Origin of the sequence: Streptomyces sp. NPDC048182 (assembly GCF_043202555.1) — a bacterium.
Classification (GTDB): domain Bacteria; phylum Actinomycetota; class Actinomycetes; order Streptomycetales; family Streptomycetaceae; genus Streptomyces.
Map to the genome: position 1 here is coordinate 171,562 of NZ_JBIDAQ010000008.1, position 57,234 is coordinate 228,795.

Sequence of the window (57,234 nt, forward strand, 5' to 3'; positions counted from 1 at the left end):
CGGGGGGGGGGGGCGGGGGGGGCGGGGGGCCGCGCGGGGGGGGGGGGGGGGGGCGCGCGCCCCCGCGCGCGGGGGGGGGGGCCCCCCCCCCCCCCCCCCCCCCCCCCCCCCCCCGCCCGGACCTCCGCCCCGCGCTCAGACGTCCTGGCCGTTGCCCCCGCCGCCGGCGGACGACTTCTCGATGCCGCGGGTGATCTCGTCGATGACGGCCGCCGTCTGCTCCTCGTCGACGCCGAAGCGGACGACGACGAGGGACTCCGCGCCCGCCGGGGCGGGGAAGGCCAGCGACTCCACGATGCCGTCCGACCCCTTGCTGGTGACCGCCTTCCAGCGCACCAGCCAGCCCCGCTGCCCGGCCACCGTCACCGCCTTGGAGGCCAGCACCTGGTGCGAGGTGATCCCGCCGTACGACTTGCCGCCGTAGGACTCCTCGGCGTTCGCCGCGATGTCCGCCTTCGCGACCTCCTGCGCGGTGGTGCCCTTCGTGCCCAGCGCCTTCGCGGGCGCCGAGTAGGCGCCGCCCTTGGTGCAGGACGCGGAGGCGTCGCCGGGGCACGGGTAGCTGTCGTCGGACGTCACCGCGGCGCCCACCGACAGCTGCGAGCCGCTCCAGCCGTCCGGCACCGGCAGGCTGATGCCGCTGACCGGGTCCGGCACGGGGCCGCCGTCGCTCTTCGGAGCGTCCGGGGTGTCCGGCCCGGCCGACCGTCCCGGCCCGTCCTGCCCGCCCGGGGTGCGCGGCTCCGCCCGCCGGGAGTCGGCCCGGTCGCCCTTTCCGTCCCCGTCGGTCAGCAGGGTGGCGCCCACGCCGATGCCGGCGAGCACGACGACGGCCACCACGCCGGCTATGACCAGCCGTGCGGTGCGGCGCCGCGCCGGCGGCCCCGGGTGGCCGGGGTAGCCCGGGTGCACGGGGTAGGGGCCGTACGGTCCAGGGGCCGCGACCGGCGCCCCTGGCTGCGCCCCGGCCTGCCCTGCGGGGCGGACCTGCCCGGTCCACGCCGTCCCGTCCCACCATCGCTCGGTGGCGGGACCGTCACTTGTCTGCCCGGGGTCCGGGTACCACCCGGGAGGAGTCGCGTGCGTCATGGGGACACCGTAGGAGGCGTCGGTGAAAGCGGCATGAGAGGCCCCCCGGCTGACGGCGGGTCAGGAACACGTCGCCGCTGATGGTCGCGGCGTGTCGGGGCGCTTTACCGTATGTGCTCCCGGACGGCAACCACTGCCCCCGGCACGCCCCACGCGGGCGGTCGGCGGGCTAGGCTCGACCCGACGCCGTCCGGGCGACTTGGGGAGGTAGCGGGATGACGGAGGTACGGCCCACGGCCGCCTCGGCCGCCCTGTGGGAGCGCGACGACGAGGTCGCCGCCATCACGCGGGCGATCGACACCCTGTGCGCCGACCGCTCGTCACCGGGCACCCTGCTGGTCTGCCAGGGCGAGGCCGGGCTCGGCAAGACCGCCCTGCTGGCCGAGACCCGCCGTGTCGCCGAGTCCCGCGGCGCCACCGTCTGGCAGGCGCGCGGCGGCGAGACCCTGCGCTCCGTCCCCTACAACGTCGTGCGGCAACTGCTCCAGCCCGCCCTGGTGTCCATGCTCCCGGAGGAGGCCCGCGAGTACCTGGGCGACTGGTACGGCATCGCCGGACCCGCCCTCGGCATCGCCGAGCCCGGCGAGGGGCAGGCCGACCCGCAGGGCGTGTGCGAGGGCCTGGTCGCCGCGGTGTGCCGGCTCGCCCACCGCGAGTGGCCCCTGGTCCTGCTGATCGACGACGCCCACTGGGCCGACCTGGAGACCCTGCGCTGGCTCACCGCGCTGTCCGGGCGGCTCACGGAGACCTCCGTCCTCGTCGTGGTCGCCCGCCGTCCCGGCGAGGCCACCGGCGACCGGGCCCGCCACCTGGAGGAGATCACCGCGGCCGGGCTGCCCCTGGCCCGGCTCACCGCCCTCACCCCGGAGTCCACCGCCGGGCTCACCCGGGCCGCCCTCGGCGCCCACGCCGACGCCCCGTTCTGCCGCGAGGTGTGGGCCGTCACCGGCGGCAACCCCTACGAGGCCGTCGAACTCCTCGCCAAGGTCCGCGACAGCGCCCTCGACCCGGTCGAGGCCCACGCCGGCGAACTGCGCGCCCTGAACAGCTCGGCCCGCGGCGGCGGCCTCGTCGCCCGGCTGACCCAGCTCGGCATCGACGCGACCCGGTTCGCCTGGGCGGCGGCCATCCTCAGCACCGGCATCACCGTCGACATGGTCTCCGGTCTCGCCACCCTCCAGCGCGTGGACGCCGCCCGCTGCGCCGAACTCCTTCGCAACGCCCGCATCCTCGCCGACGCCGACCCGGAGGCGCGCGGGACGACCGACGGCGAGCTGGAGTTCCTGCACCCGCTGATCGCCACCGCCGTCTACGACTCCATCCCCACGGGGCTGCGCCGGGCCATGCACGGCATCGCGGCCGAACTGGTCACCGACCGCGGACTCGGCGCCGCCGTCGCCTCCCGCCACCTGCTCCACGTCCTGCCCGACAACGACCAGGACATCGTGTGGCAGTTGCGGGACGCCGCCCGCGAACACCTCGCCGTCGGCGCCCCCGACGCGGCCCGCCGCTGCCTCGAACGCGCCCTCGAGGAACCGCCGTCACCCGACACCAAGGCCCGGGTCCTCTACGAACTGGGCTGCGCCACCCTGCTCACCCGGCTCGACGCCACCATCGGCCACCTGAGCGAGGCCCTCGCCATGGACGGCCTCGACGGCGACCAGCGCGTGGACGCCGTCTTCCGGCTCTCCCAGGCGCTGCTCCACAACGACCAGCTGGACCAGGCCCTGCGCACCGTGGAGGCGGAGGCCGCCCGCAACCCCGACCCCGCGGCCCGACTGCGGCTGCAGGCCGTGCAGTTCATGTGGGAGGGCATACACGCCGGCGAGACGCCCTCACCCGGCCGCTCCGCCCGGCTCGCCGAACTCGCCTCGTCCTGCACGGGGCGGGACAACTCGGAGCGGGCCCTGCTCATCCTGCGCGGCTTCGACGCCATGACGCACGGCGAGAGCGCCGAGGAGGTCGTGGAGTACTGCGACCGCGCCCTGGTCAACGGCCGCCTCGCACCCGGACTCGGCTGGACCGACACCGAGTGGGGCCTGGAGCTGCCGATGATGCTGGCCAGCGCCTACGCGTACACCGACCGCCTGGACCGCGCCGAGGCGCTGTTCACCGAGGCCCTGCGCGCCTACGAGAGCGCGGGTTACGGCGGCGGCCACCTCTCCCTCGCGTACGCCTATGTCGGGCTCGGCCACCGCAGGCGCGGCCGGCTGAAGGAGGCCGAGCGGTCCCTGCGCGAGTCGCTGCGCATCGCCGAACGCGTCGGGCGCGGGCTGCCGCTGTACTGGTCGGCCACCTGCAACCTCGTCGACACGCTGCTCGCCCGCGGCCACGTCGAGGAGGCCGCCTCGCTCGCCGACCAGTACGGCTTCGCGCCGCCCTACCCGTCCACCATCGTGCTGCCCGACCCGCGCTCGGTCCGGGGCCGCCTGCTGCTGGCCACCGGCCGCACCGCGGAGGGCGTGAGCGAGCTGGAGGCCGCCGAGAAGGCCGCGGCGGCCCGCGGCCGGCACAACCCGGTGGTCGTCCCCTGGGCGACCGACCTGGCCCGCGCGCTCGCCGCCGAGGATCCCGAGCGGGCGGCCCGGCTGGCCGCCGACGCCCGCCGCCAGGCCGAGCGCTTCGGCACCGACACCGCCATAGGGGAGGCCCTGCGCTGCGCGGCGGCCCTGGAGAGCGGGCCGCGCGCGGTCCGGCTCGCCGCCCAGGCCGTCACCTATCTGGAAGCCTCGCCCTGCCAGTACGAGCACGCCGCCGCCCGCGTCGAACACGGACTGCTCGCCGGCTCGGCGGCCGAACTGGAACGCGGCCTGGCGCTCGCGGAGTCCTGCGGCGCGGACGGCCTCGCGGACCGCGCCCGCACGGCGCTCCTGACGGTCTTACGCGTTAGACGTCACTCCGTCGCCGCGAACACCACCCACACCTGGCCCTTGGCGAAGTTCATCGGTGTGCCGTCCTCGGCGGTGAACGCCGTGCCGTCCGCCGCCGCGCCGCGCTTCCAGCGCGCCGCGAGGCTGCGGCCGTCGCGCAGCACCTCCGCGCTTCCGGAGCCCACCGACTCCACGTAGGGCGAGGCGTTGCCCAGGAAGTCGTGGAAGGCGGAGTCGCGCACCCGCACGTGCTGCACGACGACGGTCGCCGGGGCCAGCCGTTCGCCGTCGGACGTGGTCGCCGGGGTGCCGTCCAGGGAGACCAGCCAGCGGTCGCGCTCCGGCGACCAGGTGACGCCGAAGGACGCCGCCGGGTAGCGGACCGTGCGGGAGGCCGTGGGCCTGCCGCCGGCGGGGGCGTCGCCGTAGCGGAAGCCGGTGGTCAGGGCGGCCCGGCCGGCCGGCGCCGGGAGCAGCCGGGCGGGGTGCAGGAAGAGGTTGTGCGGGGCGGGCCGGTCGGCGTCGCGGCCGTAGGCGTCCGAGGACTCGTCGGCCGGCTCGGCCCGCAGCGGGGCCCGGTCGATCAGCGGCAGCAGCTTGTGCTGGGCGCCGGAGAAGGCGAGCGTCGGCCGGTCGAACTGGCGCAGCAGCTCCAGGTCGGACTCCCGGGCGCTGCGCACCGGTCCGACCGCCGCCGGCAGCCGCGTGGCGTACAGCGCCATGAGCCGGCTGAGGCCGCCCTCGACCGGCTCCGCGTAGACGACGTCGGCGGCGTCCAGGCCGGTCTGCGGTCGGGCCGCGCCGACGTTGTCGACCTTGACGGCGAGCACCGAGCCGGTGGCGGTGGGCTCACCGCCTGGATCCCGCGTCTCCGGCGCCCGGGTCGGCGTGGCCGGGGCCGGGGCGCGGCCGTCCTGGTCGGGGCCGGGCCCCGAGGTGCAGCCCGCCGCCAGTGCCCCCGCCATCGCCGCGGTCAGCAGCACCCGTACGGCACCACCCCGGATGTGCGTTCTCTGTCGCATACCGACCACCTGTCCGCCCGTTCCTTGGCATAGATTGTGCGCTTTTGACAGCAAGCAGTGCCATACCCGACGGAATCTGATAATGCACCCGGTATCCGCTGTTCGGCCCAGTCACAGCGGTTCGGCGGGTGACGCCCGGGTACCCGGCCGCCACACCGGAGGGAGTGCGTGGCGATGAAGGCAGTGGTCTGGCAGGGCAAGCGGGACGTACGGGTGGAGGACGTGCCCGATCCGGCGATCCAGGAACCCACCGACGCGGTCGTCCGCATCACCTCCACCGGGCTGTGCGGCTCCGACCTGCACCTGTACGAGGTGCTCACGCCGTTCATGACCCCGGGCGACATCCTCGGGCACGAGCCGATGGGCATCGTGGAGGAGGTCGGCCCGGAGGTGACGGACCTCAGGCCCGGCGACCGCGTCGTGGTCCCCTTCCAGATCGCCTGCGGGCACTGCCACATGTGCGGCAGCGGACTGCCCACCCAGTGCGAGACCACCCAGGTCACCGGCGAGGGCATGGGCGCCCAGCTCTTCGGCTACACCCGCCTCTACGGCGCCGTGCCCGGCGGCCAGGCCGAGTACCTGCGGGTGCCGCAGGCCCAGTTCGGGCCGATCAAGGTGCCCGAGGGGCCCTCGGACGACCGCTTCGTCTACCTCTCCGACGTGCTGCCCACCGCCTGGCAGGCGGTCGCCTACGCCGATGTGCCGCGCGGCGGCACCGTCGCCGTGCTCGGCCTCGGCCCGATCGGCGACATGGCCTGCCGGATCGCCCTCGCCCGGGGCGCCGGGCGGGTGTTCGGCGTGGACCTGGTGCCCGAGCGGCTGGCCAGGGCCGGGGCCCGGGGCGTGGAGACCTTCGACCTCACCTCCTTCGACAGCGAGAAGGAGCTGATCGAGGCCATCCGCGACCGGACCGACGGCGGGCGCGGCCCGGACGCCGTGATCGACGCGGTCGGCACCGAGGCGCACGGCGGCGCCGCCGCCAAGCTCGCCCAGACGGCCGCCGGCGCGCTGCCCCGCGCCCTCGGCGGCAAGCTCGCCGAGCGCTTCAGCGTGGACCGGCTCACCGCCCTCTACACCGCCATCGACCTGGTGCGCCGCGGCGGCACCGTCTCGCTGAGCGGCGTCTACGGCGGCCAGGCCGACCCGATGCCGCTGCTCACCATGTTCGACAAGCAGCTCCAGCTGCGGATGGGCCAGGCCAACGTCCGGCGCTGGAGCGACGACATCCTGCCGTACCTCACCGACGAGGACCCGCTCGGCGTGGACGACTTCGCCACCCACCGGGTGCCGCTGGCCGAGGCGCCGCACGCCTACGAGATGTTCCAGAAGAAGCAGGACGGCGCGGTCAAGGTGCTGATGCGGCCCTGAGCCTCCTGGGCGGCCCTCAGCCGCCGCCCAGGATCTCCGCCAGGTCGTAGCGCACCGGCTCCTCCAGCTGCGCGTAGGTGCAGCTCTCGGGCGTCCGGTCCGGGCGCCAGCGGCGGAAGCGGGCCGTGTGCCGGAAGCGGGCGCCGTTCTCCATGTGGTCGTACGCCACCTCGGCCACCAGCTCCGGTCGCAGCGGCACCCAGGACAGGTCCTTGCGGCCCGTCCAGCGGCTCGGCGCACCCGGCAGCCGCGCCGACTCGTGGGCCGCCTCCTGGGACCAGGCGGCCCACGGGTGGCCCCGCACGTCGTCCATGCGCAGCGGCGCCAGCTCCTCGATCAGCTCGGCCCGGCGCTTCATCGGGAAGGCCGCGCTGACCCCGACGTGCTGGAGCGCGCCCCGGTCGTCGTACAGGCCGAGCAGCAGCGAGCCGACCACCGGGCCGCTCTTGTGGAGGCGGTACCCGGCCACGACGACGTCCGCCGTGCGCTCGTGCTTGACCTTGAACATGGCCCGCTCGTCCTGCCGGTAGCGCAGGTCCAGCGGCTTGGCCACCACGCCGTCGAGGCCCGCGCCCTCGTACTCCTCGAACCACCGCCGGGCCACCTCGACGTCCTCGGTGGCCGGCGCCACGTGCACCGGCGCCGTCACCCCCGCCAGGGCCGCCTCAAGGCGGGCCCGCCGCTCGGACAGCTCCGCGCCGAGCAGGGACTCGTCGCCGAGGGCCAGCAGGTCGAAGACGACCAATGAGGCGGGCGTCCGCTCGGCCAGCGTGCGCACCCGGGAGTCGGCCGGGTGGATGCGCTCGCTCAGCGCGTCGAAGTCCAGGTGGCCCTCCCGCGCGATCACGATCTCGCCGTCCACCACGCACCGCTCCGGCAGCCGCTCCTTCGCCGCCGCCACCAGCTCGGGGAAGTACCTGGTCAGCGGCTTGCCAGTGCGGCTGCCCAGCTCCACCTCGTCCCCGTCGCGGAACACGATCGCGCGGAACCCGTCCCACTTCGCCTCGTAGTGCATGCCCGGCGGGATGGCCGCCACCGACTTGGCGAGCATCGGCTTCACGGGCGGCATGACGGGGAGGTCCATGAGCCGACTCTAGGAGTCGGCGACCCGTTTCGCCTGATGTGCGAGGTACGTCCACCGCGCCTACCGTGGCCGCATGGCGGAAGCGGTGGAACTGGAAGTGGCCGGGCGCACCGTCCGGCTGTCCAACCCGGGCAAGGTCTTCTTCCCGGAGCACGGCTACACCAAGCTGGACGTGGCCCGCTACTACCAGGCGGTCGCCCCCGGCATCCTGCGTGCCCTGCGCGAGCGGCCGACCACCCTGGAGCGCTACCCCGACGGCGTCGGCGGCGAGTGGTTCTACCAGAAGCGCGCCCCCAAGGGCATGCCCGACTGGATCCCCACCGCGCACATCACCTTCCCCAGCGGTCGCAGCGCCGACGAGATGTGCCCCACCGAGCAGGCCGCCGTGGTCTGGGCCGCCCAGTACGGCACCCTCACCTTCCACCCCTGGCCGGTGCGGAGCGCCGACGTCGACCACCCCGACGAGCTGCGCATCGACCTCGACCCACAGCCCGGCACCGGCTACGAGGACGCCGTGCGAGCCGCCCACGAACTGCGCCCGCTCCTGGAGGAGTACGGGGTGCGCGGCTGGCCCAAGACCTCCGGCGGGCGCGGGCTGCACGTGTTCGTGCCGATCGAGCCGCGCTGGACCTTCACCCAGGTGCGGCGCGCGGCCATCGCCGTCGGCCGGGAGCTGGAGCGGCGGATGCCGGAGCACGTCACCATCAAGTGGTGGAAGGAGGAGCGCGGGGAGAAGATCTTCGTCGACTACAACCAGACCGCCCGCGACCGCACCATCGCCTCCGCCTACTCGGTGCGGCCGCGCCCCGGCGCCCCCGTCTCCGCGCCGCTGCGCTGGGAGGAGGTGGCCGACGCCCGCCCGGCGGACTTCGACATCACGACGATGCCCGCGCGCTTCGCCGAGGTCGGCGACGTGCACGCGGACATGGACGACCACGCCTACCCCCTCGACGCCCTCCTGGAGCTGGCGGCGAAGGACGAGCGCGACCACGACCTGGGCGACCTGCCGTACCCGCCGGAGTACCCGAAGATGCCGGGCGAGCCCCGGCGGGTGCAGCCGAGCCGGGCCAGGAAGCAGTCCTGACCCGGCCCGGGATCTCTCAGTACGGCCCTACAGGTCCTTGACCCGGACGTCCCGGTAGGAGATGACGTCCGTCGTGCTGTGCACCTGGAGTCCGAGGTAACCGGCCGCCCAGCGCCGCCCGTCGGTGCCGGGGTCGTCCGAGCGTGCCGGGTAGAAGTCCTGGCCGCCGATGTTGTCGAACTCGTTGATCAGCACGCCGTTGCGGAAGACCGAGAAGTGCTGGTCCACCACCCGGATCTCGTAGTCGTTCCAGGTGCCCTTCTGGGTCACCTGGGCGCCGGCGAGGCCCACCCGGTCGAAGCCGTAGATCGAACCCGACTTGTACATGTCGCCGCTCGGGCTGTCGAACGCCTGGATCTCGTGCCCGTACTTGATCGCCGCCCACTCCGGGCGCGGCTCCTCGGGGTGGTCGTGGATCTGCGGGAAGCGCACGAAGATGCCGCCGTTGGCGTTGGCCGTGCCCGGGGCGTCGTCCCGCCACTGGAGCTTGAGCGAGAAGTCGCCGTAGGTGCGCTCCGGGAACCAGAGCATGCCCAGGCCGTCCTTGGTGGTGCCGCTGGTGATCGAGCCGTCCGCGTTGCGCGTGAACGAACCGCCACCCACCTGCTCCCACTTGGCGAAGGTGGCCGGGTCCTCGCCGAGGATGGTGCGGTAGCCGTCGGTCTGGCCCGGCGTGCCGATGCCGGAATCGCGGGCCGCCTGCTTGATCGCCTTCACCTCGCGCTGGTCGATCACGCCCTCGGCCTTCAGCGCGGCCGTGACCTCACCCACGTGCTTGACGAAGAGCGCCTGGGACGTCCACTCCTTCTCGTCCTCGATCAACTCGTTGATCCGGCACCGGTTGTCGGTCACCCGGTTCGGCACGCCCGTGTCGACCGTGCCGACGATCACCGTCAGCCGCTCGTCGTACTCCGGGCAGCCCGGCGCCGGCACCCCGCCGCCGGAGACCACCGAGTAGCTGACGCTCAGCGACGCCGAGGTGTTGCCGGCCTTGTCCTTCGCCCGGTAGGCCACGGTGTGCCGCCCGGCCCGGTCGACCACCACGGGCGCGCTGTAGGCCAGGTACGGGCCGGCGTCCAGGGAGTACTCCACCCCGGCCACGCCCGAGCCGCCCTCGTCGGTCGCGCTCACGCTGACCTCCGCGCGGCCGACGTACGCGCCGGCGGAGTTCTTGGTGCCCTTGACGGTCGCGCCGGTCACCGGCGGCGTGGTGTCCTGCGGCGGGGCGGCCACGACGGTGAACTGCACGCTCTTCTCCGCCGCCGCGTTGCCCGCCTTGTCGGTGGCCCGGTAGCGCACGGTCTGCGCGCCCACCTGGTGCACCATCACCGGCCCGGTGTACGGCTGCCAGGCGCCGTCCGAACCGATCGCGTACTCGATGGTGTTGACGCCGGAACCGGTGTCGGACGCGGTGACGGTCACCGTCGCCATGTCGAGATAATTGCCGTTCGCGTCCTTCTCGCCGCTGACCGTGGCCGAGGTCTCCGGCGCGGTGGTGTCGTCGGTCGGCGGAGCGGCCACCGTGAAGGTCTCGCTCTTCTCGGCGGCGGCGTTGCCCGCCTTGTCGAACGCCCGGTAGCGCACGGTCTGTTCGCCGACCTGGTCCACCACGACCGGCGCGGTGTACGGCTGCCAGGCGCCGTCGGCGCCCACCGCGTACTCGACCCGGTCCACGCCGGAGTCGGCGTCGGTGGCGGTGACCGTGACGGTCGCCGAACCGACGTAGTCGCCCTGCGCGTTCTGGGTGCCGGTCACCTTCGCCGAGGTCTCCGGCGCCGTGGTGTCGTCACCGCCGCCGCCCTCGGTCACCGTCAGCACGCCCGTCATGCTGGTGTGGCCCGGGATCGTGCAGTGGTAGAAGTAGCGGCCGGGGGAGAGGGTGACCTCGGCGGTGTGCTTGCCGCCCTGGTCGTCACCGGGGTTGGCCAGGATGTTCAGCTGGACGTCGGTGTTGTACTCCGGGTCGCTGGTGCTGAAGGTCAGCGTGTGCGGCATGCCGGTGGTGTTGCCGGTGGCCGCGCTGTTCTCGAAGACGATGGTGGCCGGTCCGGCGACCGCCGTCTCCGGGGCGCTGCCGTACTTGGTGATGTCGTCGCCGGCCGTCCAGGTGAGCACCTGTGCGGCGGCGGCCTGTTCGGGCCGGTCCTCGCGTGCCCCGGCCGCCGACGTGGTCGTCTGGAGTCCGAGCACCAGCAGCAGGCCCGCCAGCAGGGCGGCCCACACTCTTCGCTTGCCTGTCACTGAGTCCCCCTCGCCAGCCGGCCGGCGGCCGGGGTCGGCCCGCCGCCCTTGTAGGTGACCTTCCACAGCGCCGACTTGGCGTCCGAGGTGAAGAAGCCGCGCCCGTAGTCGAGGACGTACAGCGCCCCGTCCGGGCCGAACTTCCAGTCCATCAGGTTCTTGATGCCGCTGTCGCCGACCGGCACGATCTTCTTCAGCGACTCCGAGTGCACCGGGATCCCGCCGTCGCCTTGCGTCCTCGGGTCCATCAGCACCGCGTTGCGCGGCTGGTCGGCGTCGTAGAAGTCGCCGACGAACCACTTGCCGTCCCAGTACTCGGGCCACTTCACCGCGCTGGAGTTCGCGGCGTCGTAGCGGTAGACCGGGCCGTCCATCGCCGCCTGGCCGCCGCCCTTGAGCCACGGCAGCTTGTAGGTGGCCTCCGACTCCTTGTACGACGGGACGCCGTTGGCGTCGCGCGGGTAGTCGGGGCCGCCGCCCTGCGGGGAGTACCAGATGTTGTTGCCGGTGACCGGCGGCAGGTTGACCAGGCCGTCGTTGTTCGGCGACTCGTTCTTCGGGTGGTCGCAGTCGTACCAGCCCAGCGGCTTGGTCGGGTCGGGCAGATTGCGGTCCCGGTAGGGCTGCTTGTTGCCCATGCAGTACGGCCAGCCGCGGTTGCTCGCCTTGGTGATCACGGCGAAGGTGTCGTACTTGGCGGGGCCCCAGGTCGTCGACGGGGCGCCGGCGTCCGGGCCGACCCAGCCGGCGTAGAGCGTGTCGGTGGCCTTGTCGACCGAGATGCGGGCCGGGTTGCGCACGCCCATCACGTAGATCTCGCCGCGCGTCTTGCCGCCGCCCTCGGCGGTCTCCTTGCCGGTGAACAGGTTGCCCTCGGGGAGGGTGTAGGTGCCGTCCTGCTCGGGGTGGATGCGCAGGATCTTGCCGTTGAGGTTGTGGGTGTTGCCGGCGGTGCGGCGCGCGTCGGCGAAGGAGACGCCCTTGAAGTTGGGCTGCGGGTTGTTACCCGAGTAACCGTCGCTGAAGCCGCTGGAGTTGTTGTCACCGGTGGCGATGTACAGGTTGCCCTTGGAGTCCCAGGCAAGCCCGCCGCCCGCGTGGCAGCAGCTGTGGATCTGCACCGGCCACTTCAGCAGCACCTTCTCGCTGGCCATGTCCAGCTTGCCGGTGGTGTTGTTGTAGGTGAACCGGGAGACCCGCCGCTCGGCCATGTGCGTGTCGCGGTTGATCTGCGAGTGCGGCGTGTAGTGCAGGTACACCCAGCCGTTCTCGGCGAAGCGCGGGTCCAGCTCGATGCCGAGCAGGCCCTCCTCGACCTTGGTCAGCTCCTCGCCGCCGCCCTTGTTGCCGAAGACGGTCAGCTCGCCGGCGAGGGTGACCTTCTTGGTCTTCGGGTCGTAGACGTGGATCTGGCCCTTGCCCTTGCCGACGTCCGGGTTGTTCCAGTCGGTGATCACCGGCTGGGAGGCGTCGGCGCCGCCGCGGCCGATGTAGAAGACCCGGCCGTCGGGCGCGGTGACCAGGCCGTGCGGCTCGCCGATCTGGTCGTTCTGCCCCGGCTGGTTGGGCTGGGTGAGCCGCTCCGCCTGGTAGTTGGCGGTGATGGTGGCCTTGCAGTCGGCCTGCGCGAGGCGGGTGGTCCACATCAGGGCGCCGCGCAGATGGGCGCGGAAGTCGGTCTCGTCGTACGACGACGCCGTGCCGCCCATGGCGGTGTAGAAGGACCGGCCGCCGTCGTAGTCCCGGCACCAGCTGACCGGGTGGTCGGTGCCGTTGGCGCCGGTGCCCGGCTGGTACGTCGACTCGCGGACCCGGGCGACGGTGTGCACCTCGCCTGAGGGGTTCTTCGCCCAGTTGAGCCACTGGTCGGGGCGCTTCCACTCCAGCGGCAGGTCCTTGGTGGCCGGGTTGCGCCGGTCGCCGACCTCCACGGTGGCCCGCTGCACGGCGGGCGCGGCGCCGGCGGCGGGGCGGGCGCCCACCAGGCCGGTGAACCAGTCCGAGTACGGCTCGGCGCGGGCCGCGTCGTGGACGCCGACGAAGCCGCCGCCCGCCTCCATGTACGCCTCGAGACCGGCCTCCTGCTCGGCGTTCAGCACGTCGCCGCCGCCGGTCAGGAACACGATCGCGTTGTACTTGCCCAGCTTGCGCTCGTTGGTGAAGACCGAGGCGTTGCCGGTGGCCTCGGTGGTGAACCGCTCCGCGGCCGGGCCCGTCTGCCCGATGCGCTCGATCGCCGCGATGCCGGCGTTCACGACGGGCGACTCGTCGCCGGCCGCGGCGGAGCCGTAGAAGACCAGGACGCGCACGTCGGAGCCGCCGGGCGGCGACTTGACGGACATCGTTGTCAGGGACGGATCCGGCGCCGGGCGGGCGCTGGCGGACGTGCCCGACAGCAGGCCGGCCGTGACGAGGCCCGCGGTCAGGGACGCGGCCCAGATCCGTCTGTGCCGGGCCTTGGTGCTCGATCCTCCGTGGTGCACGGGCATGTGATGCGATGTCAACCGCATGTGGTGACCCACCCTCCTCGGTCGCAGCGACAGCGCTGAGGAAGCTAGACCTCTTTGCACGGTTCGCCAAGAGGTATCACCAGGATCGACCGAACTTTGTCCTGAGTGTGGAAAAACCGGGAGGCGGCCGGTACCGTCCCACAGGCCCTGAGCCCATACCACTGTGGGGAGTTCGGCATGGACAGACGCGCTTTCAACCGACGGGTGCTGCTGGGCGGCGCCGCCGCCGCGACATCGTTGTCGATCGGTCCCGAGCTGGCCGGCGCCGCCCCGGCCGCCGCCGTCGCGGCCCGCACGGCGCCGGCCGGCGGGCAGGTGCGCCACCTCAAGATGTACGCCGAGAAGCTCGCCGACGGCCAGCTGGGCTACGGCCTGGAGAAGGGCAAGGCGAGCATCCCGGGGCCGCTGATCGAGCTGACCGAGGGCGACACCCTGCACATCGAGTTCGAGAACACCATGGACGTCACCGCGAGCCTCCACGTCCATGGCCTGGACTACGAGATCTCCAGCGACGGCACCAGGATGAACCACGGCGAGGTCGAGCCCGGCGCCACCCGCACCTACACCTGGCGCACCCACGCTCCCGGCCGCCGCGCCGACGGCACCTGGCGGGCGGGCAGCGCCGGCTACTGGCACTACCACGACCACGTCGTCGGCACCGAGCACGGCACCGGCGGCATCCGCAAGGGCCTGTACGGCCCGGTGGTCGTCCGCCGCAAGGGCGACGTCCTGCCGGACGCCACGCACACGATCGTCTTCAACGACATGCTGATCAACAACCTGCCGCAGGGCCCGAACTTCGAGGCCACCGTGGGCGACCGCGTCGAGATCGTCATGATCACGCACGGCGAGTACTACCACACCTTCCACATGCACGGTCACCGCTGGGCGGACAACCGCACCGGCATGCTCACCGGCCCCGAGGACCCCAGCCAGGTCATCGACAACAAGATCTGCGGCCCCGCCGACTCCTTCGGCTTCCAGGTCGTCGCCGGCGAGGGCGTCGGCGCCGGCGCGTGGATGTACCACTGCCACGTCCAGAGCCACTCCGACATGGGCATGGTCGGCCTGTTCCTGGTGAAGAAGCCGGACGGCACGATCCCGGGCTACGAGGAGCACGACCACGGCACCCAGGGCACGATGTCCGCCCCGCAGCCGAAGGGGGCCACCGAGCACCACCACCACTGACGGCACGGGCCCTCGGCCCCGCGGAACGGAACACGGCTGCCGTCGGGCGTGCGGCTCGCCGGGGAGCACGGGGTCGGCCGCAACGTCGTGCGGCCGGCCACGGGCCGGCTGATCGTCGACGGTCTCCTCGAAGGGCGCGCCGGCTCGGGCGCCGCGCTCACGGCCCGCCGAGGCCGCGTGGGGGACGGGGCTATCCTGAGCGGCAGCCGCCATCGAGGAGTCCCGAAGTGAGCGAGACCGCGCCGCGTCCCACGCTGGAGGCCGTGGCCGAGCGGGCCGGGGTCTCGAGGGCCACGGTGTCGCGGGTGGTCAACGGGGCGAACGGGGTGCGCGACGCGCTGGCCGAGCGGGTCAGGCGGGCGGTGGAGGAGCTGGGCTACGTGCCGAACCAGGCCGCCCGCAGCCTCGTGACCCGGCGCCACGACGCGGTGGCCGTGGTCGCCGCCGAACCGGAGACCCGGGTCTTCGCCGACCCCTACTTCGCCCAGCAGCTGCGCGGCATCAGCAAGGAGCTGACGGCCCACGACACCCAGCTCGTGCTGCTGCTCACCGAGGGCCGCGAGGACCACGACCGGGTCGGGCGCTACCTGGCCGGCGGCCACGTGGACGGCGCGCTCGTCTTCTCCCTGCACCTGGACGACCCGCTGCCCGGCCTGGTCCGCCGCGCCGGAGTGCCGACGGTGTTCGGCGGGCGCCCCGGCTGGGACGCCGGCGGGGACGACGTGGCCTACGTCGACAGCGACAACCGCGGCGGCGCCCGCGCGGCCGTGCGCCACCTCACCGGGCTCGGCCGCACCCGCGTCGCCCACATCACCGGCCCGCTCGACCAGACCTCCGCGGCCGACCGGCTGGCCGGCTTCCAGGACGTGCGGCCCGGCGCCGACCCGGCGCTCGTCGCGGGCGGCGACTTCACCGCGGCCGGCGGCGAGCGGGCCATGCGGGAGCTGCTGGCGCTCCGCCCGGACCTGGACGCCGTCTTCGCCGCCAACGACCTGACCGCGGCGGGCGCCCTGCGGGTGCTCCGCGAACGGGGCCTGCGGGTGCCGGACGACGTCGCGGTGGCCGGCTTCGACGACATGCTGCCCGTCGCCGAGCAGACCGACCCGCCGCTGACCACGGTCCGTCAGGACATCGAGGGCATGGGCCGCCTGATGGCCCGCCTGCTCCTGAGCGGCGGCGAGTCACCCACCGGTTCCGGGGTGATCCTGCCGACCACCCTGGTCCGACGCGCCTCCGCCTGACGGCCTACCCGCGCCGCGGCAGCGGCGTCAGCAGGGCGAACTCGGCGCCGTAGGGGTCGGCGAGGCGGGCGGTGCGGCCCACGTCCGGGATGTCCGTGGCCGGCATCCGCACCGTGCCGCCCAGTTCGAGGGCGGCGGTGACGGCGGCGTCGGTGTCGGTGACCGCGAAGTACGGCAGCCAGTGCGGACGCGTCTCCACCGGGTCGTCGGCGAGCGGCCGGACGCCGCCGAACATGGCCTCGTCGTCCGCGTCACCCGGCGTGAGGGTGGTGTACGGGCCGCCGGACATGGGCGTCGCCGAGGTCTCCAGGCCGAGCACCGCGCGGTAGTACACCGCCGCCGCGGCGACGTCCGGCGTGTACAGCTCCACCCAGCACAGCGCGCCGGGCTCCCCGGTCACCTCGAACCCGGCCAGCGACCCCGGCTGCCAGACGCCGAACACCGCCCCGGCCGGATCGCCGAGGACCGCCACCGTGCCCTTGTCCGGCACCTCGGCCGGCTCCACCAGCACGGCGCCGTGGGCGTCCCGCGAGGCGCGGGCGGTGGTCTCGGCGTCCTGGGTGTGGAAGTACACCGTCCACGCCGGCGGCCCCTGCCCGGCCTCGCTCCGCATCCCGGCGGCGGCCGTCCGGCCGTCCAGCTGGAAGTAGCCGTACCCGCCGGACTCCGACCCCGCCGGGGCCAGCCGCCAGCCGAACAGGCCGCCGTAGAAGGAGGCGGCGCCGTCGAGGTCCGGCACGCTCACGTCGAGCCAGTCCGGAGCGCCGGGGACGAAGTGGGTCGTGAGCATCGCGTCCTCCTCGGGGCCGGTCGGCCGCCTACCCCACCGAGTCTTCCACCACCCGGGAGCCCCCGCGAACGCCCGCGCGCCGCCGTGCGTCGTGCCGCCCCGCGGGGGACCATCGGTGCGGCCGGAGGCCCGTCGTTGACGGCGCGTTGATCGAACGTTTCGCGCCGTCCGGCACGCTCGCCCCATGCATCTCGACACGATCGCGACCCCCGCACTCGCCTGGCAGCAGGAGGCGCTGTGCGCGCAGACCGGCGCGGACTTCTTCTTCCCCGAGCCGGGCAGCTCGGTCCGGGAGGCCAAGCGGATCTGCGCGCTGTGCGCGATCCGCCCGGCCTGCCTGGAGTACGCCCTCGGCAACGACGAGCGCTTCGGCGTCTGGGGCGGCCTGTCCGAGAAGGAACGCCTCGCCCTGCGCCGCGCCGCCGACTGACCGGCCGGCCGGTCGGGGACCCGCTCCACGATCACCAGCGTGCCCCGGCTCCCGGAGCCGGGAGCCGGGTGACGGGCCCTTGGCGCCTCAGCCCCCGGCCCGCGCCGCCATCCGCGCCTTGCGCGCCGCGAGCTTCTCGTCGAAGCGGCTCGCCTCGTCGTCCAGGCCGCCCATGAACAGGCCCAGCTCCTCCTGCGCCCGCCGCCCCTCGGGGCCGAGGCCGTCGATCTCCATGACCTTCAGGAAGCGCAGCACCGGCTGGATCACGTCGTCGTGGTGGATGCGCAGGTTGTAGACCTCGCCGATGGCCATCTGCGCGGCGGCCCGCTCGAAGCCGGGGATGCCGTGCCCGGGCATCCGGAAGTCCACGACCACGTCCCGCACCGCCAGCATCGTCGGGTCGGGCGCGATCTCGAAGGCCGCCTTGAGGAGGTTGCGGTAGAAGATCATGTGCAGGTTCTCGTCGGTCGCGATGCGGGCCAGCATGCGGTCGCAGACCGGGTCGCCCGACTGGTGGCCGGTGTTGCGGTGCGAGATGCGGGTGGCCAGCTCCTGGAAGGCGACGTAGGCCACCGAGTGCAGCATCGAGTGCCGGTTGTCGGACTCGAAGCCCTCGCTCATGTGGGCCATGCGGAACTGCTCCAGCTTGTCCGGGTCCACCGCACGCGAGGCGAGCAGGTAGTCCCGCATCACGATGCCGTGCCGGCCCTCCTCGGCGGTCCAGCGGTGCACCCAGGTGCCCCAGGCGCCGTCGCGGCCGAAGAGAGTGGCGATCTCGTGGTGGTAGCTGGGCAGGTTGTCCTCGGTCAGCAGGTTCACCACCAGCGCGATCCGGCCGACCTCGGTGACCTTCGACTGCTCCTTCTCCCAGGCCGCCCCGTCCTCGAAGAACCCGGGGAAGTTGCGCGCGTCGCTCCACGGCACGTACTCGTGCGGCATCCAGTCCTTGGCGACCTTCAGGTGCCGCTCCAGTTCGCGTTCGACCACTTCCTCCAGGGCGTACAGCAGCCGGGCGTCGGTCCAGGCGGCAGAGGTGCCGAGATGTGCGGAAGTGATCGTCACGGGTACTCCAGGGGACGTGCGTGAGCGGACTGCGGTCCGGCGAGCGGTGCCAGGAAACCTACGGCCTCGTAGGCTACGAAACCGTAGGTTACGAGACCGTAGGTTAAGCACTCCGTAAAGCCTCTGGCCAACGCTCCTGATCAGAGGCCCTCTGCGGGCCCGGGGACGGGGCCCCGCACCGCCCGTCGCAGATGCTCCGCCGTGTGCGATCCGCCGGCGCCGAGCAGCTCCTTGGGCGTGCCCTCGAAGACGATCCGGCCGCCGTCCCGCCCTCCGTCCGGGCCGAGGTCGACCACCCAGTCGGCGTGCGCGACGACCTGGAGGCTGTGCTCCACGACCACCACCGTGTTGCCGGCGTCCACCAGCCGGTCCAGGAGGTCGAGCAGCCCGTCGACGTCCGACAGGTGCAGGCCGGTGGTCGGCTCGTCCAGAACGTACACCGCGCCCGTCCGGTGCAGCCGGGTGGCCAGCTTGATCCGCTGCCGCTCGCCGCCGGACAGGGTGGACAGCGGCTGCCCGAGCGTGAGGTATCCGAGGCCCACCTCGCTCAGCGCGCGCAGCCGCCGGCACACGCCCGCGTCGGTGAAGTACGCCAGCGCCCGCCCGGCCGTCATGTCCAGGACGTCGGCGATCGAGTGGCCGTCGACCCGCAGCCGCAGCACCTCCTCCTTGAACCGCCGCCCCGCGCAGTCCTGGCAGGTCGTCGTCACCGGGTCCATGAAGGCGAGGTCGGTGTGGATGACCCCGCGGCCCTCGCAGGTGCCGCACGCCCCGGCGGAGTTGAAGCTGAACAGGCCGGGCTCGGTGCCGGTCGCCCGGGCGAAGAGCCGGCGCACCGCGTCCATGATCCCGAGGTACGTCGCCGGGGTGGACCGCGCCGAGACGCCGATGGACGACTGGTCGACCACCACGGCGTCCTCGTGGGCCCCGGTCAGCTCCGCGACCAGCGTGCTCTTGCCCGACCCGGCGACCCCGGTGACGGCGGTGAGCACCCCGGTGGGGAACCGCACCGTCACGTCCCGCAGGTTGTGCCGCTCGGCCCCCTTCACCCACAGCTCCCCGGTCGCCGCCCGCGGCACGGCCCTGACCGACGTGGGCCGCCCGAGGCACCGGCCGGTGACCGTGTCCGAGGCGGCCAGCGCGGCGGGCGTCCCCTCGAACACCACCCGGCCGCCCTCGGTGCCGGCCCCCGGGCCCATGTCGACCACGTGGTCGGCCAGCGCGACGACGTCCGGGTCGTGCTCGACCACCAGCACCGTGTTGCCCTGGTCGCGCAGGAGCAGCAGCAGGTCGCCGAGGCGCCCGACGTCCCGCGGGTGCAGCCCCACGCTCGGCTCGTCGAAGATGTACGTCATGCCGGTCAGGCTGGAGCCGAGATGCCGCACGGTCTTCAGCCGCTGCCCCTCGCCGCCGGAGAGCGTCGCGGTCTCCCGCTCCAGGGAGAGGTAGCCGAGGCCGATCGCCTCGATGCGCTCCAGCGCGGTGACCGCCGCCACCGCGACCGGCCGGGCCACCGGGTCGTCGATCCTCCGCAGCACCGGGATCAGGTCGCTCACCTGGAGGGCGCACAGGTCGGCGAGGGAGCGCCCGTCGATCCGGGAGGCCAGCGCCGCCGCGTTCAGCCGGGCCCCGCCGCACTGCGGGCAGCGGCCCTCGACCACGAACCGGCCGACCAGGTCCCGGGTCTTCTCGCTCGTCGCCGACAGGTCGCGCTTGAGGTACAGCCGCTCGAAGCGGTCGGCGAGGCCCTCGTAGTCCGTGGTCCAGGTGCCGCCGCTGCCCCGGACGGTGACCTTGCTGCCGGGGCGCCCGCGCATCAGGAAGTCCCGCTCGGCGTCCGTGAAGTCGCCCACCGGCTTGTCCGGATCCAGCTCCGCGCTGTTGGTGTACGCCTGTCCCTGCCAGGTCCCCGCCGCGAACGGCGGGAAGCGGACCGCGCCGCCCGCCAGCGACCTGGCCGGGTCCAGGATCCGGTCCCAGTCCGGGCGTACCGTGCGGCCCAGGCCGTCGCAGCCGGGGCACATGCCCGCCGGGTCGTTGAACGAGTACGCCGTCGCGGACCCGGCGGACGGCGTGCCGTGCCGGGAGAACAGCACCCGCAGCACCGAGTGCACGTCGGTCATCGTGCCGACCGTGGAGCGCGAGTGGCCGCCCACCGGACGCTGGTCGACCACGATGGCGGGGGAGAGGTGCTCCAGGGCGTCCGCGTGCGGCCGCTCGTACTTCGGCAGCCGGTTGCGCACGAACCAGGTGAACGTCTCGTTCAGCTGGCGCTGCGACTCGACGGCGATCGTGTCGAAGACGACCGACGACTTCCCCGACCCCGAGACACCGGTGAACACGGTCAGCCGGCCCTTGGGGATGCGGAGGGTGACGTCCTGGAGGTTGTTCTCCCTGGCTCCGGTGAGGGTGATGAAATCGCTGCTGCTCTGCGTCATGCCCCCGACGCTAGGCCGGATACCCGACAGCTTCTGGCGTGATTTCCCGCAGTTCTCCCTCCTCCATCAGCAGCCAGCGGGTGATGCCGAGCCCGTGCAGGAACGGCAGGTCGTGGCTGGCGACCAGCAGCGCGCCCTCGTAGGACTCCAGGGCGGTGGTGAGCTGGCGCACGCTCGCCATGTCCAGGTTGTTGGTCGGCTCGTCCAGCATCAGCAGCTGCGGCGCCGGCTCGGCGAGCATCAGCGCGGCGAGGGCCGCCCGGAACCGCTCGCCGCCGGAGAGCGTCGCCGCCTTGCGGTCGGCCCGGGCGCCGCGGAACAGGAAGCGGGCCAGGCGTGCCCGGATCCGGTTGGCGGTCGCGCCCGGCGCGAACCGGGCCACGTTCTCCACCACGCTCAGCCCGTCGTCCAGGACGTCGAGCCGCTGCGGCAGGAAGCGCAGCGGCACATGGGCCGTCGCCTCGCCCGCCACCGGCGCCAGCTCCCCGGCGACGGTGCGCAGCAGCGTCGTCTTGCCGGCGCCGTTGCGCCCGATCAGCGCGATCCGCTCGGGGCCGTGCAGGTCGAACCCGCCCTCCACGCGGGCGCCGTGGGCGAGTTCCAGCTCGCGCAGGGTCAGCACGGACCGGCCGGGCGGCACGGCCGTGAACGGCAGGTCGACGCGGATCTCGTCGTCGTCCCGGACCGCCTCGACCGCGTCGTCCAGGCGCTCCCTGGCCTCGGCGAGCCGCTCCTCGTGCATGATGCGGTGCTTGCCCGCGGACTCCTGCGCCGCGCGCTTGCGCGCCCCCATGACGATCTTCGGCTCCCGCTTCTGCTCGTACATCTTCTGCCCGTACCGCTTGCGGCGGGCCAGCTTGACCTGGGCGTCGGCGAGTTCGCGCTTCTGCTTGCGCAGATCGGACTCCGCGACCCGCACCATCCGCTCGGCCGCCTCCTGCTCGACGGCCAGCGCCTCCTCGTACGCCGTGAAGTTGCCGCCGTAGCGCACGAGTTCACCCCCGCGCAGGTCGGCGATCTGGTCGACCAGGTCGAGGAGTTCGCGGTCGTGGCTGACCACCACCATCACCCCGGGCCAGGCGGTGACGGCCGCGTACAGCCGCCTCCGGGCGTACAGGTCAAGGTTGTTGGTCGGCTCGTCCAGGAGCAGGACGTCCGGCCGGCCGAGCAGCAGCGCGGCCAGCCGCAGCAGCACCGACTCGCCGCCGGAGACCTCGCCGACGGTGCGGTCCAGGCCGATGTGGCCGAGGCCGAGTTCGCCGAGGGTGGCGAGGGCGCGCTCCTCGACGTCCCAGTCGTCGCCGAGGGCCTCGAAGTGCGCCTCGGCGGCGTCGCCCGCCTCGATGGCGTGCAGCGCGGTGCGCCGGGCGGCGATGCCGAGCACCTCGTCGACCCGCTGGGCGGTGTCCAGGGTGACGTTCTGCGGCAGGTAGCCGACCTCGCCGGCCACCCGGACGGTGCCGTCGGCGGGGGTGAGCCGGCCGGCGATCAGCTTCAACAGGGTCGACTTTCCCGACCCGTTGACGCCGACCAGGCCGGTCAGGCGGGGGCCGAAGGCGGCGTCCAGGCCGTCGAAGACGGGGGTGCCGTCGGGCCAGGCGAAGGTGAGCGAGGTACAGCTGATGGAGGTAGCCATGGGGCCTCCGCGGTTGCGTGATGCGGTCAGGGGCAAACGCGTATGGAGACACCGGGAGGGAGGAAGAGGCCCTGCTCCGCTGGGACGGCTCGTACGGCCAAGGTCACACACGGCGCCCACACGCGATCGCGGCATGCCGGGCATGCGCGTGACGTGTGACGCGGTGTCTCAGGACCTCAGACGAGCAACGTCCTTCTCCGATCGACGGCAACAGAAGCTCGACCACCGTAAGAAGCGCCCGGTGCGCTGTCAACGCGATTGAACGCCGACCGGCCGGAGGGCCGGCCGCAGGCCGACGAGGAGGCTCCCGTGCCCGACCGCTCGCTCTCCCTGCCGGCCCGCCTCTGCCTGCTGGCCTGGGACCCGGCCCGCCCCCGGGCCGCCGACACCGCGCCGCTGCATCACCTGGTGCGCGCCGGCGCCCTCGCCGACCTCGCCCTGCGCGGCCTGCTCACCGACGACGCGGGCACCCCGGTACCCGCCGCGCCCGGCCCGCGCACCGGGGACGCGGTCCTCGACGGGCTCCTCGACCTGGTCCGCGCGTCCCGGCCGCGCCGGTGGCGGGGCTGGGTGCGGCTGCGGGCCCGGGAGACCTTCGACGCCGTACGGGAGCAGCTGGTCGCCGAGGGGTACGTACGGGCCGAGAAGCGGCGGGCCCTGGGCGTCTTCCCGTCGGTCGACCACGTCCTGGCCCGGCCCGCCGCGGCACGGGCGCTGCGCGAGGAGGCGCGGGACCTGCTCGGCGGGGCGGTGCCCGCGGGCGGGGTCACCGGGCGGGAGGCGGCCCTCGCGGTGCTCGCGGCGGCGGCCCTGCCGCACCTCGCGGACGGGCGGGGCGACCGGGACGCCCGTGCGGAGCGGCTCGGGGCGCTCACCGCGCGGGGCGCGGTCGCGGCGCCGGGGCTGGCCGAGCTGGCCCTCGCGGTCCGGGGAGCGGTGGGCGCGGAGGCCGGGCGGACGGGGGCGCCGGCGGGCCGCTGACCCCGGCCCCGGGGCGGGCGTCAGCAGGTGCCGCGCAGCAGCTCCGCCAGGTCCTCGTCCAGGTCCAGCTGCTCACGGCCGAGGGGCACCAGCTCGTCGGCGGCGTGCAGGAAGCGGCGCAGCTCGCCGGAGCGGACGTGCACCACGGCCGTGCCCTCGGGCGCGTGGAACTCCAGGACGGTCCGGTCGTATCCGTACGGGCGCACCCGCACGTCGCCGTGGCCCTCGGGCTCCTGCATCCCCGCGACGAGCAGCTCCCGGGAGAAGGTCCAGCACACCTCCACGCCCTCCAGCGTGGCGGGCGCCGGGAAGGTCATGCGCACGGCGAAGGGGTCACTCCGGTCGTAGTGCAGGGTGGCCGGGATGCTCGGCATGCGCGGTGCCGCGGCGACCAGACGCGCCTCGACGGGCTGCTCGATGACGGTGGGCAACGGCTTGCTCCCTCGTGACGGCTGGACGGACTGCCGGGGCGGAACCGACCGGGCACTGAAGGAGACGTGCGATCCGGCCGATCCGTGCACACGCTCTGCTAGTGACCTCTGTCACCGCCGGCATGCACGAGAGTGACCTGACTCTCCCCGTGGGGCCCATGTTCCCCCGAACGGGTGACCCCCCGGCGTCCCCGGTCAGGCGAGGTCCTCCCGGTAACCCGCCAGCGCCGGCGCCGTCTTGGTGGCGGCGAACTCGGTGATCCGGTACGCGCACACCCCGGCCCGCACGAACGGGTCCCCGGCGGCGATCTCCTCGATCCGCGCCCGCCCCGCGGCGACGGCGAGGATCACCCCGCCGTCGCGGGGCACCTTGCGCCCGGAGGCGAGGAAGACGCCCCGCGCGTACAGCTCGTCCAGCCACGCCACGTGCTCCGCCAGCACGGCGTCCACGGCGTCCAGCGGGGCGGTGTAGCTCAACTCCAGCACGAACATAGGTCCGAGCCTACTCCCGCGGTGATCACGTAGGCTCGGCGCCACCATGACGACCGTACGCGTCCCGGCGGGCTGGCCCGCCACCGAAGCCGAGGCCCGCGCCGTCCAGGACGCGCTGCGCACCCGGGTCGTCCTCGACGAGCCGGGACCGCCACCCGGCACCGGCCGCGTGACCGGCGTGGACGTCGCCTACGACGACGAGCGGGACGTCGTCGCCGCCGCGGCCGTCGTCCTGGACGCGGCCACGCTCGCGGTGGTCGCCGAGGCGACGGCCGTCGGCCGGATCTCCTTCCCGTACGTGCCGGGACTGCTGGCCTTCCGGGAGATCCCCACCGTGCTCGCCGCCCTGGAGGCGCTGCCCTGCCCGCCCGGCCCGGTGGTCTGCGACGGCTACGGCCTCGCCCACCCCCGGCGCTTCGGCCTCGCCAGCCACCTCGGGGTGCTCACCGGCCTGCCCACCATCGGCGTCGCCAAGAACCCGTTCACCTTCACCCACGCCGAGCCGGCCACCGAGCGCGGCAGCGGCGCCCCGCTGCTCGCCGGCACCGAGGAGGTCGGGCGCGCGCTGCGGACCCGGGACGGGGTCAAGCCGGTCTACGTCTCCGTCGGCCACCGCGTGGACCTCGCCACCGCCTGCGCCCACACGCTCGCCCTCACCCCCGCCTACCGCCTGCCGGAGACCACCCGCAGGGCCGACGCGCTGTGCCGCCGGGCCCTGCGGGAGGCCGTCGGCTAACCGGTGATGCTCCAGCGGCCCGCCTCCGCGTAACGCGAGTCGTACACCACCGACCCCGCACCGGGCTCGAGTTCGTAGTGGTGCAGATTGCCGCCCCAGTAGCGCAGGATCCGCTGCAGCTCGCCCGCCGGATCCTCGGCGACGGCGCCCTCGTCCATGGTGATCTCCAGAAGGAACTTCATACCGTCAAGGCTCTCATTGACGCCCCCAGTGAGACTTCGCCGCTCGCGAAAGGCCGTAGGCGCAGGTCGGGGGCCAGGTGGGCGCCGGGAAGTCTCAAACCGCCGCGCGCCGCGCCGCGACCCGGAAGACGATGCCCGCCGCGCGCAGGCGCTCGGTCAGCGCGTCGCCCATCGCGGTCGCCGTGGTGACCTGGCCCGCCGTCGGGGGCAGGTCGTCCAGGGCCAGCGACAGCGCCGCCTCGGCGAGGATCTTCGCCGTCTCGTCGTAGCCGGGGTCGCCGCCCGACACCTCCGTGAACACCCGCTCGCCGCCGCCCTCGCCGACGAACCGCACCCGGAACCAGCTCTTGGCCCGCTTCTCCGGGCTCGGCCCGTCCCCGGGGTTCAGCCGGCCGGACAGCCACCGCCGGGCGGCCGGCACCTGCGCGGCCGTCAGCAGCGCGGCCATCCCCGCGACACCGCCCACCGCGACCGGCAGCCGGCGCACGGCCGCGTAGTGGCGGTAGCGGAAGTCGGGCCCGTAGCGCTCCAGGGCCGCCGCGGAGCGCCGCACGACCTGCGGGTCGATGGTCGGCAGCGGCAGCGCCCAGGACCCCACCTCCCCGGCGAACCGGGGCGCGCCCACCGGCGCCGCCGCCCGGCGGGCCACCAGGCGCGGCTCGTGCCGCCGCCGGTCCCGCGCGGCGGCCCGCAGCTGCCGCCCGCGCGCGAACTGGCCGAGCGCGGAGGCGAAGGTGCCGCCCGAGAACGCCGCGTCGACGCTCACATAGCCGTCCACCGTCAGCGGCACGCCCTCGGGCAGCTCCCGCACGGTGAAGTGGACGCCCAGGTCGTGCGGTACGGAGTCGAAGCCGCAGGCGTGGATCAGGCGGGCCCCGGTCTCCCGCGCCGCCGCGTCGTGCCGGACGTACATCAGGTCCACGAACTCCGGCTCGCCGGTGAGGTCGAGGTAGTCGGTGCCGCTCTCCGCGCAGGCGGCGACCAGCTCCTCGCCGTACCGCACGTACGGGCCCACGGTGGTCGCCACCACCCGGGCCCGCGCGGCCAGTTCCCGCACCGAGGCCGGGTCGGAGACGTCCGCGCGCAGCACCCCGACGTCGCCGGCGCCCGGCAGGCGGTCCCGCAGTCGGCGCAGCCTGTCCTCGCTGCGCCCGGCGATCGCCCAGCGCAGCCCCTCGGGCGCGTGCGCGGCGAGGTACTCCGCGGTCAGCGCGCCGACGAAGCCGGTCGCCCCGAAGAGCACGACGTCGTACGGCCGGTCCGCCTTGTTCAACCTGCTCATGGCATCCCTTCGTGGTCCGCGCGGGGCGCGTGGCGCGCCGTCGCGCGGGGCCGAGGCTAGCGTGAGGTGCGGCGTCCACGGCGGTGTCCGGCCATAATCGACTAAGCGCTTGCTCGGTCACCCCTTGTGCCGCGCGGGACGCCTTCCTAGCATCGCTGGTGTTACATCGGTTGTGTCACAGACAGGGGACCGCATGGCCACGCCACCGACCGCGGGGCGCTCGGCGGGCAGCACCGCGGGCACGCCACCGCACGGCCCGCTCGCCGGCGTCCGCGTGGTCGAGCTGGCCGGCATCGGGCCCGGCCCGTTCGCCGCCATGCTGCTCGCCGACCTCGGCGCCGACGTCGTCCGCGTCGACCGGCCCGGCGGGCCCGGCCTCGGCATCGACCCCGCCCACGACGTCACCAACCGCAACAAGCGCTCGGTCGTCCTCGACCTGAAGACGCCCGAGGGCACCGCCCGCGTCCTGGACCTGGCCGAACGCGCCGACGTCCTGATCGAGGGCTACCGCCCCGGCGTCGCCGAGCGCCTCGGCGTCGGCCCGGGTGACTGCCACGCCCGCAACCCCCGCCTGGTCTACGGCCGGATGACCGGCTGGGGCCAGGAAGGGCCCCTCGCCCCGCGCGCCGGCCACGACATCGGCTACATCGCCGTCACCGGCGCCCTCTCCCTGATCGGCGACCCCGACCGGCCCCCCGCCGTCCCCGCCAACCTGCTCGGCGACTACGCGGGCGGCTCCCTCTACCTGGTCGTCGGCGTCCTCGCCGCCCTCCACCACGCCCGCGCCACCGGCACCGGGCAGGTCGTGGACGCCGCGATCGTGGACGGCACCGCGCACCTCACCGCGATGATCCACGGCATGCTCGCGGCCGGCGCCTGGCAGGACCGGCGCGGCGCCAACCTCCTCGACGGCTCCAGCCCCTTCTACGGCACCTACGAGACCGCCGACGGCGGCCACATGGCGGTCGGCGCCCTGGAACAGCGCTTCTACGACGCCTTCCTGGAGCTGCTCGGCCTCCCGGAGCCGGTGCCGCCCCGCGAGGACCCGGCCCGCTGGGCCGAACTGCGCGCGGCCGTCGCCGCCCGCTTCAAGTCCCGCACCCGAGACGAGTGGACGGCCGTCTTCGCGGACTCGGACGCCTGCGTGGCCCCCGTCCTCTCGCTGCGCGAGGCCCCGCACCACCCGCACCTGGCCGCCCGCGCCACCTTCACCGACCACGCCGGGACCACCCAGCCCGCCCCCGCGCCCCGCTTCTCCGCCACCCCGACCGCCGTGCGCACCGCGCCCGCCCGGCCCGGCGCGGACACCGAGGCCGTGGCCCGCGACTGGGACGTCCCGCAGCTCACCGCCTCCCCCGACCCTCAGCGAAAGGCCCGCCCGTGACCACCGAAGCGTACGTGTACGACGCGATCCGCACCCCGCGCGGCCGCGGCAAGGCCAGCGGCGCCCTGCACGGCACCAAGCCCGTCGACCTGGTCGTCGGCCTCATCCACGAGATCCGCGCCCGCTTCCCGGACCTCGACCCGGCCGCCGTGGACGACATCGTGCTCGGCGTGGTCGGCCCGGTCGGCGACCAGGGCTCCGACATCGCCCGCGTCGCCGCCATCGCCGCCGGGCTCCCGGACACCGTGGCCGGCGTCCAGGAGAACCGCTTCTGCGCCTCGGGCCTCGAGGCCGTCAACCTGGCCGCCGCCAAGGTCCGCTCCGGCTGGGAGGACCTGGTCCTGGCCGGCGGCGTGGAGTCGATGTCCCGGGTGCCGATGGCCTCCGACGGCGGCGCCTGGTTCAACGACCCGATGACCAACCTCGCCACCAACTTCGTGCCGCAGGGCATCGGCGCCGACCTCATCGCCACCATCGAGGGCTTCTCGCGCCGCGACGTGGACGAGTACGCCGCCCTCTCCCAGGAGCGGGCCGCCGCGGCCTGGAAGGACGGCCGCTTCGAGCGCTCCGTCGTGCCGGTCCGCGACCGGTCGGGCCTGACCGTCCTCGACCGCGACGAGCACCTGCGCCCCGGCACCACCGCCGACTCCCTCGCCGGGCTCAAGCCGTCCTTCGCCGACATCGGCGAGCTGGGCGGCTTCGACGCGGTGGCGCTGCAGAAGTACCACTGGGTGGAGAAGATCGACCACGTCCACCACGCGGGCAACTCCTCCGGCATCGTGGACGGCGCCTCCCTGGTCGCCATCGGCTCCAAGGAGACCGGTGAGCGCTACGGCCTGCGCCCGCGCGCCCGGATCGTCTCCGCCGCCGTCTCCGGCTCCGAGCCCACCATCATGCTCACCGGCCCCGCCCCGGCCACCCGCAAGGCGCTCGCCAAGGCGGGGCTGTCGATCGAGGACATCGACCTGGTCGAGATCAACGAGGCGTTCGCCGCGGTGGTGCTGCGGTTCGTGAAGGACATGGGCCTGTCCCTGGACAAGGTCAACGTCAACGGCGGCGCCATCGCGCTCGGCCACCCGCTCGGCGCCACCGGAGCGATCATCCTCGGCACCCTCATCGACGAGCTGGAGCGCCAGGACAAGCGGTACGGCCTGGCCACGCTGTGCGTGGGCGGCGGCATGGGCATCGCCACCATCGTCGAGCGCGTCTGACCTCCCTGCGGCACCGAGACCTCTACGGAGACCCTGAGATGACCGAGAGCACCACCATCCGCTGGGAGCAGGACGACACCGGCGTCGTCACCCTCGTCCTGGACGACCCCGCGCAGTCCGCGAACACCATGAACCAGGCGTTCCGCGCGTCCCTCGCCGCGGTCGCCGACCGCCTGGAGGCCGAGAAGGACGCCATCCGCGGTGTCATCGTCACCTCCGCCAAGAAGACCTTCTTCGCCGGCGGCGACCTGCGCGACCTGATCCGCGTCACCCCGGACACCGCGCAGGACCTCTTCGACGGCGGCCTCGCCATGAAGCGGAACCTGCGCCGCATCGAGACCCTCGGCAAGCCGGTCGTCGCCGCGATCAACGGCGCCGCGCTCGGCGGCGGCTACGAGATCGCCCTCGCCTGCCACCACCGCGTCGCCCTGGACGCCCCCGGCTCCAAGATCGGCTGCCCCGAGGTCACCCTCGGCCTGCTGCCCGGCGGCGGTGGCGTGACCCGCACCGTCCGGCTGCTCGGCATCACCGACGCGCTGCTGAAGGTGCTGCTCCAGGGAACGCAGTACAACCCGCGCCGCGCCCTGGAGAACGGCCTGGTGGACGAGGTGGTCTCCACCCGCGAGGAGCTGCTCGCGCAGGCCCGCGCCTTCATCGACGCCCACCCCGAGTCCGCGCAGCCCTGGGACCGGCCCGGCTACCGCATCCCCGGCGGCACCCCCGCGCACCCCAAGTTCGCCGCCAACCTGCCCGCCTTCCCGGCCAACCTGCGCAAGCAGACGAACGGCGCCCCCTACCCGGCGCCGCGCAACATCATGGCCGCCGCCGTCGAGGGCGCCCAGGTCGACTTCGAGACCGCGCAGGTCATCGAGGCGCGGTACTTCGTGGAGCTGGCCGCCGGGCAGACCGCGAAGAACATGATCCAGGCGTTCTTCTTCGACCTTCAGGCGGTCAACTCCGGCGCCAACCGCCCCAAGGGCGTCGAGCAGCGCAAGGTGACCAAGGTGGCCGTGCTCGGCGCGGGCATGATGGGCGCCGGCATCGCCTACTCCTGCGCCCGCGCCGGTATAGAGGTGGTCCTCAAGGACGTCTCCCTGGAGGCCGCGCTCAAGGGCAAGGAGTACTCCGAGAAGCTGTGCGGCAAGGCGGTCGCCAAGGGGCGGACCGGCCAGGACAAGGCCGACGCCCTGCTCGCCCGGATCACGCCGACCGGCGAGGCCGCCGACCTCGCGGGGTGCGACGCGGTGATCGAGGCCGTCTTCGAGGACACGTCCCTCAAGCACAAGGTCTTCCAGGAGATCGAGCAGGTCGTGGCGCCGGACGCGCTGCTCTGCTCCAACACCTCCACGCTGCCGATCACGGCGCTGGCCGAGGGCGTCGAGCGGCAGTCCGACTTCATCGGGCTGCACTTCTTCTCACCGGTCGACAAGATGCCGCTGGTCGAGATCATCAGGGGCGAGCGCACCGGCGACGAGGCGCTGGCCCGGGCCTTCGACCTGGTCCGGCAGATCAACAAGACGCCGATCGTCGTCAACGACTCGCGCGGCTTCTTCACCTCCCGGGTCATCGGCCACTTCATCAACGAGGGCGTCGCGATGGTCGGCGAGGGCGTCGAGCCGGCCTCCGTCGAGCAGGCGGCGGCGCAGGCCGGGTACCCGGCCAAGGTGCTCTCCCTGATGGACGAGCTGACGCTCACGCTGCCGCGCAAGATCCGTACGGAGACGCGGCGGGCCGTGGAGGAGGCGGGCGGCACGTGGACCGCGCACCCCGCGGAGGCGGTCATCGACCGGATGGTGGACGAGTTCCAGCGGCCCGGGCGCAGCGGGGGTGCCGGTTTCTACGAGTACGGGGACGACGGCAAGCGGGCGGGGCTCTGGCCGGGGCTGCGCGAGCACTTCGGTGTGCCGGGGCACTCGATCCCGTTCCGGGACATGCAGGAGCGCATGCTCTTCGCCGAGGCGCTGGACACGGTGCGGCTCCTGGAGGAGGGCGTGCTGACGTCGGTGGCCGACGCCAACATCGGGTCCATCCTCGGGATCGGCTTCCCCGGCTGGACCGGGGGTGTCCTCCAGTACATCAACGGCTACGAGGGCGGCCTCCCCGGCTTCGTCGCCCGTGCGCGCGAACTCTCCGCCCAGTACGGCGACCGCTTCACGCCGCCGGCGCTGCTGGTGGAGAAGGCGGAGAAGGGGGAGGTGTTCAGCTAGCCGGCCGTCCGCGGGCACGTCGTGGCCGGTCGCGCAGTTCCCCGCGCCCCTAGGGCGTTGCAGTCACCGTCGGCCGCAACCGTGCCGCCGCTGCGGGCAGTCGTGCCGCTAGGGCGGCACGGGTGGGCGCAGCGGCACCCCGTCGCGCCGGGCTGCGCCACCCCCTGTTCCTACGGCGCGTCCCCGTCCAGCCACCCTCGCAGTTCCTCCCGCAGCGACCGCTGGAACGTGGTCAGCAACGCCTCCACCACCAGCGGATGCATCACCGCGGACAACGACCGCACATCCCGCGCGTCCCGCTCGGCGACCGCGTCGCGCAACAGGAGCGACAGGTCCCGGGCGGCGGCACGCGAATGCTCCAGAAGCGCGGCGCGAGCCGCCAGCACCGTCTCCTGCGAGAACGGCACATCCAGCAGCTCGACCCCGAGACGGAGCAGCCCTGCGTCGACCCGGTAGCCGTCCCCGTCCAGCGCGAGGACGTCCATCGCCCCCAGCCGCTCCATCTCCCCGTCGCTCAGCACCCGCCCCGCCCGCCGATCCAGCTCCTCCCGCGAGACCCGCTCCACACTCTCCGGCGCCCACGACGCCACCACGGCCCGCTGGAGCGCGAGGTCATGCGGCGTCAGCCCGGACGGCAGCCGCCGCAGGTACCGCTCGATCGCCGCCAGCGTCATCCCCTGACGCTGAAGCTCCTCGATCAGCGCCAGCCGGGCCAGGTGGTCGCGCCCGTAGTGCCCGACCCGCCGGGGCCCGATGACCGGCGGCGGCAGCAGCCCCTTGCCGCTGTAGAAGCGGACCGTCCGCACCGTGACCCCCGCCCGCGCGGCCAGCTCGTCGACGGTGAGGGTCGGGTCCTCGGTACCGGCACCGGTGGTCGTCATGTGCAGCAGTATCGCTGTCCCACCAGAACTGCGACACCCGCGGACACCGCGTGAACGCCCCGTGCCGATCATGTGAGAAGTCACGCTCTGTGACATGGGCCACCGCATGACGACGGAACGTCGTGGGAAGGTGCTGCCTTGGTCTGTGCCGCTCAGGGTGGTGCGGGCCACGTCACTGTACGGACGACCGGGGCGGCGCACACCGCCCCGGCGCACCAGAGAGTGGAACCACCCGTGAGCAAGGACGCCGTCGACACGGCACAGGTCGCCGACCACCCCCGGGCGACCGGAACACCCGCCGACGCGGGCGACGCCGGCTACAGCAAGGACCTCAAGGCCCGCCACGTCAACATGATCGCCATCGGTGGCGCGATCGGCACCGGACTCTTCCTCGGCGCCGGCGGCCGCCTGCGCGACGCCGGCCCGGCGCTGGCGATCGCCTACCTGGTCTGCGGCGTCTTCGCCTTCTTCGTCGTCAGAGCCCTCGGCGAGCTGGTCCTCTACCGCCCCTCGTCCGGCTCCTTCGTCTCGTACGCGCGCGAGTTCCTCGGCGAGAAGGGCGCCTACGTCGCCGGCTGGATGTACTTCCTCAACTGGTCGACCACCGGCATCGCCGACATCACCGCCATCGCGCTGTACACGCACTACTGGAGCCTGTTCACCAGCATCCCGCAGTGGGCGCTGGCGCTGGCCGCCCTCGCGGTGGTCCTGGCCGTCAACCTCATCTCGGTGAAGATCTTCGGCGAGATGGAGTTCTGGTTCTCCATCGTCAAGGTGACCACCCTCGTCGCCTTCATGCTGATCGGCATCTTCCTGCTGGCCACCCAGCACAAGGTGGGCGGCTACACCCCGGGCACCGGCATGATCACCGACCACGGCGGACTGCTCCCGCACGGCGTGATGCCGGTCGTCCTCGTCATGCAGGGCGTGATCTTCGCCTACGCCGCCCTGGAGCTGGTCGGCGTCGCCGCCGGCGAGACCGCCGAGCCGGAGAAGATCGTCCCGCGCGCGGTGAACTCGATCATGTGGCGGGTGGCCGTCTTCTACGTCGGCTCGGTCGTCCTGCTGGCCCTGCTGCTGCCCGGCTCCGCCTACTCCGGCGATCAGAGCCCCTTCGTCACCGTCCTCTCCAAGGCCGGCGTCCCGGCCGCGGGCGACGTGATGAACCTGGTCGTGCTGACCGCCGCGATGTCCTCGCTGAACTCCGGCCTGTACTCCACGGGCCGCATCCTGCGCTCCATGGCGATGGCCGGCTCCGCGCCGAAGTTCACCCGCGTGATGAACCGCAGCCAGGTCCCCTACGGCGGCATCCTGCTGACCTGCGGCATCTGCGTGCTCGGCGTCGGCCTGAACTACCTCGTGCCGAGCAAGGCGTTCGAGATCGTGCTGAACGTCGCCTCCCTCGGCGTCATCAGCACCTGGGTGATCATCATGCTCTGCCACCTGGTCTTCGTCCGCCGGGCCCGCGCGGGCCTCGCCACCCGGCCGCACTTCCGCCTCCCGGGCAGCCCGGTCACGGAGATCGTCACCATCGCCTTCCTGGTGGCCGTCCTCGTCCTGATGGGCAACGACCCCGACATCGGCCGCAAGACCCTATACCTCATCCCGATCATCGGCGCCATGCTGGTCGCCGGCTGGTTCGGCGTCCGCCGCCGGGTGACCGAGAACGCCGACCGGGAGCTGTCGGGGCTGTCGGAGTAGGCGCAGGGCCGAAGGGGCCGGTCCGCCGAGCGGGCAGGCCCCTTCCCGTGCCGGTCAGTGCTCGTGCACGTCGTTCGTCGCCGCGATCTTGCGCCACGACTTCGGCTGCGCCGGCCGCGAGAGAGCCGTCCGGGCCGCCGGCACCGCCGGCTTCGCCTGGTCGAACAGCCATGTGTCGAAGAACGCCGCCAGCGGCTTGCCGGAGACCTCCTCGGCGTAGCGGCGGAAGTCGGCGACCGACGCGTTGCCGTAGGCGTAGCGCTTCGGCCAGCCCTTCAGCAGGGTGAAGAAGGCCGTGTCGCCGATCTTGTTCCGCAGGGCCTGGAGGGCCAGCGCGCCCCGGTCGTAGACCGCGATGTCGAACTGGTTCTCCGGGCCGGGGTCGCCCGGCGCCACCTGCCAGAACGGGTCGTCCGCCGGGTGCGAGGCGTAGACGTAGTCGGCCAGCTCCTGGGCCGTGCCCTCGCCCTCGTGCTCCGACCAGAGCCACTGGGCGTAGCGCGCGAAGCCCTCGTTGATCCAGATGTCCTTCCAGCCCCGCACGGAGACCAGGTCGCCGTACCACTGGTGGGCCAGCTCGTGGACGACGACGGACACGTTCGAGCCGTTCGCGAACTGCCTGGGGCTGTAGAAGGGACGGGTCTGGGTCTCCAGCGCGTACCCGGTGTTCGTGTTCGGTACGTAACCGCCCAGCGCGCTGTAGGGGTAGGGCCCGAAGAACCCGGCCAGCCAGTCCACCACCTCGCCCGAGCGCTCCACACTGGCCCGCGCCGCGCCGTCGTTGGCGCCGAGATCCTTGCTGTAGGCGTTGACGATCGGGATGCCGCCGTCGGTGGTACCCGTGGTGACGTCGAACCTGCCGAGCGCCAGGGTGGCCAGGTAGGTGGCCTGCGGCTTGTCGGAGCGCCAGTTGTAGCGGGTCCACCCGAGGCTCGAACTGGACGACTGGAGCGTGCCGTTGGAGATCGCCTGGGTGCCGTCCGGCACCTGCACGGAGACGTCGTACGTGGCCTTGTCGAGGGGGTGGTCGTTGCTCGGGAACCACCACCAGGCCGCCTCGGGCTCGTTGGCCGCCACCCCGCCGTCCGGCGTGCGGTGCCAGCTGCTGAAGCCGTACGCCTGCTTCGTGGACGGCACCCCGCTGTAGCGGACCACGACCGTGACCGGCGTGCCCTTGGCGAGCGGGCTCTTCGGCGTGACGACCAGCTCGTGCTCGCCGGAGGTGGTGAAGGACGCCTTGGCGCCGTTCACCCGGACCTCGGCCACGTCCAGCAGGAAGTCCAGGTCGAAGCGGGAGAGGTCCTGCGTGGCCTTGGCGAGGATCGTCGCCGTGCCCTCCAGGCGGTCAGTGGCGGGCTGGTACTTCAGGCGCAGGTCGTAGTGGGAGACGTCGTAGCCGCCGTTGCCGTAGGCCGGGTAGTAGGGGTCGCCGATACCCGGGGCGCCGGGGGTGCGGGCCGCCGCCGACGCCGGGATCGCCAGCATCAGGGAGGCGGCGCCCAGTGCGCCCGGCACGAGGATTCTGCGGTGCACGAAAGCTCCAAGTCGTGGGGGACAGTGGTCGGTTCGGACTCTATGCAGCACCTGTGCGCCCCGTCGTGTCCATGGCCACCCCCGTCACACGATCGCCATTCGGCCGACACACGCCCCCGGCGCCCCGAGGCCCTCTTCTGCGCGGCGGGCGGCCGTTGTAGCGTCCGCGCATGCCGACACGCACGCGCCGCTTCACGACCTGGAGAACGCTCGCGACCGCGGCCCTCGCCGCCCTCCTGGCAGCCGCCTCGCTGCTCCTGACCCCGCCACGCGCGGACGCCGCCCCGCGCCGCAGCGAACCCGTCTACTCCTACGCCGACGCGATCCGCGAGGCCGTCTGGGTCGACACCGGGTACGACGGGGACGGCGACGGCCGCGCCGACCGCGTCGCCGTCGACGTGGTCCGCCCGCGCGAGCCCGCCGCGCGGGGCCGCAAGGTGCCCGTCATCATGGACGCCAGCCCGTACTACTCCTGCTGCGGGCGCGGCAACGAGAGCCAGAAGAAGACCTATGACGCCGCCGGCCGGGTGACCGGCATGCCGCTCTTCTACGACAACTACTTCGTGCCCCGCGGCTACGCCTTCGTCGGCGTCGATCTGGCCGGAACCAACCGCTCCGACGGCTGCGTCGACGTCGGCGGCCCGTCCGACATCCGTTCCGCGAAGGCCGTCGTGGACTGGCTGAACGGCCGCGCCCGCGCCTACACCACCCGTACCGGCGCCGAGCGCGCCAAGGCGACCTGGACCAACGGCCGCACCGGCATGATCGGCAAGAGCTGGGACGGCACGATCGCCAACGGCGTCGCCGCCACCGGAGTCGAGGGCCTGAAGACCATCGTGCCCATCAGCGCCATCTCCACCTGGTACGACTACTACTTCTCCCAGGGCGCCCCGCTCTACGACTCCGGACCCGACTGGCTCTCCGACTACGTCGACAGTCCCGACGCCCGCGCCCGCTGCGCGGCCGTGCAGCAGCGGCTCGTGGACGGCGCCCCGCGCACCGGCGACCGTACGCCGCTGTGGACCGAGCGCGACTACGTCCGGGCCGCGGGGAAGGTGAAGGCCAGCGTCTTCCTCGTGCACGGCATGCAGGACCTCAATGTCCGCATGCAGCACGTCGGTCCGTGGTGGGACGCCCTCGGCAGGGCGGGCGTCGAGCGCAAGATCTGGCTCTCCCAGACCGGCCACGTCGACCCCTTCGACTACCGCCGCGGCGACTGGGTCGAGACCCTGCACCGCTGGTTCGACCACGAACTCCTCGGCTACGACAACGGCATCGACCGGGAGCCCGTCGCCGACGTCGAACGCCACCCGGACCAGTGGGAGACCTCCCGCTCCTGGCCGCCGCGCGGCACCGACGCGGCCGTCCTGCGTCCCGCCGCCGACGGTGTCCTCGGACTGCGCGGCGGTCGCGGCACGGAGGCGTTCACCGACGACCCGGCGCTGGGCGAGACCGACTGGGCCGCCGGGGCCGACACCCCGAGCCCGGAGAAGGCGTCCTTCGTCACCGGCCCGCTCACGCGCGACCTGCGGCTGGCCGGAGCGTCCGGCCTGACGGTCACCGCGAGGTCCAGCACCCCCACGGCCCACCTCACCGCGGTCCTCGCCGACCTCGGGCCCGACACCATCCGCGACTACGGTGCGGCGGGTGAGGGCATCACCACGCTCACGGACCGCACCTGCTGGGGGGCGAGCACGGCGGCCGACAGCGCCTGCTACCGGGAGACGGCGGCCCGGACCGCCGACGTGGACTTCACGGTCGTCAGCCGGGGCTGGGCGGACCTCGGCCACCGGGGCGGCAAAGACCACCCGCTCGTCCCCGGCCGGCCCTACACGATCTCCCTGCCCCTCGCCGCCACCGACCACGTCGTCCCGGCCGGCCATCGCCTCGCCCTGATCATCGCGGGCACGGACCGCGACCTCATCGACCCGCCCGCCGACCGTCCGACGGTCACCGTCGATCTGGCCCGCACCTCGGTGCGCGTCCCGTTCGTGGGCGGCACGTCCGCCTTCGCGAAGGCCACGTCCGCGCCGCGGGTTGCCTCGATCGCCCCGCCGCCGCGTGAGGGGGTGACCGCGCCGCCCATCGCACAGCGGATCCCAGCGGCCTGACCCTCGTCCGTCGTCTGCGGGCGCGTCGTGGCTGGTCGCGCAGTTCCCCGCGCCCCTGGGGCGTTGCAGTCACCGTCGGCCGCAACCGTGCCGCCTCTGCGGGCAGTCGTGCCGCACCCGCCTACCCACCCACGTAGCTGCGGGCAGTCGTGCCGCACCCGCCCACCCCCGCGCATAGCTGCGGGCAGTCGTGCCGCGCCCGCCCACCCACCCACGTAGCTGCGGGCAGTCGTGCCGCTGGGGCGGCACGGGTGGGCGCAGCGGCACCCCGCTGCGCCGGGCTGCGCCACGCCCCGCCCTCAGCTCACACCCCGGGCACCCTTGCACGCAGGGCTGTGCAATGCCGCCCCCCGACAACCCCCCGTCACCCCTCCACCAACCGCGCCGCCTCCCTCGCGCACCCCCACGCCACCGTCACCCCCGCCCCGCCATGCCCGTAGTTGTGAATCAGCACCCGCCCACCCGCCAGCGGCACCCGCTCAAGCCGCACCGCCTCCCGCGCCGGCCGCAGTCCCACCCGGTGCTCAAGCACCCTCGCCCCCGCCACCTCGGGCCGCAGCGCCGCGCAGCGGCGGATGATCGCCGCCGCCGTCGCGGGGTCCGGCTCCGCCGACCACGCGTCCTCCTCCGCCGTGCCGCCCAGCACGAGCCGCCCGGGCTGCGGGAAGAGATACGCCGTCTCCCCGGACGAAGGGTCCGTGGAGACCAGCCACGTCCGGATCCCCGGGTTCTCCACCACGACCAACTGCCCCCGCACCGGCCGCACCGACGCGTCCGGCACCAACTCCCGCGCCCCAAGACCCGTGCAGTTGACCACCACCGGCGCCTCCGCCCCCGCCTCCGCGAGGTCGGCCACCGTACGCTCCTGGACCACCCCGCCCGCCGCCTCCAACCGCCGCCGCAGCCAGGGGAGATGAGTCGACATGTCGATCAACGGCAGCCGCGCCCACAGCCCCGAGCCGCCGTACTCCTCGGCGGTGGCCGCCCGCAGCCCCGGCAGCCGCGCCGCCGCCCACGCGTCGACCTCGTCCCGCGCCGTCTCGCCCAGCACCCCCGCCACCATCCGCACGCCGGTCCGTTCCGGCCGCAGCGCCAGCTCCTCGTACACGCCGAGGGAGTGCAGCGCCCAGGCGTGCGCCAGCGCGACCGGGTGGATCCGGTACGGCCACCACAGCGCGCCGGCCACCGCCGACGTGGTGCGCTCCACCGGGTCCCGCGTCCACAGCCGCACCCGCCTGCCCCGCTCGGCGAGCACGACCGCCGTCGTCAGCCCGACCACCCCGCCGCCGATCACGACGACCTCGGAAGAATCCCGTCCGCTGCCCGTATGCACGCCGGTGTCCGTATCCACACCGGGACGTTACCCACTTCCCCCTGACCCGCTCATGCCAGAGGCCCGGCTGCGGCACACTGGCTAAGATCGGCCCCCTGATGACTGCCACCCTCGTCGCCAAGAACCTCGCCGCCGGCCACGGCGACCGCTCCCTCTTCGCCGGGCTCGACCTGGTCGTCGCGCCCGGCGACGTGATCGGCCTGGTCGGGGCCAACGGCGCGGGCAAGTCCACCCTGCTGCGGCTGCTGGCCGGCCTCGCCGCCCCCGAGCAGGGCGAGGTGCGCCTCTCCCCGCCGGCCGCCACCGTCGGCCACCTCCCGCAGGAGCCCGAGCGCCGCCCCGGCGAGACCGTCCGGGCCTTCCTCGCCCGCCGCACCGGCGTCGCCGAGGCCCAGCGCGTGATGGACACCGCCACCGAGGCCCTGGTCGAGGGCGCCCCCGGCGCCGACGACGCCTACGCGAACGCCCTGGAGCGCTGGCTCGCCCTGGGCGGCGCCGACCTGGACGACCGCGCCGAGGAGACCGCCGGGTCCCTCGGCCTCACCGTCGGCCTCGACCAGCCGATGACCGCCCTGTCCGGCGGCCAGGCCGCCCGCGCCGGCCTCGCCTCCCTGCTCCTCTCCCGCTACGACGTCTTCCTCCTCGACGAGCCCACCAACGACCTCGACCTGGACGGCCTGCACCGCCTCGAACGCTTCGTGACCTCCCTGCGCGCCGGCACCGTCGTCGTCAGCCACGACCGCGAGTTCCTCACCCGCACCGTCACCAAGGTCCTCGAACTCGACCTGGCCCAGGGGCAGATCAATCTCTACGGCGGCGGCTACGAGGCATACCTGGAGGAGCGCGCGACCGCCCGCCGGCACGCCCGCGACGAGTACGAGGAGTACGCCGACCGGCGCTCCGCCCTCCAGGACCGGGCCCAGACCCAGCGCTCCTGGATGGACAAGGGCGTGAAGAACGCCCGGCGCAAGGCCGGCGACAACGACAAGATCGGCCGCAAGTTCCGCAGCGAGGCCAGCGAGAAGCAGGCCGCCAAGGCCCGCCAGACCCAGCGGATGATCGAGCGCCTTGAGGTGGTGGAGGAGCCGCGCAAGGAGTGGGAGCTGCGCATGGAGATCGCCTCCGCGCCCCGCTCGGGCGCCGTCGTCGCCACCCTGCGCGACGCAGAGGTGCGGCGCGGCGGCTTCACCCTCGGCCCGGTCTCGCTCCAGGTCGACTGGGCGGACCGGGTGGCGGTGACCGGCGCGAACGGCGCCGGCAAGTCCACCCTGCTCGCCGCCCTGCTCGGCCGGGTCCCGCTCGACGCCGGCCACGCGGCGCTCGGCTCCGGCGTGCTGCTCGGCGAGGTCGACCAGGCCCGGGGGTTCTTCCACGGCGCCGAGACGCTGCTCGACGCCTTCCGGGCGGCCACCCCCGACACCGAACCGGCGGAGATCCGCACCCTGCTGGCCAAGTTCGGCCTCAAGGCCGACCACGTGATGCGCCCCGCCGCCACCCTCTCACCCGGCGAGCGCACCCGGGCCGCGCTCGCCCTCCTCCAGGGCCGGGGCGTCAACCTGCTCGTCCTGGACGAGCCGACCAACCACCTCGACCTCCCGGCGATCGAGCAGCTCGAGTCCGCCCTGGACGCCTACGACGGCACGCTGCTCCTGGTCACCCACGACCGGCGGATGCTGGACGCGGTCCGGGTGACCCGGCGCCTGGAGGTGGCCGACGGCAAGGTGACCGAGGCGCCCGCCTGAGTCCCGGGGGCGCCTCCCGCACTGGGCGTCTAGGCCAGCCCGGCCCGCCGCAGCGCGTCGGCCATCGCCCCGCTCGCCGCCGGGGCGGACGCGGGCCGGCCCTTGCCTGAGCCGCCCGAGCCCCCGGAGCCGGAGCCCGAGCCGCCGGACCTGCCGCCGCCCTGCTGCCCCCGCTGCCTGGGCGGCCGGCCGCCGCCGCGCTGCCGCTCGCCGCCCCCGCCGGACTGCTCGCCCCGCGCCGCGGCCTCGTCGTCCAGGCGCAGCGTCAGTGAGATCCGCTTGCGCGGGATGTCGACGTCCAGCACCTTCACCTTGACGATGTCCCCGGGCTTCACCACGTCCCGCGGGTCCTTCACGAAGGTCTTCGACATCGCCGAGACATGCACCAGACCGTCCTGGTGCACGCCGACGTCCACGAACGCGCCGAAGGCCGCCACGTTCGTCACCACGCCCTCCAGGACCATCCCGGAGGACAGGTCGGAGATCTTCTCCACGCCCTCCTTGAAGGTGGCCGTCTTGAACGCGGGCCGCGGGTCGCGCCCGGGCTTCTCCAGCTCCCGCAGGATGTCCGTCACCGTCGGCAGACCGAAGGTGTCGTCCACGAAGTCGGCCGGCCGCAGCGAGCGCAGCACCGAGGTGTTGCCGACCAGCGCCGCCACCTCCTGCCCGGCGGTCTTCACCATCCGCCGCACCACCGGGTACGCCTCGGGGTGCACGCTGGAGGAGTCCAGCGGGTCGCTGCCGCCGCGGATCCGCAGGAAGCCCGCGCACTGCTCGTACGCCTTCGGGCCGAGCCGGGAGACCTTCTTCAGCTCGGTGCGGGAGGTGAAGGGGCCGTTCGAGTCCCGGTGGGCGACGATGTTCTCCGCCAGGGACGAGGTGATGCCGGAGACCCGGGCGAGCAGCGGCGCGGAGGCGGTGTTCACGTCCACGCCCACGCCGTTCACGCAGTCCTCCACGACCGCGTCGAGCGAGCGGGACAGCTTCACCTCGGACAGGTCGTGCTGGTACTGGCCGACGCCGATCGACTTGGGGTCGATCTTGACCAGCTCGGCCAGCGGGTCCTGGAGCCGGCGGGCGATGGACACCGCGCCGCGCAGGGACACGTCCATGCCGGGCAGCTCCTGCGAGGCGAAGGCGGAGGCCGAGTACACCGAGGCGCCCGCCTCGGAGACCATCACCTTGGTGAGGTTCAGCTCGGGGTGGCGGGCGATGAGGTCGGCGCCGAGCTTGTCGGTCTCCCGGGAGGCCGTGCCGTTGCCGATCGCGACCAGCTCGACCGCGTGCTCCTTCGCGAGCCGGGCCAGCTTGGCGATCGACTCGTCCCAGCGGTTGGCCGGCACGTGCGGGTGGATCACGTCGGTGGCCACCACCTTGCCGGTGGCGTCGACCACGGCGACCTTGACGCCGGTGCGGAAGCCCGGGTCGAGGCCGAGGGTGGCGCGGGTGCCGGCCGGGGCGGCGAGCAGCAGGTCGCGCAGGTTGGCGGCGAACACCCCCACGGCGTCGTCCTCGGCGGCCGTCCGCAGCCGCAGCCGCAGGTCGATGCCGAGGTGGACCAGGAGGCGGGTGCGCCAGGCCCAGCGGACGGTGTCCTTGAGCCACTTGTCGCCTGCCCGGCCCCGGTCGGCGATGCCGAACCGGCTCGCCACGATCCCCTCGTACGACGAGGGCCCCTCGACGGGCTCCTCGGGCTCCAGGACCAGGTCGAGGACGTCCTCCTTCTCGCCGCGCAGCATCGCCAGGATGCGGTGCGAGGGGAGGGCGGTGAACGGCTCGGTGAAGTCGAAGTAGTCGGCGAACTTGGCGCCGGCCTCCTCCTTGCCCTCCTTGACCCGCGCGGCGAGGCGCCCGCGCCCCCACATCCGCTCCCGCAGCTCGCCGATCAGGTCGGCGTCCTCGGAGAACTTCTCGGTGAGGATGGCGCGGGCCCCGTCCAGGGCGGCCTGCGGGTCGGCGACGCCCTTGCCGGCGTCCACGAAGGCGGCGGCCGCGGCGAGCGGCTCCACCGAGGCGTCCGCGAGCAGGCCGTCGGCCAGCGGCTCCAGGCCCGCCTCGCGGGCGATCTGCGCCTTGGTGCGGCGCTTGGGCTTGAAGGGGAGGTAGATGTCCTCCAGGCGCGCCTTGGTGTCGGCGGCGCGGATGCGCGCCGCCAACTCCTCGGTCAGCTTGCCCTGCTCGCGGACCGAGTCGAGGACCGCGGTGCGCCGCTCCTCCAGCTCCCGCAGATAGCGCAGGCGCTCCTCCAGGGTGCGCAGCTGCGCGTCGTCGAGGCCGTCGGTCGCCTCCTTGCGGTAGCGGGCGATGAAGGGCACGGTCGAACCGCCGTCGAGCAAGTCGACCGCGGCCTTCACCTGCCGCTCGCGTACGCCGAGTTCCTCGGCGATCCTGCCTTCGATGGATCCCGCTCGGATGGACCCGGGTGTCGTCACGATCCCGTACCGCCTTCTCCACTGAGGTTGCGCGGCAATTGTGGCAGGTGGTGCCGACAATCGGGGATCAGGGCGCCGCCCGGGCAGGTCGGACGCGGGCCGCCGGGGTCAGTGGTGGCCGTGGGCGCTGGAGGACGCGCCGCCGAACAGCCGGGCGACGGCTCGGAAGGGCAGCGTCACCACAGTGCCGACGGCGCCGCCGATCTGGCGGAAAACGTCTGCGATGGCACGGAACACGAAGGACCACTCCACTCGGTTGCTACGGTCCGGCCCGTCCGGGCCGGTCAAGGACCGTGTACCTCGCGACGCCGCCGACATGCCCGCCCGGCCCGGCCCGGCTCGATCGGGGCCGACGCCGGTACCGGGCGACGGGCGACCGGCGACGGGCCCCGGTCCCCGCCGGCGGCTCAGTCCTTGCCGAGCAGGTCGGCCGGGAAGGCGCCGGCGGCCAGGGCCCGGCGCGCGAAGACGGCGCCCAGCTCGGTCAGCCGGGCCACGCCCTCGGCGCCCAGGTGTGCGTAGGGCGCCGCGTCCAGGCGGTCCGTCTCGTGTTCGACCTCCGCGCGCTGCGCCGCGCCCCGCTCGGTCAGCTCGCCGGCGGCGTCCAGCAGGCCGCGCCCGGTCAGCCGCTCGCGCGCCGCCTGCCATTCCTCGCGGCTCCAGCCGCGGGTGGCGCAGTTCCAGCGGGGCGTCATGCCCTTGCCGGTCGCGGTGTGCGTGACCAGCGCGTCCAGGCCGTCGAGGCCCGCGGCCAGCAGCGCGGTGACATGGCCGTCGCCCCGATGCTCGCGCAGCAGGGTCGCCGCGTGCCAGTACGCCAGGTGCGGTTCCTCGGGCACCGGCAGGTCGGCGTGGGCCGCGTACAGCGGGCGGGCGCCGCGCGAGCAGCCCTCGGCGGCGCGCAGGGCCAGCTCGGCGGCCTCGGTCATCTCGGGGGAGCGGACCGCGTCCTCGCCGAGCAGGCGGCGCAGCATGCTGTCGACGGCGCGCAGCCGGGCCGCGAGGACCTGGTCGGGGGCGGCCACGGCCCACACCGCCGGCACGTGCCGGGCCACCAGGTCGTACCGGTAGTTGTAGAACGCCGCGGTCACCGGTCCTGGACCGACCGGGCCCATCGCCGCGGCGCGCACCGCGAAGTTCACGGCCCGGGGGTCGGTGACCCCGAGCGCGCCCAGCTCGCGGCCGGTGTCGGGCGCGAAGTAGTGCGCCGAGTGCAGGGTGTTGAGCGCGTTGTGGCAGCGGCGGCCGGCACGCGGCTCCAGGGCGGCAGTCGTCATGCGGGCAGGTTACCAACCGCTCAGTACGCGCCCTAGGGGGCCGCTGCCGGGCCGGCGGGCATGGCAGGAAAGGTGGGGTACTCGTCATTGCGGCCGTACCGGGGCGGGCGAAGAATCGTGGGCATGGCGCAGCAGCGAACCGTCCTCGTCGTCCTCTTCGACGGCGTCCAGAGCCTCGACGTCACCGGCCCCGTGGAGGTCTTCGCGGGCGCCGAGACGAGCACCCCCGGCAGCTACCGCATCCGCACCGCCTCCCTGGACGGCGCCCCGGTGCGCACCTCCAGCGGCCTGACCGTCGTCCCGGACGGCGCCCTGACCGACGCCGCCGGACCGCACACCCTGCTCGTCCCCGGCGGCGCCGGCACCCGGAGCCCCGACCCGCGCCTCATCGACTGGCTGCGCGCGAACGGACCCCGCGCCGAGCGCCTGGTCTCCGTGTGCACCGGCGCCATCCTGCTCGCCGCGGCCGGCCTCCTCGACGGCCGCCGCGTCACCACGCACTGGGCGTACTGCGGCCGGCTCGCCCGCGACCACCCGGCCGTCGAGGTCGACCCCGACCCGATCTACGTCCGCGACGGCCACGTGGCCACCTCGGCCGGCGTCACCGCCGGCATCGACCTCGCCCTGGCCCTGGTGGAGGAGGACCTCGGCCGGGACGCCGCGCTGACCGTCGCCCGCCACCTGGTGGTGTTCCTGCGCCGGCCCGGCAACCAGGCGCAGTTCAGCGCCCAGCTCGCCGCCCAGACCGCCCGGCGCGAGCCGCTGCGGGACCTCCAGCTGGGGGCACCTCCCACGCCCTTAAGGCAGTGGGGGAGGATCACCGAGCACCCGGGCGCCGACCTGGACATCGAGACCCTCGCGGCCCGCGCCCGGCTCTCCCCGCGCCACTTCGCCCGCGCCTTCCGCGCCGAGACCGGCACGACGCCGGGCCGGTTCGTCGACCGGGTCCGCCTGGAGCACGCCCGGCGCCTCCTGGAGGACACCGCCGACGGCGTCGAGGAGGTCGCCCGCGCCAGCGGCTACGGCACGCCCGAGGCCATGCGCCGCGCCTTCGTCAAGGCGCTCGGCACCCCGCCGGCCGAGTACCGCCGCCGCTTCCGCCCGGCACCGGCCACCTGAACCGACCACCGAACACCGATCACCGATCACCGATCACCGATCACCGAAGCCGATCACGGCAGAGCCCACCACCGTAAGGAACGCGACCATGCAGATCGCCATCGTCCTCTACGACCGCTTCACCGCCCTGGACGCCGTGGGCCCCTACGACACCCTCTCCCGCATCCCCGGCGCGGAGACCGTCTTCGTGGCCGAACGGTCCGGACCCGTCCGCAACGAGGCCGGGAACCTCGCCCTCGTCGCCGACCGCACCCTCGCCGAGACCCCCGCGCCGGACATCGTCGTCGTCCCGGGCGGCCCCGGCCAGTTCGCCCAGATGGAGAACACCGCGCTGTTCGACTGGCTCCGCGCCGCCGACGCCGCCAGCACCTGGACCACCTCGGTGTGCACCGGCTCCCTGCTGCTCGGCGCGGCCGGCCTGCTCACCGGCCGCCGGGCCACCTCGCACTGGCTCGCCATCGACCTGCTGCGCGAGTTCGGCGCTGAGCCGACCGGCGAGCGGGTCGTCATCGACGGCAAGTACGTCACCGCCGCCGGCGTCTCCTCCGGCATCGACATGGGCCTCACCCTGGTCGGCCGCGTCGCCGGCGACGAGCACGCCCAGGCGGTCCAGCTGATGACCGAGTACGACCCCCAGCCGCCCTACGACGCGGGCTCACCGGACAAGGCCCCGGCCCACCTGGTCGAGGAGTTCCACAAGAACAGCCGGTTCAGCCTGGCGTAGTGGCGGCGCCCCAGCCGAACCGCGGCTCCCGGCGCTCCAGGAAGGCGGCGACCCCCTCGGTGGTGTCGCCGCTGCCGGCTGCCTGGGCGGCCCAGTGCGCGGCACGGTCCGTGCGCCCGGCGACGAACTCCTTGGCCGCGGCCTGGGTGAGCAGGGAGCGGGAGGCGAGGATCCGCGTGAACTCGCCCACCCGCGCGTCCAGTTCCTCCTCGGGCAGCACCTCGTCCACCAGGCCGGTCCGCAGTGCCCGGTCCGCGTCGATCAACTCGCCCGAGAAGAGGAGGTACTTGGCCGTCGCCGGCCCGACCAGCGCGGTCAGCCGCCGGGTCGCGGACGCCGGGTAGACCACGCCCAGCTTGGCCGGTGTGATCCCGAACAGCGCCGAGTGCGCCGCGAACCGCAGGTCGCACGCGGCCGCCAGCTGCGCCCCGCCGCCCACGCAGTGCCCGCGGACGGCGGCGAGCGTCGGCTTGGGGAAGGCGGCCAGCGCCTCCTCGGCCCGTCCGGCGAGCCCCTGCGCCTCCTCGGCCGACTCCCGCAGTGTCGAGATGTCGGCCCCCGCGCAGAAGGTCCCGCCCGCACCGGTAAGCACCAGCACCCGCACCGCCGGATCGTCCGCCAGCGCGTCGAGCAGCTCCGGCACCGCCCGCCACATCGCGGCCGTCATGGCGTTGCGCTTGGCCGGGTGGTGGACGACGACGGTGGCGACCGAGTCGGCCACCCGGGAGATCAGCTGAGGCTCCATGCCGGCGATCCTAGATCGCGGCCCCGGAACGCCACCGGTCCACCGAGTCGGCACAATCCGGACAGGAACAGTCCCACCCGTGGCCCGGTCATACGCAGTCGGTCGGAATCGTTCGATACCCGCTGACTTGCATTCAGTTCTGCGGGGCGGACCGACGCGTTCTCGACACTCTTCGTGTGGCGACGACCGAGCGCAAGGGTGGCGACCCGACGATGGACGACCAGGAGGGCGGGCCCGGCCCGGTGGGGCAGCTGCCCTACGAAGGGGTCTGGCGGTTCACCGCCCCCACCGTCGATGCCTCGGTGCCGCAGGCGCGGCACGCGGTGCGGGACCTGCTGGCTCGCCGGCGCGTGCCGGTCTCCGAGGACACCGCGTACGGCCTGCTCCTCATCGTCTCGGAGCTGGTCACCAACGCCGTCCGGCACGCGGCCGTGCTCTCCCCGACGCTCGCCGTGGAGGTCGCCGTCGGCCCCGAGTGGGTGCGGGTGTCGGTGGAGGACGACCACCCCTACCGCCCGACGCCCCTGGAGACCGACTACGCGCGGACCGGGGGGCGCGGCCTGCTCCTGGTGCGCGAGATCGCGCAGGAGGCCGGCGGGAGCTGCGACGTGGCGCACACGGCGAGCGGCGGCAAGGTGATCTGGGCCGCCCTGCCGCTCGTACCGGCGCCCCGGCAGAACACCCCGTAGCGGCTCGTCACCAGCCGGCGGCGGCCCCCGTCAGCTCGCGCACCGCGGGCCGCGCCGCGTCGAGGACCGTCATGAACCACGCCGAGAAGGTGTCCCGCGCGTGCCGCTCGGCCAGCTCGGCCGGCGTGACGAAGGCCGTCGCGGCCACCTCGGCCTCGTCCGGCCGCAGCGAGGCCTGCACGAGGCCGATGAAGAGGTGGTTGTACTCCTGCTCGACCAGCCCCGAGGCGGGGTCGGGGTGGTTGTAGCGCACCGTGCCCGCCTCGGCGAGCAGCGACGGCGAGACGCCCAGCTCCTCGTGGGTGCGCCGGGCCGCCGCCGCGAAGGGGGCCTCGCCGGGGTAGGGGTGGCCGCAGCAGGTGTTGGACCACACACCGGGGGAGTGGTACTTGCCGAGCGCCCGCTGCTGGAGCAGCAGCCGGCCCCGCTCGTCGAAGAGGAAGACGGAGAAGGCCCGGTGCAGCCGCCCCGGCGGCTGGTGCGCGGCCAGCTTCTCCGCGGTGCCGATCGTCACGCCGTCCTCGTCGACCAGTTCCAACAGAATCGCGTCCGCGGTGCCGTTCGACGCGCTGTGCGTCGTGGTGGCAGGAGTGATCGGCATACCCATCCTTCGCATCGGTCCCGGCGCCCCCAGTGTGCCGCACGAATCCGGCACTCCCGGCACTTCCCGCACGCCCGCATGTCCCCGAGACCCGCGCGGAGCCTCAGTGGCAGAGCCGCGCCTCGTGCTCCGCGTGCCCGCTCGGCTCCAGCTGGAAGGTGCAGTGCTCCACGTCGAAGTGGTCGCCGAGGCAGCCCTGCAGCTCGTGCAGCATCTTCTCGTGGCCGATCCCGTTCAGCGCCTCGGTGCTCACCACCACGTGCGCCGACAGCACCGGCATGCCCGAGGTGATCGTCCAGGCGTGCAGGTCGTGGACGTCCTCCACCCCGTCGAGGGCGAGGATGTGCGTGCGCACCTGGGCCATGTCCACCCCCTTGGGCGCCGCCTCCAGGAGGACGTCCAGGGTCTCGCGCAGCAGCTTGACGGTGCGCGGCACGATCATCAGCCCGATGAGCAGCGAGGCGATCGGGTCGGCCGGCTGCCAGCCGGTGGCCAGGATCACCACCGCCGAGACGATCACCGCCAGCGACCCCAGCGCGTCCGCCGCCACCTCAAGGAAGGCGCCGCGCACATTGAGGCTCTCCTGCTGCCCGCGCGCCAGCAGGGTCAGCGACACCATGTTGGCCACCAGGCCGATCACGCCGAACACCACGGTCGGCCCGCCCGCGGTGCCGGCCGGCGTGACGAACCGCTGCACCGCCTCGTACAGCACGTAGCCGCCGACACCGAGCAGCAGCAGGCAGTTGGCCAGCGCCGCGAGGATCTCCGCGCGGGCGTAGCCGAAGGTGCGCCGCTCGCTCGGCGGCCGGGCGGCGAAGTGGATCGCCAGCAGGGCCATGCCGAGGCCGAGCGCGTCCGTGGCCATGTGCGCGGCGTCCGCGATCAGCGCCAGCGAGTCCGCCAGCACCCCGCCGACGATCTCGACCACCATGACGGTCAGCGTGATGGCCAGCGCCACGCGCAGCCGGCCGCGGTGGGCGGCGGTCACCGTGGAGCCGCCCGGCGCCCCGTGCGCGTGTCCGTGATCGTGCCCAGCCCCCATGGGGAAGCCGCCTCCCTCGCTATGTGGTCCCTCGATCTGGCGTTCGTCGCTCGCGGCGGTGTGTCCGGCTCAAGTCAACTACGGGCGGGGGGTATCAGGCAACGCGGCACTGAACACCGTTGTCATTCCCCTGACCTGCGGAAACGATCCCCAGGTCAGGGCCGCGCACGACCCGCTGCGCCCGCGCCGGGCGCCCGCGCGGCCTCCCCGACGCCCGTTTCGCGAAGGCGGTTTGTGGGGCGGGCCCCGGATCCACGATGATGACCGCGGCAAAGCCGGGAGCACAGCGCGTCGGCCGACCGTGAAACGGCCGGTGAACACGGTGTTCGTAGCATCCGATAACCTCTGCCGAATGCCGTCCGGAAGCCGCAGGCGCGGGCGTCCCGCCATGCACATGCCCGGCGCCCAGGCGCCGGCACCCAGGGAGTGAGTTCGGTTGTCGACCGCCATCCTCACCGGTCCGCCGGTCCCGGGCTCGTCGATCGAGGGCGAGCTGCGGTCCCTGGGCTTCGCCGTGTGCCACGCCCCCGACGCCGCCGAGGCCGAGACCCTGCTCGCCCGGGTGCCGGGCAGCGAGCGGGTCGCCGTGGTCGACGCCCGCTTCGTGGGCCACCTGCACGCGCTGCGCCTCGGCCTGACCGACCCCCGCTTCCCGCTCGCCGCCGTGCCCGGTGCCGTCACCGCCGGGCCCGCGGCCCGGCAGGCGCTCACCCGCGCCATGGCCCGCGAGAACTCCGCCATGGCCCGCGACACCTCCGGCATCGCCGACGGCGAGGGCGGCACCGCCGTGGCCGTCGGCAACCTCGCCGACCGGATCGCCGCCTCGCTGGCCGCCGACGGCGCCGCCGTGCACCGGCCCGACCTCGGCAGCCTGGTCGCCGACGTGCCCGAGGGGCCGCAGGCACGCAACGAGGCGCGGCAGGCCGTGGCCCACGTCGACGAGGAGGCCGTACGCCTGAGGTCGGCGGTCAAGGCCCGCGACGGCTTCTTCACCACCTTCTGCATCAGCCCGTACTCCCGCTACCTGGCCCGCTGGTGCGCGCGGCGCGGCCTGACCCCCAACCAGGTCACCACCGCCTCGCTGCTCACCGCCCTGGTCGCGGCCGGCTGCGCGGCCACCGGCACCCGCGCCGGCTTCGTCGCCGCGGGCGTCCTGCTGATCGCCTCGTTCGTCCTGGACTGCGCCGACGGGCAGCTCGCCCGCTACTCCCTGCAGTACTCCACGCTCGGCGCCTGGCTGGACGCGACCTTCGACCGCGCCAAGGAGTACGCCTACTACGCCGGCCTCGCCCTCGGCGCCGCCCGCGGCGGCGACGACGTGTGGCTGCTCGCCCTCGGCGCGATGGTGCTCCAGAGCTGCCGGCACGTCGTGGACTTCGCCTTCACCGAGGCCAACCACGACGCCGACGCCAACACCAGTCCCACCGCCGCCCTCTCCGACCGGCTCGACAGCGTCGGCTGGACGGTGTGGGTGCGCCGCATGATCGTGCTGCCCATCGGCGAGCGCTGGGCCATGATCGCCGTGCTCACCGCGGTCACCACACCCCGGATCACCTTCTACGCGCTGCTGGTCGGCTGCGCCCTCGCCGCGGCCTACACCACGGCCGGGCGGGTGCTGCGCTCGCTGACCCGCCGGGCCACCCGGACCGCCCGCGCCGCCCGCGCCCTGGCCGACCTCACCGACTCGGGACCGCTCGCCGAGGGCCTCGCCCGCGCGCTCGCCGGGCCCGCCCGCCGGCTGCCCGGCTTCACGACCCCGGCCGTCGCCCTGCTCGGCGCCCTCGCCGTCACCGCCACCTCCGCGCTGACCGGCTTCGGGGGCCCCTGGCCGGCCGTGTCCGCCCTCGTCTACGTCCTCACCTCCGCCCTGGCCGTCGCCCGCCCCCTCAAGAGCGCCCTGGACTGGCTGGTGCCGCCCTTCGCGCGCGCCGCCGAGTACGGCACCGTCCTCGCCCTGGCGGCCCGCGCGGAGGTGAACGGGGCGTTGCCGGCGGCTTTCGGACTGGTGGCGGCCGTCGCCTACCATCACTACGACACGGTCTACCGCATCCGCGGCGGCGCGGGCGCGCCGCCGTCCTGGCTGGTGTGGACCATGGGGGGGCACGAGGGCCGCACACTGCTGGTCGCCGTGCTGGCCGCGCTGCTCCCCGCCGCAGGATTCCGGACCGCGCTCACGGTGCTCGCCGTGGCCGTGGCGCTCGTGGTGCTCGTGGAGAGCATCCGCTACTGGGTCGCCGCCCACCGCGCCGGCGCACCCGCCGTACACGACGAAGGAGAACCCGCATGATCGGCCTCGTGCTGGCCGCCGGCGCCGGCCGGCGTCTGCGCCCCTACACCGACACCCTGCCCAAGGCACTGGTGCCGGTCGGTCCCGAGGGCGCCGAGGACAGCATCACCGTCCTCGACCTGACCCTGGCCAACTTCGCCGAGGTCGGCCTGACCGAGGTCGGCGTCATCGTCGGCTACCGCAAGGAGGCCGTGTACGAGCGCAAGGCGGCCCTGGAGCAGAAGTACGGCGTCACGCTCACCCTGATCGACAACGACAAGGCCGAGGAGTGGAACAACGCCTACTCCCTGTGGTGCGGCCGGGACGCCCTCACGGACGGCGTGATCCTCGCCAACGGCGACACCGTGCACCCGGTCTCCGTCGAGAAGACCCTGCTCGCCGCCCGCGGCGACGGCAAGAGGATCATCCTCGCCCTCGACACGGTGAAGAGCCTCGCCGAGGAGGAGATGAAGGTCGTCGCCGACCCCGACAAGGGCGTGCGGCGCATCACCAAGCTGATGGACCCGGCCGAGGCCACCGGCGAGTACATCGGTGTCACCCTCATCGAGGGCGAGGCCGCCGCCGACCTCGCCGACGCCCTGAAGACGACCTTCGAGCGCGACCCGCAGCTCTACTACGAGGACGGCTACCAGGAGCTGGTCAACCGCGGCTTCAAGGTCGACGTCGCGCCGATCGGCGAGGTCAGCTGGGTCGAGATCGACAACCACGAGGACCTGGCCAAGGGGCGGGAGATCGCGTGCCGGTACTGACGAGGCTCATCCCGTCGCCGGTCGTCGTCGACATCCGCCCGGGCGCCCTCGACGACCTGGGCGCCGTCCTCGCCGACGAGCGCATCTCGCACTCCGGCAAGCTCGCCGTCGCCGTCAGCAACGGCTCCGGCGCCCGGCTGCGCGACCGGGTGGCCCCCTCGCTGCCCGGCGCCGACTGGTTCGAGGTCGGCGGCGGCACCCTGGACGACGCGATCGACCTCGCCGGCGCCATGAAGAGCGGCCACTACGACGCGGTCGTGGGCCTCGGCGGCGGCAAGATCATCGACTGCGCCAAATTCGCCGCGGCCCGGGTCGGCCTGCCGCTGGCCGCCGTGCCGACCAACCTCGCGCACGACGGCCTGTGCTCGCCGGTCGCCACCCTGGACAACGACGCGGGCCGCGGCTCCTACGGCGTGCCGAACCCCATCGCGGTCGTCATCGACCTGGACGTCATCCGCGAGGCCCCGGTGCGCTTCGTGCGCGCCGGCATCGGCGACGCCGTCTCCAACGTCTCCGCCATCGCCGACTGGGAGCTGGCCAACCGCGTCAACGGCGAGAAGATCGACGGCCTCGCCGCCGCCATGGCCCGCCAGGCCGGCGAGGCCGTGCTCCGCCACCCCGGCGGCGTCGGCGACAACGGCTTCCTCCAGGTGCTGGCCGAGGCGCTGGTGCTGACCGGCATCGCCATGTCCGTCTCCGGCGACTCCCGGCCGGCCTCCGGCGCCTGCCACGAGATCAACCACGCCCTGGACCTGCTCTACCCGAGGCGCGCCGCCAGCCACGGCGAGCAGTGCGGCCTCGGCGCGGCCTTCGCGATGCACCTGCGCGGAGCCCACGAGCAGTCGGCCCACATGGCCGGCGTGCTGCGCCGGCACGGGCTGCCCGTGCTGCCCGAGGAGATCGGATTCACCCCGGACGAGTTCGTCCGCGCCGTGGAGTACGCCCCCCAGACCCGGCCCGGCCGCTACACGATCCTGGAACACCTCGCCCTGACGACCGACCAGATCAAGGACCAGTACGCCGACTATGTCAAGGCCATCGGTAGCTGAACTACGCCCGGTCGTGCACCCCGCGGGGGTCAAGGACCGGCGCAGCGGCGAGCACTGGGCGGGACGCCTCTACATGCGCGAGGTCTCGCTGCGGATCGACCGCTACCTGGTGAACACCAGGATCACGCCCAACCAGCTCACGTACCTGATGACCGTGTGCGGCGTCCTCGCCGCCCCGGCCCTGCTGGTGCCGGGCGTCTGGGGCGCCGTGCTCGGCGTGGTGGCGGTGCAGCTGTACCTGCTCCTGGACTGCGTGGACGGCGAGATCGCCCGCTGGAAGAAGCAGTACTCCCTCGGCGGCGTCTACCTGGACCGGGTCGGCGCCTACCTCACCGACGCCGCCGTCCTGGTCGGCCTCGGGCTGCGCGCCGCCGACCTGTGGGGCAGCGGGCGGATCGACTGGCTGTGGGCCTTCCTCGGCACCCTGGCCGCGCTCGGCGCGATCCTGATCAAGGCGGAGACCGACCTGGTCGGGGTGGCCCGGCACCAGGCAGGGCTCGCGCCGGTGCAGGAGACGGCGTCGGAGCCGCGCTCCTCGGGGGTGGCGCTGGCCCGCCGGGCCGCCGCCGCGCTCAAGTTCCACCGGCTGATCCTCGGCATCGAGGCGTCCCTGCTGATCCTGGTCCTCGCCATCGTGGACCAGGCCCGCGGCGACCTGTTCTTCACCCGCCTCGGCACCGCCGTCCTGGCCGGCATCGCGCTGCTCCAGACGCTGCTGCACCTGGTGTCCGTGCTCGCCTCCAGCAGGCTGCGATGAGCGCCCCCGCCCCCCTGAGGGTCGGCGCGGTCGTCATCACCATGGGCAACCGGCCCGAGGAGCTGCGCGCGCTGCTCGACTCGGTCGCCAAGCAGGACGGCGACCCGGTCGACGTCGTGGTGGTCGGCAACGGCTCGCCGGTCCCCGAGGTGCCCGCGGGCGTCCGCACCGTCGAGCTGCCCGAGAACCTGGGCATCCCCGGCGGCCGCAACGTCGGCATCGAGGCATTCGGACCCGGCGGCCGGGACGTCGACGTCCTGCTCTTCCTGGACGACGACGGCCTGCTCGCCCGCACCGACACCGCCGAGCTGTGCCGCCGCGCCTTCGCCGACGACCCGCGGCTCGGCATCGTCAGCTTCCGCATCGCCGACCCGGAGACCGGCGTCACCCAGCGCCGGCACGTGCCGCGGCTGCGCGCCGCCGACCCGATGCGCTCCTCGCGGGTGACCACCTTCCTCGGCGGCGCCAGCGCGGTGCGCACCGAGGTCCTGGCCGAGGTCGGCGCCCTGCCGGGCGAGTTCTTCTACGCCCACGAGGAGACCGACCTGGCCTGGCGGGCGCTGGACGCCGGCTGGATGATCGACTACCGGTCCGACATGGTGCTGTACCACCCGACGACCGCCCCGTCGCGGCACGCGGTCTACCATCGCATGGTCGCCCGCAACCGGGTCTGGCTGGCCCGCCGCAACCTCCCCGCGCTCCTCGTCCCGGTCTACCTCGGGGTCTGGATGCTGCTCACCCTGGCCCGCCGCCCCTCGCGGCCGGCCCTGAAGGCATGGTTCGGCGGCTTCCGGGAGGGCTGGGCCACCCCCTGCGGTCCCCGCCGGCCGATGCGGTGGCGTACCGTGTGGCGGCTGACCCGGCTGGGCCGGCCCCCGGTGATCTGAGAAGCTCGTTCCGAGAGCGTCCGCCCGGCCCGACGGGCCGCGTGTCCCCATGACGAAGACGAGAGTTCCCCCAGTGAGTGAGACAACGCACGACGGCACGGTCGCGGTGAGCCCGCCCGTGTCGCCCGACGACGGCCTCACCCCGGCCCGGCTCGCCGCCAAGTACGGGCTGTCGGTGAGCGGGGCCCGGCCGTCCCTGGCCGAGTACGTCCGTCAGCTCGTGGGCCGGCGGCACTTCATCCTCGCCTTCTCCTCGGCGAAGCTGACCGCCCAGTACAGCCAGGCCAAGCTCGGCCAGCTGTGGCAGGTGGCCACCCCGCTGCTGAACGCGCTGGTCTACTACCTGATCTTCGGCCTGATCCTGAAGGCCGGCCGGGGGATGCCGAGGGAGGTCTACATCCCGTTCCTGGTGACGGGCGTGTTCGTCTTCACCTTCACCCAGTCCTCGGTGATGGCGGGCGTGCGGGCCATCTCCGGCAACCTCGGACTGGTGCGGGCGCTGCACTTCCCGCGCGCCTCGCTGCCCATCTCGTTCGCGCTCCAGCAGCTCCAGCAGCTGCTGTTCTCCATGATCGTGATGTTCGCCGTGGTCATGGCCTTCGGCAGCTACCCCGCGCTGTCCTGGCTGCTGATCGTCCCGGCGCTGGCCCTGCAGTTCCTCTTCAACACCGGCCTCGCGATGATCGTCGCCCGGATGGGCGCCAAGACGCCGGACCTGGCCCAGCTGATGCCGTTCATCATGCGGACCTGGATGTACGCGTCCGGGGTGATGTTCTCCATCCCGGTGATGCTCAAGGAGCAGCCGGGCTGGGTCGCCGACGTGCTCCAGTGGAACCCGGCGGCCGTCTACATGGACCTGATCCGGTTCGCGCTGATCGACGGGTACGGCTCGGGCAACCTGCCGCCGCACGTGTGGGTGGTCGCGCTCGGCTGGGCGGTGCTCTTCGCGGCGGGCGGCTTCGTGTACTTCTGGAAGGCTGAGGAGAGGTACGGCCGTGGCTGAGCAGTACCAGGACGAGCACAGGCCGACGGTCATCGCCGACGACCTGCACATCGTCTACCGCGTCAACGGCGCCAAGACCGGCAAGGGCAGCGCGACGGCCGCCCTCAGCCGCATCGTCAAGCGCGGTCAGGAGCGGGGCGTGCGCAAGGTGCACGCCGTGCGGGGCGTCTCCTTCACGTCCTACCGGGGTGAGGCCATCGGCCTGATCGGCTCCAACGGTTCGGGCAAGTCGACCCTGCTGCGGGCCATCGCCGGCCTGCTGCCCGCCGAGCGGGGCAAGGTCTACACCGACGGCCAGCCCTCCCTGCTGGGCGTGAACGCGGCCCTGATGAACGACCTGACCGGTGAGCGCAACGTCATCCTGGGCGGCCTCGCCATGGGCATGTCCCGCGAGGAGATCAAGGACCGCTACCAGGACATCGTCGACTTCTCCGGCATCAACGAGAAGGGCGACTTCATCACCCTGCCGATGCGCACCTACTCCTCCGGCATGGCCGCCCGTCTGCGGTTCTCCATCGCCGCCGCCAAGGACCACGACGTCCTGATGATCGACGAGGCGCTGGCCACCGGCGACCGCAAGTTCCAGGCCCGCTCCGAGGAGCGCATCCGCGAGCTGCGCAAGGAGGCGGGCACCGTCTTCCTGGTCAGCCACAACAACAAGTCCATCCGCGACACCTGCAACCGCGTGCTCTGGCTGGAGCGCGGCGAGCTGCGCATGGACGGCCCGACCGACGAGGTGCTCAAGGAGTACGAGAAGTTCACGGGCAAGTAGCCGCGCCCCCGCGACACGCCGGGCCCCGTCGGAGCATCCTCCGGCGGGGTCCGCGGCGTCTGCAAAGGAAAGGTCAACTCCCGGCGGTCGGCGGAAGCTTGGGGCCGATCGGTGTGTTCTTGTGATGCGCGCGGTACCCCGGCGGACTTCCGTGAGTTGTACAACGTAAGCTGTACCGGTCCTGAAACGCGGCACATGGGGCGATAATGCCCGACGCCCCATGGCGGGCGCGCCACGCCGACGACCGGGCGGCGTGTCCGAAATAGTGTGTATTGGGTAGGCAGTGTAGAACGGGAGATGTGACGGCAATGGCTACGGAAACTCCCCACCTCCGCGAGGCATGCGCCGTCCCCGCCGACCCCGAGCGCGGCACCCTGGACAAGGCGGCCGACGAGAACTTCCCGGTCGCCCCCTTCTTCCTGCCCCGCGCCTGGCGCACCGACCTCATGGCCGTCTACGGCTTCGCCCGCCTGGTGGACGACATCGGCGACGGCGACCTGGCCCCCGGCGGCGCCGACGCGGCCCTCCTCGGCGTGGCCCCCGAGCACGCCGAGGACCGGACCGCCCTGCTCGACGCCTTCGAGGCCGACCTCGGCCGGGTCTTCGACAGCGCCCCGCGCCACCCCATCCTGCGCCGCCTTCAGCCCACCGTCCGGCGCCGCGCGCTCACCCCTGGCCCCTTCCGCGGCCTGATCGCCGCCAACCGCCAGGACCAGGTGGTCCGCCGCTACGAGACCTACGACGACCTGCTCGCCTACTGCGAGCTGTCCGCCAACCCGGTCGGCCGCCTGGTCCTCGCCGTCACGGGCACCGCCACCCCCGAGCGGATCCGCCGCTCCGA

Annotated in this window: 47 protein-coding genes and 1 pseudogene (1 of these 48 only partly in view); 26 read left to right on the plus strand and 22 right to left on the minus strand. The window is 73.6% G+C overall.

Annotation, left to right across the window (positions count from 1 at the left end; genetic code table 11):
* Positions 1-135: 135 nt before the first annotated feature.
* Positions 136-1,089, minus strand: a complete 954-nt coding sequence (locus tag ACGFZL_RS18115; RefSeq protein ID WP_393692778.1) for a DUF2510 domain-containing protein — start codon at positions 1,087-1,089, stop codon at positions 136-138.
* 215 nt (positions 1,090-1,304) lie between these two features.
* Between ACGFZL_RS18115 and ACGFZL_RS18120 the strand changes: the two genes are divergently transcribed.
* Positions 1,305-4,157, plus strand: coding sequence for an ATP-binding protein (locus ACGFZL_RS18120; RefSeq protein ID WP_393692780.1), 2,853 nt, complete (start codon positions 1,305-1,307; stop codon positions 4,155-4,157).
* Here ACGFZL_RS18120 and ACGFZL_RS18125 read toward each other — a convergent pair.
* A pseudogene (locus ACGFZL_RS18125) lies at positions 4,064-4,981 on the minus strand (DUF3048 domain-containing protein); the annotation flags it as partial. The gene ACGFZL_RS18120 and the pseudogene ACGFZL_RS18125 overlap by 94 nt on opposite strands.
* A 174-nt stretch (positions 4,982-5,155) precedes the next feature.
* Here ACGFZL_RS18125 and ACGFZL_RS18130 point away from each other — a divergent pair.
* Positions 5,156-6,349 (plus strand): zinc-dependent alcohol dehydrogenase, encoded by a 1,194-nt coding sequence (locus ACGFZL_RS18130; RefSeq protein ID WP_393692782.1) that lies wholly within the window; start codon positions 5,156-5,158, stop codon positions 6,347-6,349.
* Between the two features lie 16 nt (positions 6,350-6,365).
* Here ACGFZL_RS18130 and ACGFZL_RS18135 read toward each other — a convergent pair whose 3' ends face one another.
* Positions 6,366-7,433: an ATP-dependent DNA ligase gene (locus ACGFZL_RS18135; RefSeq protein WP_393692784.1), complete on the minus strand. Its 1,068-nt coding sequence runs from the start codon at positions 7,431-7,433 to the stop codon at positions 6,366-6,368.
* A 73-nt stretch (positions 7,434-7,506) separates the two neighbouring features.
* On the opposite strand from ACGFZL_RS18135, the gene ligD reads away from it, so the two are divergent.
* On the plus strand, positions 7,507-8,517 hold the full coding sequence (gene ligD / locus ACGFZL_RS18140; RefSeq protein ID WP_355170476.1) for a non-homologous end-joining DNA ligase: 1,011 nt from the start codon (positions 7,507-7,509) through the stop codon (positions 8,515-8,517).
* Positions 8,518-8,544: 27 nt separating this feature from the next.
* Here the strand turns inward: ligD and ACGFZL_RS18145 are convergent, their stop codons facing one another.
* The gene (locus tag ACGFZL_RS18145; RefSeq protein WP_393692963.1) at positions 8,545-10,740 is read right to left on the minus strand and encodes an OmpL47-type beta-barrel domain-containing protein; all 2,196 of its coding nucleotides are present in this window, start codon (positions 10,738-10,740) and stop codon (positions 8,545-8,547) included.
* 14 nt (positions 10,741-10,754) lie between these two features.
* Positions 10,755-13,184 carry a ThuA domain-containing protein gene (locus ACGFZL_RS18150; RefSeq protein ID WP_393692965.1) on the minus strand — a complete coding sequence of 810 codons (2,430 nt, stop codon included), beginning with the start codon at positions 13,182-13,184 and terminating at the stop codon, positions 10,755-10,757.
* 261 nt (positions 13,185-13,445) lie between these two features.
* On the opposite strand from ACGFZL_RS18150, the gene ACGFZL_RS18155 reads away from it, so the two are divergent.
* The 3 genes from ACGFZL_RS18155 to ACGFZL_RS18165 are packed head-to-tail and all read left to right on the plus strand — an operon-like array spanning position 13,446 to position 15,697.
* Complete coding sequence (locus ACGFZL_RS18155; RefSeq protein WP_393692786.1) at positions 13,446-14,456, plus strand: multicopper oxidase domain-containing protein; 1,011 nt, start codon at positions 13,446-13,448, stop codon at positions 14,454-14,456.
* Between the two features lie 36 nt (positions 14,457-14,492).
* Complete coding sequence (locus tag ACGFZL_RS18160) at positions 14,493-14,687, plus strand: hypothetical protein (protein ID WP_393692967.1); 195 nt, start codon at positions 14,493-14,495, stop codon at positions 14,685-14,687.
* Positions 14,684-15,697, plus strand: a complete 1,014-nt coding sequence (locus ACGFZL_RS18165; protein WP_393692788.1) for a LacI family DNA-binding transcriptional regulator — start codon at positions 14,684-14,686, stop codon at positions 15,695-15,697. Before ACGFZL_RS18160 ends, ACGFZL_RS18165 begins: the two co-directional genes overlap by 4 nt.
* 4 nt (positions 15,698-15,701) lie before the next feature.
* Here ACGFZL_RS18165 and ACGFZL_RS18170 read toward each other — a convergent pair whose 3' ends face one another.
* Positions 15,702-16,487 carry a VOC family protein gene (locus tag ACGFZL_RS18170; protein WP_393692790.1) on the minus strand — a complete coding sequence of 262 codons (786 nt, stop codon included), beginning with the start codon at positions 16,485-16,487 and terminating at the stop codon, positions 15,702-15,704.
* Positions 16,488-16,671: 184 nt separating this feature from the next.
* Between ACGFZL_RS18170 and ACGFZL_RS18175 the strand changes: the two genes are divergently transcribed.
* A complete protein-coding gene (locus tag ACGFZL_RS18175) occupies positions 16,672-16,917 on the plus strand; it encodes a WhiB family transcriptional regulator (protein ID WP_355170484.1) in 246 nt (81 codons plus the stop codon).
* A gap of 87 nt (positions 16,918-17,004) precedes the next feature.
* On the opposite strand, the gene ACGFZL_RS18180 is transcribed toward ACGFZL_RS18175, so the two are convergent.
* The 3 genes from ACGFZL_RS18180 to ACGFZL_RS18190 all read right to left on the minus strand — a co-directional run bounded on the left by ACGFZL_RS18180 (position 17,005) and on the right by ACGFZL_RS18190 (position 22,053).
* Positions 17,005-17,979, minus strand: coding sequence for an acyl-ACP desaturase (locus tag ACGFZL_RS18180; protein ID WP_393692792.1), 975 nt, complete (start codon positions 17,977-17,979; stop codon positions 17,005-17,007).
* Between the two features lie 140 nt (positions 17,980-18,119).
* The gene (locus ACGFZL_RS18185) at positions 18,120-20,417 is read right to left on the minus strand and encodes an ATP-binding cassette domain-containing protein (RefSeq protein ID WP_393692794.1); all 2,298 of its coding nucleotides are present in this window, start codon (positions 20,415-20,417) and stop codon (positions 18,120-18,122) included.
* Positions 20,418-20,427: 10 nt separating this feature from the next.
* Positions 20,428-22,053: an ABC-F family ATP-binding cassette domain-containing protein gene (locus ACGFZL_RS18190; protein ID WP_393692796.1), complete on the minus strand. Its 1,626-nt coding sequence runs from the start codon at positions 22,051-22,053 to the stop codon at positions 20,428-20,430.
* Positions 22,054-22,362: 309 nt separating this feature from the next.
* Between ACGFZL_RS18190 and ACGFZL_RS18195 the strand changes: the two genes are divergently transcribed.
* Positions 22,363-23,034, plus strand: a complete 672-nt coding sequence (locus ACGFZL_RS18195; protein WP_393692798.1) for a GPP34 family phosphoprotein — start codon at positions 22,363-22,365, stop codon at positions 23,032-23,034.
* Positions 23,035-23,054: 20 nt separating this feature from the next.
* Here the strand turns inward: ACGFZL_RS18195 and ACGFZL_RS18200 are convergent, their stop codons facing one another.
* Positions 23,055-23,465 (minus strand): SsgA family sporulation/cell division regulator, encoded by a 411-nt coding sequence (locus tag ACGFZL_RS18200; RefSeq protein WP_355170494.1) that lies wholly within the window; start codon positions 23,463-23,465, stop codon positions 23,055-23,057.
* A gap of 195 nt (positions 23,466-23,660) precedes the next feature.
* Positions 23,661-23,957, minus strand: coding sequence for a YciI family protein (locus ACGFZL_RS18205; protein ID WP_393692800.1), 297 nt, complete (start codon positions 23,955-23,957; stop codon positions 23,661-23,663).
* A gap of 46 nt (positions 23,958-24,003) precedes the next feature.
* On the opposite strand from ACGFZL_RS18205, the gene ACGFZL_RS18210 reads away from it, so the two are divergent.
* Complete coding sequence (locus ACGFZL_RS18210; RefSeq protein WP_393692802.1) at positions 24,004-24,693, plus strand: endonuclease V; 690 nt, start codon at positions 24,004-24,006, stop codon at positions 24,691-24,693.
* On the opposite strand, the gene ACGFZL_RS18215 is transcribed toward ACGFZL_RS18210, so the two are convergent.
* Complete coding sequence (locus ACGFZL_RS18215; RefSeq protein WP_355170500.1) at positions 24,690-24,875, minus strand: hypothetical protein; 186 nt, start codon at positions 24,873-24,875, stop codon at positions 24,690-24,692. The two genes, ACGFZL_RS18210 and ACGFZL_RS18215, sit on opposite strands and share 4 nt — an antisense overlap.
* 94 nt (positions 24,876-24,969) lie before the next feature.
* Positions 24,970-26,157 carry a saccharopine dehydrogenase family protein gene (locus ACGFZL_RS18220; RefSeq protein ID WP_393692804.1) on the minus strand — a complete coding sequence of 396 codons (1,188 nt, stop codon included), beginning with the start codon at positions 26,155-26,157 and terminating at the stop codon, positions 24,970-24,972.
* A 193-nt stretch (positions 26,158-26,350) separates the two neighbouring features.
* Here ACGFZL_RS18220 and ACGFZL_RS18225 point away from each other — a divergent pair, with 193 nt between their 5' ends.
* From ACGFZL_RS18225 to ACGFZL_RS18235, 3 genes are read left to right on the plus strand one after another with little or no spacing between them, the layout of a single operon-like run.
* Positions 26,351-27,541 carry a CaiB/BaiF CoA transferase family protein gene (locus ACGFZL_RS18225; RefSeq protein ID WP_393692806.1) on the plus strand — a complete coding sequence of 397 codons (1,191 nt, stop codon included), beginning with the start codon at positions 26,351-26,353 and terminating at the stop codon, positions 27,539-27,541.
* Entirely contained in the window at positions 27,538-28,752 is a 1,215-nt protein-coding gene (locus ACGFZL_RS18230; protein ID WP_393692808.1) for an acetyl-CoA C-acetyltransferase, read from the plus strand. Before ACGFZL_RS18225 ends, ACGFZL_RS18230 begins: the two co-directional genes overlap by 4 nt.
* Positions 28,753-28,790: 38 nt before the next feature.
* Entirely contained in the window at positions 28,791-30,959 is a 2,169-nt protein-coding gene (locus ACGFZL_RS18235) for a 3-hydroxyacyl-CoA dehydrogenase NAD-binding domain-containing protein (RefSeq protein WP_393692810.1), read from the plus strand.
* Between the two features lie 170 nt (positions 30,960-31,129).
* On the opposite strand, the gene ACGFZL_RS18240 is transcribed toward ACGFZL_RS18235, so the two are convergent.
* A complete protein-coding gene (locus tag ACGFZL_RS18240) occupies positions 31,130-31,840 on the minus strand; it encodes a MerR family transcriptional regulator (protein ID WP_393692812.1) in 711 nt (236 codons plus the stop codon).
* Positions 31,841-32,074: 234 nt separating this feature from the next.
* On the opposite strand from ACGFZL_RS18240, the gene ACGFZL_RS18245 reads away from it, so the two are divergent.
* Positions 32,075-33,541 (plus strand): amino acid permease, encoded by a 1,467-nt coding sequence (locus ACGFZL_RS18245; RefSeq protein ID WP_355170512.1) that lies wholly within the window; start codon positions 32,075-32,077, stop codon positions 33,539-33,541.
* Positions 33,542-33,595: 54 nt separating this feature from the next.
* Here the strand turns inward: ACGFZL_RS18245 and ACGFZL_RS18250 are convergent, their stop codons facing one another.
* Complete coding sequence (locus ACGFZL_RS18250) at positions 33,596-35,074, minus strand: M1 family metallopeptidase (protein WP_393692814.1); 1,479 nt, start codon at positions 35,072-35,074, stop codon at positions 33,596-33,598.
* 170 nt (positions 35,075-35,244) lie between these two features.
* Here ACGFZL_RS18250 and ACGFZL_RS18255 point away from each other — a divergent pair, with 170 nt between their 5' ends.
* Positions 35,245-37,185, plus strand: coding sequence for a Xaa-Pro dipeptidyl-peptidase (locus ACGFZL_RS18255; protein ID WP_393692816.1), 1,941 nt, complete (start codon positions 35,245-35,247; stop codon positions 37,183-37,185).
* A gap of 364 nt (positions 37,186-37,549) precedes the next feature.
* Here ACGFZL_RS18255 and ACGFZL_RS18260 read toward each other — a convergent pair whose 3' ends face one another.
* Entirely contained in the window at positions 37,550-38,536 is a 987-nt protein-coding gene (locus ACGFZL_RS18260) for an FAD-dependent oxidoreductase (protein WP_393692818.1), read from the minus strand.
* A gap of 80 nt (positions 38,537-38,616) precedes the next feature.
* Between ACGFZL_RS18260 and ACGFZL_RS18265 the strand changes: the two genes are divergently transcribed.
* Entirely contained in the window at positions 38,617-40,260 is a 1,644-nt protein-coding gene (locus tag ACGFZL_RS18265) for an ABC-F family ATP-binding cassette domain-containing protein (RefSeq protein ID WP_393692820.1), read from the plus strand.
* 29 nt (positions 40,261-40,289) lie between these two features.
* On the opposite strand, the gene ACGFZL_RS18270 is transcribed toward ACGFZL_RS18265, so the two are convergent.
* The 3 genes from ACGFZL_RS18270 to ACGFZL_RS18280 all read right to left on the minus strand — a co-directional run bounded on the left by ACGFZL_RS18270 (position 40,290) and on the right by ACGFZL_RS18280 (position 43,969).
* Complete coding sequence (locus ACGFZL_RS18270; RefSeq protein WP_393692822.1) at positions 40,290-42,692, minus strand: Tex family protein; 2,403 nt, start codon at positions 42,690-42,692, stop codon at positions 40,290-40,292.
* Positions 42,693-42,800: 108 nt separating this feature from the next.
* Positions 42,801-42,929 (minus strand): LPFR motif small protein, encoded by a 129-nt coding sequence (locus ACGFZL_RS18275; RefSeq protein WP_355170523.1) that lies wholly within the window; start codon positions 42,927-42,929, stop codon positions 42,801-42,803.
* Between the two features lie 170 nt (positions 42,930-43,099).
* On the minus strand, positions 43,100-43,969 hold the full coding sequence (locus ACGFZL_RS18280; protein WP_393692824.1) for an SCO6745 family protein: 870 nt from the start codon (positions 43,967-43,969) through the stop codon (positions 43,100-43,102).
* A gap of 123 nt (positions 43,970-44,092) precedes the next feature.
* Between ACGFZL_RS18280 and ACGFZL_RS18285 the strand changes: the two genes are divergently transcribed.
* On the plus strand, positions 44,093-45,088 hold the full coding sequence (locus ACGFZL_RS18285; protein ID WP_393692826.1) for a GlxA family transcriptional regulator: 996 nt from the start codon (positions 44,093-44,095) through the stop codon (positions 45,086-45,088).
* A gap of 88 nt (positions 45,089-45,176) precedes the next feature.
* Complete coding sequence (locus ACGFZL_RS18290) at positions 45,177-45,812, plus strand: DJ-1/PfpI family protein (protein WP_355170529.1); 636 nt, start codon at positions 45,177-45,179, stop codon at positions 45,810-45,812.
* Here the strand turns inward: ACGFZL_RS18290 and ACGFZL_RS18295 are convergent.
* Positions 45,799-46,557: an enoyl-CoA hydratase/isomerase family protein gene (locus ACGFZL_RS18295; protein ID WP_393692828.1), complete on the minus strand. Its 759-nt coding sequence runs from the start codon at positions 46,555-46,557 to the stop codon at positions 45,799-45,801. The two genes, ACGFZL_RS18290 and ACGFZL_RS18295, sit on opposite strands and share 14 nt — an antisense overlap.
* 176 nt (positions 46,558-46,733) lie before the next feature.
* On the opposite strand from ACGFZL_RS18295, the gene ACGFZL_RS18300 reads away from it, so the two are divergent.
* Positions 46,734-47,246, plus strand: coding sequence for an ATP-binding protein (locus tag ACGFZL_RS18300; protein WP_393692830.1), 513 nt, complete (start codon positions 46,734-46,736; stop codon positions 47,244-47,246).
* A gap of 7 nt (positions 47,247-47,253) precedes the next feature.
* Here the strand turns inward: ACGFZL_RS18300 and idi are convergent, their stop codons facing one another.
* Positions 47,254-47,847 (minus strand): isopentenyl-diphosphate Delta-isomerase, encoded by a 594-nt coding sequence (gene idi / locus ACGFZL_RS18305; protein ID WP_393692832.1) that lies wholly within the window; start codon positions 47,845-47,847, stop codon positions 47,254-47,256.
* A 103-nt stretch (positions 47,848-47,950) separates the two neighbouring features.
* Positions 47,951-48,889 (minus strand): cation diffusion facilitator family transporter, encoded by a 939-nt coding sequence (locus ACGFZL_RS18310; protein ID WP_355170535.1) that lies wholly within the window; start codon positions 48,887-48,889, stop codon positions 47,951-47,953.
* Between the two features lie 436 nt (positions 48,890-49,325).
* On the opposite strand from ACGFZL_RS18310, the gene ACGFZL_RS18315 reads away from it, so the two are divergent.
* From ACGFZL_RS18315 to hpnC, 8 genes are all read left to right on the plus strand, one after another.
* On the plus strand, positions 49,326-51,176 hold the full coding sequence (locus tag ACGFZL_RS18315) for a DUF5941 domain-containing protein (RefSeq protein WP_393692835.1): 1,851 nt from the start codon (positions 49,326-49,328) through the stop codon (positions 51,174-51,176).
* Positions 51,173-51,925, plus strand: a complete 753-nt coding sequence (locus ACGFZL_RS18320) for a phosphocholine cytidylyltransferase family protein (RefSeq protein WP_355170539.1) — start codon at positions 51,173-51,175, stop codon at positions 51,923-51,925. The genes ACGFZL_RS18315 and ACGFZL_RS18320 overlap by 4 nt, the downstream gene beginning before the upstream one ends.
* Positions 51,913-52,974, plus strand: a complete 1,062-nt coding sequence (locus ACGFZL_RS18325; RefSeq protein ID WP_355170541.1) for an iron-containing alcohol dehydrogenase family protein — start codon at positions 51,913-51,915, stop codon at positions 52,972-52,974. The genes ACGFZL_RS18320 and ACGFZL_RS18325 overlap by 13 nt, the downstream gene beginning before the upstream one ends.
* Before the next feature lie 13 nt (positions 52,975-52,987).
* On the plus strand, positions 52,988-53,731 hold the full coding sequence (locus tag ACGFZL_RS18330; RefSeq protein WP_393692838.1) for a CDP-alcohol phosphatidyltransferase family protein: 744 nt from the start codon (positions 52,988-52,990) through the stop codon (positions 53,729-53,731).
* 14 nt (positions 53,732-53,745) lie between these two features.
* Positions 53,746-54,618 (plus strand): glycosyltransferase family 2 protein, encoded by an 873-nt coding sequence (locus tag ACGFZL_RS18335; RefSeq protein WP_393692969.1) that lies wholly within the window; start codon positions 53,746-53,748, stop codon positions 54,616-54,618.
* A gap of 73 nt (positions 54,619-54,691) precedes the next feature.
* Complete coding sequence (locus ACGFZL_RS18340) at positions 54,692-55,621, plus strand: ABC transporter permease (protein ID WP_393692840.1); 930 nt, start codon at positions 54,692-54,694, stop codon at positions 55,619-55,621.
* The gene (locus tag ACGFZL_RS18345) at positions 55,614-56,393 is read left to right on the plus strand and encodes an ABC transporter ATP-binding protein (RefSeq protein WP_355170547.1); all 780 of its coding nucleotides are present in this window, start codon (positions 55,614-55,616) and stop codon (positions 56,391-56,393) included. Before ACGFZL_RS18340 ends, ACGFZL_RS18345 begins: the two co-directional genes overlap by 8 nt.
* A 308-nt stretch (positions 56,394-56,701) precedes the next feature.
* Positions 56,702-57,234, plus strand: the 5' portion of a protein-coding gene (hpnC, locus tag ACGFZL_RS18350; protein WP_393692842.1) for a squalene synthase HpnC. The gene runs 388 nt beyond the window's last position; the window shows 533 of its 921 coding nt (coding positions 1-533); the start codon lies at positions 56,702-56,704; its stop codon lies beyond the right edge, outside the window.

Bases quoted from the DNA above. Each gene is read 5' to 3' on its own strand.
- ACGFZL_RS18295 (WP_393692828.1), bottom strand. From the start codon at position 46,557: ATGGAGCCTCAGCTGATCTCCCGGGTGGCCGACTCGGTCGCCACCGTC.
- ACGFZL_RS18280 (WP_393692824.1), bottom strand. From the start codon at position 43,969: ATGACGACTGCCGCCCTGGAGCCGCGTGCCGGCCGCCGCTGCCACAAC.
- ACGFZL_RS18210 (WP_393692802.1), top strand. From the start codon at position 24,004: ATGACGACCGTACGCGTCCCGGCGGGCTGGCCCGCCACCGAAGCCGAG.
- ACGFZL_RS18120 (WP_393692780.1), top strand. From the start codon at position 1,305: ATGACGGAGGTACGGCCCACGGCCGCCTCGGCCGCCCTGTGGGAGCGC.
- ACGFZL_RS18240 (WP_393692812.1), bottom strand. From the start codon at position 31,840: ATGACGACCACCGGTGCCGGTACCGAGGACCCGACCCTCACCGTCGAC.
- ACGFZL_RS18255 (WP_393692816.1), top strand. From the start codon at position 35,245: ATGCCGACACGCACGCGCCGCTTCACGACCTGGAGAACGCTCGCGACC.
- ACGFZL_RS18205 (WP_393692800.1), bottom strand. From the start codon at position 23,957: ATGTTCGTGCTGGAGTTGAGCTACACCGCCCCGCTGGACGCCGTGGAC.
- ACGFZL_RS18310 (WP_355170535.1), bottom strand. From the start codon at position 48,889: ATGGGGGCTGGGCACGATCACGGACACGCGCACGGGGCGCCGGGCGGC.
- ACGFZL_RS18285 (WP_393692826.1), top strand. From the start codon at position 44,093: ATGGCGCAGCAGCGAACCGTCCTCGTCGTCCTCTTCGACGGCGTCCAG.
- ACGFZL_RS18220 (WP_393692804.1), bottom strand. From the start codon at position 26,157: ATGAGCAGGTTGAACAAGGCGGACCGGCCGTACGACGTCGTGCTCTTC.
- ACGFZL_RS18190 (WP_393692796.1), bottom strand. From the start codon at position 22,053: ATGGCTACCTCCATCAGCTGTACCTCGCTCACCTTCGCCTGGCCCGAC.
- ACGFZL_RS18290 (WP_355170529.1), top strand. From the start codon at position 45,177: ATGCAGATCGCCATCGTCCTCTACGACCGCTTCACCGCCCTGGACGCC.
- ACGFZL_RS18175 (WP_355170484.1), top strand. From the start codon at position 16,672: ATGCATCTCGACACGATCGCGACCCCCGCACTCGCCTGGCAGCAGGAG.
- ACGFZL_RS18155 (WP_393692786.1), top strand. From the start codon at position 13,446: ATGGACAGACGCGCTTTCAACCGACGGGTGCTGCTGGGCGGCGCCGCC.
- ACGFZL_RS18130 (WP_393692782.1), top strand. From the start codon at position 5,156: ATGAAGGCAGTGGTCTGGCAGGGCAAGCGGGACGTACGGGTGGAGGAC.
- ACGFZL_RS18170 (WP_393692790.1), bottom strand. From the start codon at position 16,487: ATGCTCACGACCCACTTCGTCCCCGGCGCTCCGGACTGGCTCGACGTG.
- ACGFZL_RS18235 (WP_393692810.1), top strand. From the start codon at position 28,791: ATGACCGAGAGCACCACCATCCGCTGGGAGCAGGACGACACCGGCGTC.
- ACGFZL_RS18185 (WP_393692794.1), bottom strand. From the start codon at position 20,417: ATGACGCAGAGCAGCAGCGATTTCATCACCCTCACCGGAGCCAGGGAG.
- ACGFZL_RS18115 (WP_393692778.1), bottom strand. From the start codon at position 1,089: ATGACGCACGCGACTCCTCCCGGGTGGTACCCGGACCCCGGGCAGACA.
- ACGFZL_RS18215 (WP_355170500.1), bottom strand. From the start codon at position 24,875: ATGAAGTTCCTTCTGGAGATCACCATGGACGAGGGCGCCGTCGCCGAG.
- idi (WP_393692832.1), bottom strand. From the start codon at position 47,847: ATGCCGATCACTCCTGCCACCACGACGCACAGCGCGTCGAACGGCACC.
- ACGFZL_RS18265 (WP_393692820.1), top strand. From the start codon at position 38,617: ATGACTGCCACCCTCGTCGCCAAGAACCTCGCCGCCGGCCACGGCGAC.
- ACGFZL_RS18225 (WP_393692806.1), top strand. From the start codon at position 26,351: ATGGCCACGCCACCGACCGCGGGGCGCTCGGCGGGCAGCACCGCGGGC.
- ACGFZL_RS18320 (WP_355170539.1), top strand. From the start codon at position 51,173: ATGATCGGCCTCGTGCTGGCCGCCGGCGCCGGCCGGCGTCTGCGCCCC.
- ligD (WP_355170476.1), top strand. From the start codon at position 7,507: ATGGCGGAAGCGGTGGAACTGGAAGTGGCCGGGCGCACCGTCCGGCTG.
- ACGFZL_RS18135 (WP_393692784.1), bottom strand. From the start codon at position 7,433: ATGGACCTCCCCGTCATGCCGCCCGTGAAGCCGATGCTCGCCAAGTCG.